This is a genomic window from Simplicispira sp. GW247-4R2A (assembly GCF_059424465.1).
In genome coordinates this window covers 1-54,894 of the sequence record NZ_JBWKZM010000017.1, presented here as the reverse complement: position 1 = coordinate 54,894, position 54,894 = coordinate 1, and the positions used below count along the sequence as shown (strand labels likewise).

General features: G+C 60.8%; 60 protein-coding genes. 55 read left to right on the top strand and 5 right to left on the bottom strand.

Features of this window, described 5'->3' with window-relative positions; all coding sequences use genetic code 11:
• Positions 1–436 precede the first annotated feature (436 nt).
• On the top strand, positions 437–775 hold the full coding sequence (locus AC07ZH_RS12600) for an H-NS histone family protein (protein ID WP_495200039.1): 339 nt from the start codon (positions 437–439) through the stop codon (positions 773–775).
• 60 nt (positions 776–835) lie between these two features.
• On the opposite strand, the gene AC07ZH_RS12595 is transcribed toward AC07ZH_RS12600, so the two are convergent.
• Complete coding sequence (locus tag AC07ZH_RS12595; RefSeq protein WP_495200038.1) at positions 836–1,819, bottom strand: replication protein RepA; 984 nt, start codon at positions 1,817–1,819, stop codon at positions 836–838.
• Between the two features lie 421 nt (positions 1,820–2,240).
• Between AC07ZH_RS12595 and AC07ZH_RS12590 the strand changes: the two genes are divergently transcribed.
• The 12 genes from AC07ZH_RS12590 (at position 2,241) to AC07ZH_RS12535 (ending at position 20,652) form a co-directional block, all read left to right on the top strand.
• Positions 2,241–3,497, top strand: coding sequence for a hypothetical protein (locus tag AC07ZH_RS12590; protein WP_495200037.1), 1,257 nt, complete (start codon positions 2,241–2,243; stop codon positions 3,495–3,497).
• A gap of 114 nt (positions 3,498–3,611) precedes the next feature.
• Positions 3,612–9,032 (top strand): strawberry notch C-terminal domain-containing protein, encoded by a 5,421-nt coding sequence (locus AC07ZH_RS12585; RefSeq protein WP_495200036.1) that lies wholly within the window; start codon positions 3,612–3,614, stop codon positions 9,030–9,032.
• Between the two features lie 92 nt (positions 9,033–9,124).
• A complete protein-coding gene (locus AC07ZH_RS12580) occupies positions 9,125–9,631 on the top strand; it encodes a type IVB secretion system protein IcmW (RefSeq protein WP_495200035.1) in 507 nt (168 codons plus the stop codon).
• A complete protein-coding gene (locus AC07ZH_RS12575; RefSeq protein WP_495200034.1) occupies positions 9,618–10,715 on the top strand; it encodes a hypothetical protein in 1,098 nt (365 codons plus the stop codon). The genes AC07ZH_RS12580 and AC07ZH_RS12575 overlap by 14 nt, the downstream gene beginning before the upstream one ends.
• 9 nt (positions 10,716–10,724) lie before the next feature.
• Positions 10,725–11,480 carry a hypothetical protein gene (locus tag AC07ZH_RS12570; protein ID WP_495200033.1) on the top strand — a complete coding sequence of 252 codons (756 nt, stop codon included), beginning with the start codon at positions 10,725–10,727 and terminating at the stop codon, positions 11,478–11,480.
• A 28-nt stretch (positions 11,481–11,508) separates the two neighbouring features.
• Complete coding sequence (locus AC07ZH_RS12565; RefSeq protein ID WP_495200032.1) at positions 11,509–12,690, top strand: hypothetical protein; 1,182 nt, start codon at positions 11,509–11,511, stop codon at positions 12,688–12,690.
• 49 nt (positions 12,691–12,739) lie between these two features.
• Positions 12,740–13,894 (top strand): hypothetical protein, encoded by a 1,155-nt coding sequence (locus AC07ZH_RS12560; RefSeq protein ID WP_495200031.1) that lies wholly within the window; start codon positions 12,740–12,742, stop codon positions 13,892–13,894.
• 9 nt (positions 13,895–13,903) lie between these two features.
• Complete coding sequence (locus AC07ZH_RS12555; RefSeq protein WP_495200030.1) at positions 13,904–15,028, top strand: M23 family metallopeptidase; 1,125 nt, start codon at positions 13,904–13,906, stop codon at positions 15,026–15,028.
• Between the two features lie 18 nt (positions 15,029–15,046).
• Positions 15,047–16,450, top strand: coding sequence for a hypothetical protein (locus AC07ZH_RS12550; RefSeq protein WP_495200029.1), 1,404 nt, complete (start codon positions 15,047–15,049; stop codon positions 16,448–16,450).
• A complete protein-coding gene (locus tag AC07ZH_RS12545) occupies positions 16,437–16,898 on the top strand; it encodes a hypothetical protein (protein ID WP_495200028.1) in 462 nt (153 codons plus the stop codon). The genes AC07ZH_RS12550 and AC07ZH_RS12545 overlap by 14 nt, the downstream gene beginning before the upstream one ends.
• A gap of 11 nt (positions 16,899–16,909) precedes the next feature.
• On the top strand, positions 16,910–20,281 hold the full coding sequence (locus tag AC07ZH_RS12540) for an LPD1 domain-containing protein (protein WP_495200027.1): 3,372 nt from the start codon (positions 16,910–16,912) through the stop codon (positions 20,279–20,281).
• Entirely contained in the window at positions 20,278–20,652 is a 375-nt protein-coding gene (locus AC07ZH_RS12535; RefSeq protein ID WP_495200026.1) for a hypothetical protein, read from the top strand. Before AC07ZH_RS12540 ends, AC07ZH_RS12535 begins: the two co-directional genes overlap by 4 nt.
• Positions 20,653–20,815: 163 nt before the next feature.
• Here the strand turns inward: AC07ZH_RS12535 and AC07ZH_RS12530 are convergent, their stop codons facing one another.
• A complete protein-coding gene (locus AC07ZH_RS12530; protein WP_495200025.1) occupies positions 20,816–21,742 on the bottom strand; it encodes a ParB/RepB/Spo0J family partition protein in 927 nt (308 codons plus the stop codon).
• A 178-nt stretch (positions 21,743–21,920) separates the two neighbouring features.
• Here AC07ZH_RS12530 and AC07ZH_RS12525 point away from each other — a divergent pair, with 178 nt between their 5' ends.
• The 18 genes from AC07ZH_RS12525 (at position 21,921) to AC07ZH_RS12440 (ending at position 39,384) form a co-directional block, all read left to right on the top strand.
• Positions 21,921–22,160 (top strand): hypothetical protein, encoded by a 240-nt coding sequence (locus tag AC07ZH_RS12525; RefSeq protein ID WP_495200024.1) that lies wholly within the window; start codon positions 21,921–21,923, stop codon positions 22,158–22,160.
• A gap of 2 nt (positions 22,161–22,162) precedes the next feature.
• A complete protein-coding gene (locus AC07ZH_RS12520) occupies positions 22,163–23,668 on the top strand; it encodes a helicase HerA-like domain-containing protein (RefSeq protein ID WP_495200023.1) in 1,506 nt (501 codons plus the stop codon).
• The gene (locus tag AC07ZH_RS12515) at positions 23,661–23,933 is read left to right on the top strand and encodes a hypothetical protein (protein ID WP_495200022.1); all 273 of its coding nucleotides are present in this window, start codon (positions 23,661–23,663) and stop codon (positions 23,931–23,933) included. Before AC07ZH_RS12520 ends, AC07ZH_RS12515 begins: the two co-directional genes overlap by 8 nt.
• Positions 23,930–24,229 carry a hypothetical protein gene (locus AC07ZH_RS12510; protein WP_495200021.1) on the top strand — a complete coding sequence of 100 codons (300 nt, stop codon included), beginning with the start codon at positions 23,930–23,932 and terminating at the stop codon, positions 24,227–24,229. Before AC07ZH_RS12515 ends, AC07ZH_RS12510 begins: the two co-directional genes overlap by 4 nt.
• A 20-nt stretch (positions 24,230–24,249) precedes the next feature.
• The gene (locus AC07ZH_RS12505) at positions 24,250–25,146 is read left to right on the top strand and encodes a hypothetical protein (protein ID WP_495200020.1); all 897 of its coding nucleotides are present in this window, start codon (positions 24,250–24,252) and stop codon (positions 25,144–25,146) included.
• The gene (locus tag AC07ZH_RS12500) at positions 25,136–25,603 is read left to right on the top strand and encodes a hypothetical protein (RefSeq protein ID WP_495200019.1); all 468 of its coding nucleotides are present in this window, start codon (positions 25,136–25,138) and stop codon (positions 25,601–25,603) included. The genes AC07ZH_RS12505 and AC07ZH_RS12500 overlap by 11 nt, the downstream gene beginning before the upstream one ends.
• A gap of 5 nt (positions 25,604–25,608) precedes the next feature.
• Complete coding sequence (locus AC07ZH_RS12495) at positions 25,609–26,352, top strand: hypothetical protein (protein ID WP_495200018.1); 744 nt, start codon at positions 25,609–25,611, stop codon at positions 26,350–26,352.
• Between the two features lie 113 nt (positions 26,353–26,465).
• Complete coding sequence (locus AC07ZH_RS12490; protein ID WP_495200017.1) at positions 26,466–27,017, top strand: hypothetical protein; 552 nt, start codon at positions 26,466–26,468, stop codon at positions 27,015–27,017.
• 16 nt (positions 27,018–27,033) lie between these two features.
• A complete protein-coding gene (locus AC07ZH_RS12485; protein WP_495200016.1) occupies positions 27,034–27,423 on the top strand; it encodes a hypothetical protein in 390 nt (129 codons plus the stop codon).
• Between the two features lie 18 nt (positions 27,424–27,441).
• Positions 27,442–28,986 carry a toprim domain-containing protein gene (locus AC07ZH_RS12480; protein WP_495200015.1) on the top strand — a complete coding sequence of 515 codons (1,545 nt, stop codon included), beginning with the start codon at positions 27,442–27,444 and terminating at the stop codon, positions 28,984–28,986.
• Positions 28,955–29,404, top strand: a complete 450-nt coding sequence (locus AC07ZH_RS12475; protein ID WP_495200014.1) for a hypothetical protein — start codon at positions 28,955–28,957, stop codon at positions 29,402–29,404. Before AC07ZH_RS12480 ends, AC07ZH_RS12475 begins: the two co-directional genes overlap by 32 nt.
• A 31-nt stretch (positions 29,405–29,435) precedes the next feature.
• Positions 29,436–31,928: a DNA topoisomerase gene (locus tag AC07ZH_RS12470; RefSeq protein WP_495200013.1), complete on the top strand. Its 2,493-nt coding sequence runs from the start codon at positions 29,436–29,438 to the stop codon at positions 31,926–31,928.
• An 8-nt stretch (positions 31,929–31,936) separates the two neighbouring features.
• A complete protein-coding gene (locus AC07ZH_RS12465) occupies positions 31,937–32,071 on the top strand; it encodes a hypothetical protein (RefSeq protein ID WP_495200012.1) in 135 nt (44 codons plus the stop codon).
• A gap of 3 nt (positions 32,072–32,074) precedes the next feature.
• Positions 32,075–33,577 (top strand): ArdC family protein, encoded by a 1,503-nt coding sequence (locus AC07ZH_RS12460; RefSeq protein WP_495200011.1) that lies wholly within the window; start codon positions 32,075–32,077, stop codon positions 33,575–33,577.
• Between the two features lie 23 nt (positions 33,578–33,600).
• On the top strand, positions 33,601–35,805 hold the full coding sequence (locus AC07ZH_RS12455; protein ID WP_495200010.1) for a hypothetical protein: 2,205 nt from the start codon (positions 33,601–33,603) through the stop codon (positions 35,803–35,805).
• A 10-nt stretch (positions 35,806–35,815) separates the two neighbouring features.
• Positions 35,816–38,287, top strand: a complete 2,472-nt coding sequence (locus AC07ZH_RS12450) for a hypothetical protein (RefSeq protein ID WP_495200009.1) — start codon at positions 35,816–35,818, stop codon at positions 38,285–38,287.
• Positions 38,288–38,347: 60 nt separating this feature from the next.
• Positions 38,348–38,962, top strand: a complete 615-nt coding sequence (locus tag AC07ZH_RS12445) for a hypothetical protein (RefSeq protein WP_495200008.1) — start codon at positions 38,348–38,350, stop codon at positions 38,960–38,962.
• 14 nt (positions 38,963–38,976) lie between these two features.
• Complete coding sequence (locus AC07ZH_RS12440) at positions 38,977–39,384, top strand: hypothetical protein (RefSeq protein ID WP_495200007.1); 408 nt, start codon at positions 38,977–38,979, stop codon at positions 39,382–39,384.
• A gap of 58 nt (positions 39,385–39,442) precedes the next feature.
• On the opposite strand, the gene AC07ZH_RS12435 is transcribed toward AC07ZH_RS12440, so the two are convergent.
• Positions 39,443–40,209 (bottom strand): IS5 family transposase gene (locus AC07ZH_RS12435; RefSeq protein ID WP_495200006.1). Its coding sequence is split into 2 segments (ribosomal slippage): positions 39,443–39,894 and positions 39,894–40,209, totalling 768 coding nucleotides; the frame shifts between segments, so codons are not numbered across the junction.
• 120 nt (positions 40,210–40,329) lie between these two features.
• Here AC07ZH_RS12435 and AC07ZH_RS12430 point away from each other — a divergent pair.
• From AC07ZH_RS12430 to AC07ZH_RS12385, 10 genes are all read left to right on the top strand, one after another.
• A complete protein-coding gene (locus AC07ZH_RS12430; protein WP_495200005.1) occupies positions 40,330–41,208 on the top strand; it encodes a restriction endonuclease in 879 nt (292 codons plus the stop codon).
• 62 nt (positions 41,209–41,270) lie between these two features.
• Positions 41,271–41,909, top strand: a complete 639-nt coding sequence (locus AC07ZH_RS12425; RefSeq protein ID WP_495200004.1) for a hypothetical protein — start codon at positions 41,271–41,273, stop codon at positions 41,907–41,909.
• Positions 41,910–41,924: 15 nt separating this feature from the next.
• The gene (locus AC07ZH_RS12420; protein WP_495200003.1) at positions 41,925–42,158 is read left to right on the top strand and encodes a hypothetical protein; all 234 of its coding nucleotides are present in this window, start codon (positions 41,925–41,927) and stop codon (positions 42,156–42,158) included.
• Positions 42,148–42,777 carry a hypothetical protein gene (locus AC07ZH_RS12415; RefSeq protein ID WP_495200002.1) on the top strand — a complete coding sequence of 210 codons (630 nt, stop codon included), beginning with the start codon at positions 42,148–42,150 and terminating at the stop codon, positions 42,775–42,777. The genes AC07ZH_RS12420 and AC07ZH_RS12415 overlap by 11 nt, the downstream gene beginning before the upstream one ends.
• A complete protein-coding gene (locus tag AC07ZH_RS12410) occupies positions 42,774–42,995 on the top strand; it encodes a hypothetical protein (RefSeq protein ID WP_495200001.1) in 222 nt (73 codons plus the stop codon). Before AC07ZH_RS12415 ends, AC07ZH_RS12410 begins: the two co-directional genes overlap by 4 nt.
• Positions 42,996–43,007: 12 nt before the next feature.
• Entirely contained in the window at positions 43,008–43,271 is a 264-nt protein-coding gene (locus tag AC07ZH_RS12405) for a hypothetical protein (RefSeq protein WP_495200000.1), read from the top strand.
• The gene (locus AC07ZH_RS12400) at positions 43,271–43,504 is read left to right on the top strand and encodes a hypothetical protein (RefSeq protein WP_495199999.1); all 234 of its coding nucleotides are present in this window, start codon (positions 43,271–43,273) and stop codon (positions 43,502–43,504) included. Before AC07ZH_RS12405 ends, AC07ZH_RS12400 begins: the two co-directional genes overlap by 1 nt.
• A 2-nt stretch (positions 43,505–43,506) precedes the next feature.
• Positions 43,507–43,950, top strand: coding sequence for a hypothetical protein (locus AC07ZH_RS12395; protein WP_495199998.1), 444 nt, complete (start codon positions 43,507–43,509; stop codon positions 43,948–43,950).
• A 13-nt stretch (positions 43,951–43,963) separates the two neighbouring features.
• On the top strand, positions 43,964–44,332 hold the full coding sequence (locus AC07ZH_RS12390) for a hypothetical protein (RefSeq protein ID WP_495199997.1): 369 nt from the start codon (positions 43,964–43,966) through the stop codon (positions 44,330–44,332).
• A 17-nt stretch (positions 44,333–44,349) separates the two neighbouring features.
• The gene (locus AC07ZH_RS12385; RefSeq protein ID WP_495199996.1) at positions 44,350–44,628 is read left to right on the top strand and encodes a hypothetical protein; all 279 of its coding nucleotides are present in this window, start codon (positions 44,350–44,352) and stop codon (positions 44,626–44,628) included.
• A gap of 232 nt (positions 44,629–44,860) precedes the next feature.
• Here AC07ZH_RS12385 and AC07ZH_RS12380 read toward each other — a convergent pair whose 3' ends face one another.
• Together AC07ZH_RS12380 and AC07ZH_RS12375 are read right to left on the bottom strand one after the other, a co-directional pair.
• Positions 44,861–45,805: a DNA-binding protein gene (locus AC07ZH_RS12380; RefSeq protein ID WP_495199995.1), complete on the bottom strand. Its 945-nt coding sequence runs from the start codon at positions 45,803–45,805 to the stop codon at positions 44,861–44,863.
• Positions 45,802–46,086: a GIY-YIG nuclease family protein gene (locus AC07ZH_RS12375; RefSeq protein WP_495199994.1), complete on the bottom strand. Its 285-nt coding sequence runs from the start codon at positions 46,084–46,086 to the stop codon at positions 45,802–45,804. The genes AC07ZH_RS12380 and AC07ZH_RS12375 overlap by 4 nt, the downstream gene beginning before the upstream one ends.
• Positions 46,087–46,332: 246 nt before the next feature.
• Between AC07ZH_RS12375 and AC07ZH_RS12370 the strand changes: the two genes are divergently transcribed.
• The 14 genes from AC07ZH_RS12370 (at position 46,333) to AC07ZH_RS12305 (ending at position 54,823) form a co-directional block, all read left to right on the top strand.
• Positions 46,333–46,686: a hypothetical protein gene (locus tag AC07ZH_RS12370; protein WP_495199993.1), complete on the top strand. Its 354-nt coding sequence runs from the start codon at positions 46,333–46,335 to the stop codon at positions 46,684–46,686.
• A 10-nt stretch (positions 46,687–46,696) separates the two neighbouring features.
• Positions 46,697–47,566 (top strand): hypothetical protein, encoded by an 870-nt coding sequence (locus AC07ZH_RS12365; RefSeq protein ID WP_495199992.1) that lies wholly within the window; start codon positions 46,697–46,699, stop codon positions 47,564–47,566.
• Positions 47,563–47,817, top strand: coding sequence for a hypothetical protein (locus AC07ZH_RS12360; RefSeq protein ID WP_495199991.1), 255 nt, complete (start codon positions 47,563–47,565; stop codon positions 47,815–47,817). Before AC07ZH_RS12365 ends, AC07ZH_RS12360 begins: the two co-directional genes overlap by 4 nt.
• A 99-nt stretch (positions 47,818–47,916) precedes the next feature.
• Positions 47,917–49,077: a tyrosine-type recombinase/integrase gene (locus AC07ZH_RS12355; protein WP_495199990.1), complete on the top strand. Its 1,161-nt coding sequence runs from the start codon at positions 47,917–47,919 to the stop codon at positions 49,075–49,077.
• Positions 49,078–49,184: 107 nt separating this feature from the next.
• On the top strand, positions 49,185–49,634 hold the full coding sequence (locus tag AC07ZH_RS12350; protein WP_495199989.1) for a hypothetical protein: 450 nt from the start codon (positions 49,185–49,187) through the stop codon (positions 49,632–49,634).
• A gap of 11 nt (positions 49,635–49,645) precedes the next feature.
• A complete protein-coding gene (locus AC07ZH_RS12345) occupies positions 49,646–50,227 on the top strand; it encodes an OmpA family protein (protein ID WP_495199988.1) in 582 nt (193 codons plus the stop codon).
• Between the two features lie 18 nt (positions 50,228–50,245).
• Positions 50,246–50,785: a hypothetical protein gene (locus tag AC07ZH_RS12340; protein WP_495199987.1), complete on the top strand. Its 540-nt coding sequence runs from the start codon at positions 50,246–50,248 to the stop codon at positions 50,783–50,785.
• Positions 50,786–50,792: 7 nt separating this feature from the next.
• A complete protein-coding gene (locus AC07ZH_RS12335; RefSeq protein ID WP_495199986.1) occupies positions 50,793–50,999 on the top strand; it encodes a hypothetical protein in 207 nt (68 codons plus the stop codon).
• A 22-nt stretch (positions 51,000–51,021) separates the two neighbouring features.
• The gene (locus AC07ZH_RS12330) at positions 51,022–51,492 is read left to right on the top strand and encodes a hypothetical protein (protein WP_495199985.1); all 471 of its coding nucleotides are present in this window, start codon (positions 51,022–51,024) and stop codon (positions 51,490–51,492) included.
• The gene (locus tag AC07ZH_RS12325; protein ID WP_495199984.1) at positions 51,492–52,130 is read left to right on the top strand and encodes a hypothetical protein; all 639 of its coding nucleotides are present in this window, start codon (positions 51,492–51,494) and stop codon (positions 52,128–52,130) included. The genes AC07ZH_RS12330 and AC07ZH_RS12325 overlap by 1 nt, the downstream gene beginning before the upstream one ends.
• Before the next feature lie 146 nt (positions 52,131–52,276).
• Positions 52,277–52,705 (top strand): hypothetical protein, encoded by a 429-nt coding sequence (locus tag AC07ZH_RS12320; protein ID WP_495199983.1) that lies wholly within the window; start codon positions 52,277–52,279, stop codon positions 52,703–52,705.
• A 1-nt stretch (position 52,706) separates the two neighbouring features.
• On the top strand, positions 52,707–54,227 hold the full coding sequence (locus tag AC07ZH_RS12315; protein ID WP_495199982.1) for a Fic family protein: 1,521 nt from the start codon (positions 52,707–52,709) through the stop codon (positions 54,225–54,227).
• Positions 54,224–54,382, top strand: coding sequence for a hypothetical protein (locus AC07ZH_RS12310; protein WP_495199981.1), 159 nt, complete (start codon positions 54,224–54,226; stop codon positions 54,380–54,382). The genes AC07ZH_RS12315 and AC07ZH_RS12310 overlap by 4 nt, the downstream gene beginning before the upstream one ends.
• 60 nt (positions 54,383–54,442) lie before the next feature.
• Entirely contained in the window at positions 54,443–54,823 is a 381-nt protein-coding gene (locus AC07ZH_RS12305) for a hypothetical protein (RefSeq protein WP_495199980.1), read from the top strand.
• Positions 54,824–54,894: the final 71 nt, after the last annotated feature.

The window sequence follows — 54,894 nt, the reverse complement described above, 5'->3', positions numbered from 1 at the left end:
GCATAAAACTGTGCGTAAGCTGTGCATAAAACAGACCAAAAACGGGCCGGTGACGCCACAGACCGATGATGTAGAATCCTGACGTAAGTTATTGATTTTATTGAGTTTGTGGATAACTTGGCAGATGAAGTAGAATCCAAAGGCCGATGAAGTAGAATCCGAAAAGATGACCGATGAAGTAGAATCCAGCCTTATAAATCAACAACTTACAGCGCGTTCCGAAGACCCCCCAAGTAGTATCCAAGTAGTTAGAGAAGACAAGTAGAGCGCAGCGGCGAGGCCACCGGCTGGGCCAGTTCAAGCGGCAGAGGCGGCAAAGCCGCTCTACTCGTTTCTATGAAACAGTTCATCAAAAACCAACAGCCAGAGGCTCGATGGCGAGGTTTTGTATGTGATGCCTGTGATATAGTATTTTTTCTTTTTGAAAGGGTATTCCATGATCTCTGATGAGCAGTTGAGCACCATGTCCCTCGCAGACCTTCGAGTGCTGCAAGACAAGCTCGGCAAGCGCATCCTGGCTCTTGCCAGCGAGGAAAAACAGGAAGCCATCAAAAAGGTGCGTGGGCTTATCGAGGCCTATGGGATCGACACAAAGGCCATATTCGGTCGTGCAGCACACAAGGGGAGCGCTGACGCCTCGGTGGCGAAGCGTGCGGTCGAGCCCAAGTTCCGTGATCCTGAAACCGGGAAAACTTGGACGGGACGGGGGATGACGCCGAAGTGGCTGGTTGGCAAGAACCGTGATGATTTCAGGATAACTGCCGAAGCCGCCTGAATCGACGGGGCAAATAAAAAAGCGCAGTTAATACTGCGCTTTTTTATTTGTGCTCCCACTTCATCGGGATATGACCCGAGGAATATGGGTACTAGAAGGTCGAAGCTCAAGATATTCTGATGTGGCCTGGATATTGGCGTTGTAATGGTCAAGAACGAGTTTTAATTGAGCGGAGAACTTGGCGCGGAAATTCTTGATGCCAATAGGATCGTCGCTATACTCGCTTCCGAATTGAAATTTCAGTTGACGCCATGTGATTTTTATTGGTTTACTCAGAACATTCATCTTGTATGTCAGCCAGATATAAATGTCGATGGCGACGGATGAGCGGAGTGCATGTACCACATTAAGGTCTATTGGAAATGAATGCTTAACACATTGGTTGAAGAAAGATTCTGAAAGGTCAATAAAACCTTGCCACTGGTAGTTGGAGATTCCTCCGGCATTGGCGTGGGGTGTCCAGATGAGTGAGCCCTGCGATGCAACTTCGACATTCTTGAAGTTGAATTTGTTATCTCCGCGTTCACTCCAGCGGATTGCAGCGGTGAAAAGCTGAATAGCACTGTTTTTTACAAGAGAAACTTGACCGCGTTTTCCCATGCCATCGGGATTAAGACCAAGGCGCCGAATAAAGTCCGCTTGACTTTCGCCAAGCAGAATGCGGCGTTCGCCAGTGCGTTTCGCCAGGGTGCAAATGTGCGCCAGGAGCAGGCGAGGGTAGCGGCCATACGGGATGCCGATCTCAGGATCGTTCATCACGCTGAGCGTGACCATCGCGTCGGTGCGTTTGTAGATGCCCGTCTTGACTGCGCGGTGCGGGAGTGCTGCAAAGACCATGGCCGAGGTGACAAAGCCAAGCTCTTGCTGGAGGACTGGATCGGGCTGCGCTACTTGCGTTACCGCTTGCTGTTCCAGGCACTGCCCCATGGTTGTCACGTCTGTGGCGTCCCAGTCGAATTCTTGCTGGGCTACGGCCTGTGCGCGCTGAGGCATTGCAATGATTTCGGGGCGCGGCGCCGGGGATGCAGGGGGGACTTCTGCCACGACAGTGGTTTGCGCTGACGTGCTTGTGGTGGGTTGGGGTGGGCCGTCTGGATAGCTCCTGCGGTACGCCGCTTTTGCGGCGTCAACACTGCCACCCCCGTATCTGACGAAGCGATCTACCCATGCCTGCTCATGCTCTGACGCAGAGCTTGTTGGTGCCGGTGTCCCCATGAAGCCGAACCTTTCCTATTGACATGCAAGCGGCGCTATAGTAGCACATGCGCGTCATAAAGATGTAAAAAAGTTGAAAAAACGATCATTACAAAAATTGAAATTTCACTTAAATAACCGTAGCGACGTTTTTATGATCGTTTGAGCTATGTTGCCGTAAAAATCCAATCTTTTGTTGACAGTATAGTTTCGAGGCGGCTATATTGCAGCCACTTTCACTACTCTTTCCTCGTTTTGATTGGAGAACCGCATGAGCACGACGTTTGACCCCGCCATCGCCAAGGATGCTTTGAAGCAACAGCAAGCGCCCGCGCAGCGCGAGCGCCGTGTGTACGATGAGCGCGTGTTCATGGAGGTGGAGCGGTTCCAGCTCTCGCGCACGGGTGGAGACGAATGGGCTATCGGTCGTTCGATCACGAATCCCGAGGAAAAGGTGATGGTGCGGCTGAGCACCATCGAGGAACGCATGTCCGATCTGCCGCAGGCGAACGAGGCCAAGCTGCGGCAGTCTTATGAAGGCGAGAACCGCCGCGAAACCCTGGCCGAGAAGGCACAGGGCAAGATCAAGCTGATCGCGTTCGATGGTGCCCGCCCGCTGGGCGTCAGCGAGGACGGCATGAAGCAGTACCGTGCGCACTGGCCGCAAACCATGGCCGCAAAGCCCGAGGCCGAGGTGACTGCGGGCGTGGGCAGCATCGTTCTGTACCAGCCCAAGGAAGGCTCCGGCAACAAGGCCGATGCCTACGTGGAGTTCCTGCGCACTGCCACTCTGGCCGATGGCTCGAATGTGCAGCAGGCCATGGAATCGGCCCTGGAGATCAAGGACGACAATGGGCATGCGCGTGATGCCCACGCGGTCATGCGCGTCTTCTACAACGGTGAGGAAGTCGCTACGGCCCGCGTGTTCCCGGCGCGCGAGCAGGCGAAGGTCACAGACCCGATGTACGGCGACGAGAAGACCATCATGCAGCCGGTGGACGCCGCAAGCAGCTTCCAGGCGTTGCGCGAAGGCAAGGCCACGGGCATCCAGTCGATGGACGCCAACAACGATTTGGCGCGTGCCGTGGTCGCAGGCCTGATGGGCGACGATGAGCCACCGAAATCCAACGTCATGAAACCGGAGCAGGTCGAGAACTTCTTCTACGGCGCCAAGGGCGGCGATCTGAATGTGGAGATCGTCGGCGTCGAACGCATCAAGTTCGGCATGGACAGCGCCAAGACCTACCTGAAAGACCGCGATAACCGGAAGTTCGCGGACTATCTGGTGAAGACCGAGGTCGAGGGCGGCAAGACCATGACCGAGCGCGGCTACGGTAATACGGTGGTGGCTTTCCAGCGCTATCCGAACGGCCAGCCGTATGCCGTGTACGCCTCTCCGCAGGAGAATTTGCCCCGCGTCAGTCCGTTGGCCCAGTTCGACTCGCAGATGCCCCTGACCTCGATCCTGCCGGAAGACCCGAAGGCACCGAAGCAGAAAAAATCGAGCGATAACGAAATGAGCATGTAAGACCGATGCACCACAAAGAAGCCACTACGGCGCCATATGGATGCCGTGGTGGCTTTCTATTTGTGTCGTATGTGTGTCGTATAAGTGCCGTCAAGGCGCGATGGTGAGGCTGGTATGGCAACAACAAAATGGTTTGATCTTGCTTCCCACGGCTTTCTTGTGGGTGCCGAGCGGCTGGGCGATGGTGTGCCGCGCATCTTGCTGCTGGATATGGATGACAAGGCCGACGCTGACAAGCTGCTTGGTGCGGGTTTTGTTCGCATGCGCGGTTCTCCCGCCTACGAGCGCGGTCTGTACTACCTCGACCGCGAAGATCAGCGCATCAAAGGCGCTGAGCTGGCCGCAGCGCTGGGGTTGCCGAGCTGCCCAATGGTGGTCAAGGAGCGCGACGAGATCGCGCGTGAATTCCGTGCCGCCTTCAAGGAGAGGATCGGCAAGAACCTGTGGACGGCCTTGCAGCAGTCGCGCAAGCTGGGGCGCAATAAGGATGGGAACCCGGTGTTCGAGTCGCCTACAGGGCGGCTGATCCAGCAGTCCGCAGAGGATGGTTCCATTGAGGTCGTAGCGGCCAACTCGAAGGCTGGCCGCTCCCTGGGTGCCGGATCGTTCCTGTACGCCGATGATGCGCAGTCGCTGGCTGATTGCGCGGACGGATTTTTCGGCGAAATCCGCGCGGGAACACGCATGAACTGGTCTGATCTGGAGCGCGCCACGCGCGCCGCGTTCGACCGGCATCTCGTCAACGGCGAGGTGTCCGACATGCAGCTCAGGGCCTTTCAGGAGGCCGTTGAAGCTGCCGGGTATCGGGCGTTCAACGGTCGCTTGTCCACCAAGATCAATCGGCAGGCCCTCACGGTGGCAGAGGACTACTACAACGGCCTGCCCGTGGCACGCATGCGCACAGCCGAGTCGATCGCACTCCAGCAGTATTCAACGCCGCTGCCGATGGGCGTTGTGGCCCAGCGGTTGCTGGTCGGCAACGACGAGTTCCGTGGTAAGACCATCATGGAGCCCACGGCAGGCAACGGCGGGCTGCTCACCTTGGTGGGAAAGCAGGCCCGTGTCTTCGCCATCGAACTGGACAGCAAGCGCGCGAATGTGTTGAAGGCGAACGACTGCGAGAAAGTGGTGGTGGGCGATGCCCTTGAGCTGAGCTACCGGCGATCCCTGGATCAGCCCGAAGGGTTCGACTACACGATCACGAACCCGCCCTTTGGCGCTATGGATCGTGATCGGCCTTTCGACAAGCTGCCGCGTGTGCGGCGGGCCGACTACTACATCGCCCTCAAGACCCTGGAGGCGCGCAAGCCGGAGGGCCGCTCCGTGCTGATCCTCGGCGCCGACGAGCAGCGCAACCCCGGTGAGATTCGGGGTGGCTCCAAGTCCTTCATGGAGTATGTGTACGACCACTACAACGTCCTGGGTGCGGTCGAGCTGGATGGGCGCATGTACGCGAAGCAGGGTGCCGGGGCCAACGTGCGCATGTTCGTGGTTGGCGAAAAACGCGAGGTGCCGGTCACGGCGGACGTTCCAGAGCGCCTGCCGGTGCTGCGCACCTATGCCGAGGCCTGGGACTGGGCAGAGGCCATCGTGCAGAAATACCCCGTGGCCGTGGTCGAGGCCGTTGCCCAGGCCGAGGCCTCGGGCGATCAGCCTGAGCCTGAACCTGCCGAGCCTGAACCTGCCGAGCCTGAACCTGCCGAGCCGGTGCCCGCCGAGCCGGTGCCCGCCGCTGCGGTGGCCGATGCCACGGCCACGGGCCAGCCCGTGAAGGTGGCAAGGCCAGCACCCGAGCGCAAGGTGAACGAGTATCAAGCTCCCTACCAGTCGGCGTCCAAGGTGGCGCCGCCGACAGGGATGGTGCCGATCAACCTTGCAGGCGCGACATACGCGGCCCTGGCCGATCTGGAAACAAAGGTCGGCCCGATAGACGACTACGTTGCGCAGAAACTCCAGTACCGCACTGACGAACTGGGCAGCTTCTTCTCCCCCGAGCAGGTAGATGCCCTGGGCCTTGCGATCTCGAAGATGGACGCTGGCCGTGCCTTCACGAACAGTGATTTCACGGGCTTCGGCAAAGGCCGCTTCTGCGCGGCCATGCTGCGCTACGCGAAGCTGGAGGGCAAAGTGCCGGTGTTCTTGACGCTCAAGCCCGAGCTGTTCACCGACATTTTTCGTGACCTCAAGGACATAGACAGCGATCACCTGTTCACGCAGCCGTTCATCTTCAATGAAGCCGTGAGCGTGATGCAGTTCGGTTCTGGCTCCGATGTGCTGCACGCGGCCACGTCATCGGGTGCGCGCAAGGCTGCTCTCGATGCGGGGGTGCTGCCGGAGGGAACCGATCTGGTGCTTGCCACCTATTCGCAGTTCCAGCGCAGGCCGGAGATCAACCGCAAGGCAGGGTTCCTGGCCGAGATCGCGCGCCAGGGAACCGCGTTCGTGGTGGATGAGGCACACGTCGCCGCAGGCGAGTCCAACATCAGCACGACCATCGGCGCAGCCTTGTCCGAGACGGATGGCGTGGTCTATGCGTCCGCGACTCCCTTCAAGGGGGTGGCGAACTTCCACATCTACGGGCGCATGTTCCCGAAGTCGGTCGATCTGGCGAGCCTGCCGGACACGCTGAAAGCTGGCGGCGAGGCCTTGATGGAGGCGATCAGCTCCAACATGGCCCGCGATGGCGTGTTCATTCGCCGCGAGCTGGACTTGTCCAAGCTGGAATTCGCTTCGCGCGAGCCGTCGATTGACCGCGCGCGGTTCAACCGCGAGGTCAGCGACAAGGTGGCTCAAATCCTGAGCCGCATGTCCTATCTGTCGGGCGACGTGAGCCGCGAGGTGAACTCGCTCAACAAGGACTTCAAAAAGCAGCTTGAGGAGATTCCCGAGAAGGAGCGCCAGGGCATGCGCATGCAGGCCACGAGCATGAATTTCGGCTCGCGGCTCTACAACATCAACCGGCAGTTCCTGCTATCGCTGGTGGTCGATGAGGCCGCTGACGCTGCGGTGGAAGCCTTGCAGCAGGGCCGTAAGCCGGTCATTGCCGTGGAGAACACGGGCGAGAGCCTGCTGCGCGAGGTGATCGCGCGCCGTGCCGGTGTCGCCGAGCTGCTCGATGAAATGGAACAACTCAAGGCCGATCCTGGCGACGACAAAGCCGCTGCACAGGAGCGCCTGGATTCCATCAAGCAGCAAGTCGATGCGCAGATGGCTTCCGTGAAGCTGGAGAAGCCACCACAGTTCCGCGACTTGCTGGAGGTGATGCTGGATCGAATCGGCGTCATCAAGGTGATGGAGCGCTACGGACAATACGCCACGCACCGACCCTCCAGCGAGCAGTACGAGGAAGAAGAAGAAGCCCTTCGGGAGCTGATCCGCGAACTGCCCGACATGCCGCTGAGTGCCCTGGACGTGGTGAACCAGCGGCTGCGCGAACACGGCTACGAGCCGACCGAGGTGTCGGGGCGCACCATGTCGCTGCACAAGGAGTTGAACGGCGGGCGGTGGGTGCCGGAGGAACACAAGAAGGCGAACGCCGTGGCGAACGTGGCCGGGTATCAGAACGGCACCTACGACTGCATCACGATCACGCGCGCAGGTTCCACGGGCATCTCGCTGCATGCGACGAACCGCTTTGCTGACTCCGATATTCGGCAGCGCGAATTCATCGTCGCGCAAAAGGCGGCGAACATCGCCGAGTTCCTGCAATGGATGGGACGGGTCAACCGGCGCGATCAGGTGTGTCATCCGATCATGCGCACGCTGGAGACGTGCCTGCCTGCCGAGTCGCGCCTGACCATGATGCACAACGCCAAGTTGCGCAGGCTGTCCGCCAACACGACCAGCAACCGCGACAACGCGAACATCGAGGGGGAAGACCTCGATCTGCTCAATGACCTGGGCGATCAGATCGCGCTGGAATGGCTGGTCGAGAACCCGAGCGTGGCCCGCGATCTCGATATTGATCTGCCCACGGACGAGGATGCGCTGGACAGGCGCAGCCAGGACTGCCCGTACATCAACAAGCTGATGGGCAGGCTGGTGATGGTTCCTGTAGCCAAGCAAGAAGAAATCCTTGGCACCCTTTCGCAGCGTTTTGCGGACAAGGTGGAGGAACTGGAGCAGCGCGGCATCAACCCGTTCAAGGTGGAGGTGTACGAGTGGAATGCCCGTGTTGCTTCCGAGGAAGAATTGGTGAGCCCGACTCTGAAAATCACGTCCTCCACGTTCGATGAGCCCGTGAAGATCGTGAACCTGCACTATCAGGAAGAAGTCGTTCCGATCCGTGAGGCCAAGCTGCTCGAAATGATCCGGGCGGGCAATACCGACTACCTCCAGGGCTTCGGCGAGGGCGATGACGGCGTGGCGAACCGCTTGAAGTTCCGGGAGGCCTTGGGCGCGGCGGCAGAGGCCTTCATCCACAAGCAGCTCCCGGACGATCTGCGCGAGGCGGTGGAAGGGCGGGCGGTTGCCTTGGATGACGCGCTCAAGAACGAGAAGGCCAGTAGCGCGAAGCGGGCCGACACGCGCATGCGCTACCTGCTGCGCGGCTGGCAGCAGATGCTCCCAGGTACGCTGGTGGAGTTTGATGACCAGATCAAGGGCACGCTCAAAGGCTACGTGACGGATGTGTCCCTGCCCAGGACGGCAGATCAATTGACCAGACTGGGCGAATACCGGATGCGCGTCGTGTTCCCCGGCGAGAGTCGGCCCAAGACGATCTCACTGGCAACCTTGTTCAACCAAGACAAGTTCCTGAGCGAGAACCTGTCGATGCGCATCCAACCCGACAAGCCTGACCACGGTATCCAGAGCTGGGTCAAGCGCGAGTTCGACAAGATCATGTCGGGCTACAACGATGCGCCGGATGGCATGGTTACGCGCTCGGCGACCGTGCTCAGCGGCAACATCTTCCGCAGCGTCGAGCTGGCGAGCAACAACGGCCTGGGCCACCCGATCCTCTACACCGACGAGCATGGAAACCGGCAGCGCGCGGTGCTGGTGAAATCGCACATTTCGGCGGACAAAATCAAGTCGATGCCCATGGGCATGGATGCCGACGACGTGATGCAGTACATCCACGCCGTGGACGCCAAGCACGAGGCGCGGCCCGACAAGGGCTACAAGCCGTGCGCGGAGCTGCTGATCTACAACAACGCGGTGATGGACGGGCCGGAAGACGGCGGCATCTCGATTGCGCGCCGCTCGCCTGGGCAGTTCACGATGCGCCTGCCTGGAACTAAGTCGGCGGCTGGGCGGTTGATGGCAGACGCGCGGATTTTCGACGTTGGGGCCAAGACCTCGCCAGACAGCCTGCGGCTCACCCTGGCGGGCAACCGCAAGACCATGAGCTGTACTTTCGACGAGGGCAAGCTGCCCGAACTGCTGAAACGATTGTCGAGCGGCAACCATGTGGGGCGGTTCTATGTCAGCGGGCTCGATCTGGAGATCGTCAAGCAGTTGCAGCAGCAGAACCGGATCGAGGCGCAAAACACGGCGTCGCGTGATGCAGTCGCTGTGGCTTCCATGGGATGAAACTGATGGCGCAATAGGGCAAGTGGTGTCAAAATATCGAAACGACGTTTTTTTGACAACTTCGACAATGGCAAGTTGATTTAAGGTGATTTATGGCGGAAGTTGGCGGCGCGACGGCGCCTGTTGACCTCAGTGGTTACGCAATCATGTCCAGCTTCGCGCGCTCTACGCAGAGCGCGCGAATGCTGGCGTTTCTGCTTCGCATTGATGGCGTGGACGGGTGGGCTGTCGATTTCAAGGAAGACGAGGCCCCGAATGCGCTGGAGATCAAGGCGTTCGTGACCCAGTTGCAGTCCTTCCTGAATGCGGGTGGCATGAGCAGTCTTCATGCCGCGCCGCGTGAATTTCTCGAACTGCTCGGCGGCATGCGGTCGAGCCGATGCCTGTACCTGCTCAAGCGGGCGAGCGAGCAGAACGAAGAACTGGGCAATCAACTTGAAAAGCTGCTTGGCGAAGCAACGACAAATGATCGGTTGGTTTTGGTTGTGCGGCGACGGCTTGAGGCTTTCACAAAGGCCCAACTGATCGGCGAAATTTTTTCTAGTTCTCGGCTTGAGCGTATCAAGTCAATCATGGGGGTCGAAAATGGCAAGCGCTGATGCGATGAATGTTCCGATGGCTGTTTCCCGTCAAAGCTGGGTGGGCGGCGTCAAGGAGTTTTTCGGGGATAAGCGGTTCATCGCTGGCACCGTCCTGGGCCTGTCCCTGTTGGCGGGCGGCTATGCGCTGTCGGCGGGCGGCACGGGCGGCGGTGGATCGTACAGCGATCCGTCCAGCACGTTGCTGTCCGATCAGGAGTCGGCGATCACGGCGCAGATGCGCCAGGACGCCGAGGACTGCGCGAAGGGCGACAAGGAGGGTACGGTCGGCCACGCCATCAATATGTCGCTCAAGGCGCATCTGGAGCTGGCCTCGGCGTCGCCAAACGTGGAGCAGCTTTTCGACGTGAATGCGGACTGCTTCGCGGGCCTCAGCTCGTTGATCGACCTGTCCTTTGCGATCCCGTCGCTCGCAACGATCATTTCCGCCGCGCAGAACGCGGTGTTGCAGTACGCGAAGAAGAAAATTTGCTCTGCCGTGGCGAAGGTGACGGGCATGGTGACAGGCCCGATCAACCAGGCCATCGGTCAGGCGAACCAGTACATCGGCGCGCTCAACGGCCTGAGTGCGAACCTGAACAACGGCGGCGGCCTGACGATGCTCGATCCGAACCTCGGCTCGAACTACAACATCGGCTCGTCCGGCACGTACACGACCGGCCAGCCCTTCGCCAACAACCCGCAGACCCCGGTGGGCGACTCCACGGGTGGCGGCGATCAGGGCTCGGGGAGCTACACCCAGGTGCAGCAGTTGACGCAGCAGCTCGGTCAGGTGCAGGCCTCCCTTGGCCCTGCTCAGGACGCGCTGGGGCAGGCTCAGCAGGCCTACAACTACTGCCAGCAGGTCGGTGGAGGTTCGTGCTCGTCGCAGGCTACGGCGCTGCAAGCCGCGCAGCAGAACGTGAACAACATCCAGAACCAGATCACGTCGCTGCAAAACCAGATCAATGCCCTGCTGGGCAGCGGCGGCGCGAAGTCGGCGCAGGCCTCGTCGTCTGGTTCGTCTGCGGTGTTCGGTGGCACCACCACTCAGACGCAGCAGAACCAGACCTTGACGCAGAAGCTCAGCAACCTGTTCCAGTGAGGCTGAGGCATGAAAAAGGCTGCAATCAGAAAGGCGAGGGTGGTGGCTCTCGTCGCCCTTGTCGGCCTCTCTGCCGAGGCTCATGCGGGCTGGGCCACGGTGCTTGCATGGTTCCAGACCATGCAGCGCGAGGTGAGCGCGCTGGCGATCCAGGTGAAGCAGAACGCAGTTGCTGCCAACCAGATCAGTGATGCGGAAGTCAACACGCGCAAGCAGCTTGCGGTGGCAATGGGCGCGCTGATGACCTCTGAGCGCGTGCGGGAAGTGGTGCAGAACTACGACCCGACGCTCGGCCAGCCGATGCTGCTCAAGTGCGATGCGCAGTTTGACCGCAGGGTGCAGGTGGAGGTCTTCAATCAGGCGTCCAAGAACACGCGCGAGTTTGTCTCCAACTTCGCCATCGCCTCGACGGACTCGCGGGCGGTGGCGGATCGGGACGTGCTGGCACAGCACAGGGAGCTTTTTTGCTCCGTGTCCGAGGCCAAGCAGGGATTGTGCGAGGTGAAACCAAACGGCATGCAGGCGTGGGATGCCTCGTACTCAGGGCCGTTCGGCGAGCAGACCATGACGCCCGATGTGGAGCTGGCGGCATTCAACTACATCACGAACGTGGTGGATACCAGAGCGCCCAGTGGGATCAACTGCAAATCCGAGGCGTGCGCCTCTGCCCGGTTGCAGAACATGCGGGACACGGCCATCGGTTCGATGGTTGCTGAAAGCCTTGTCGGGCAAGTGAGCATGCGCCGCTCGACAGTCTTGGAGTAGGGATATGCGAAAACGAGATCGACATGCCGTGAAACGGCATCTGGTGCAAACGGCCCTGGCAACGATGCTCGGCAGCAAGCGGGCCATCGTCGTCACGGCGGTGGCGGGCAGTTTGCTCGTGTCGGGCGTGGCCTATGGTGCGCTGTACGGCGGCGGGCCTGCCGAGGCCTGGACTATCGGCATGATCTCGGCGCTGACAAGCGCCGTGGTGGCCCAGCTTGCGGCCTTCCAAGCCCTGTTCATGGCGCAAAGCCAACTGCGCTTCGAGCAGTTGATCTCTGCGGTGGCGGTGGCCACGAAGCAGGAGGGTGTGTCGGCCAATCAGGTGGTTGACGCCACGCGCAATGCGGGACAGACGTTGGTGAACGCTGTGCGTGCGCAGCGCATCAACGATGCCACCGTCAAGGCCTACCTCGACTATTCGCCCACGACAGGGCAAGGCTATGACGCCTGCGGCACCATCGTGCGCAATCGGACGCTGGACAAGGCATTCGATGATGCGCCCGGATCGGCGCGCAGGTTGGTGAGCCAACTCGACGCGGCGCCGGGAACGATGGTGCAGTCACGGGTGTCGGCGATGGCGAACCGACTGGACATGCACCGCAGCAAGTTCTGCACGCCATCGGAGGCATCGGCAGGCCTTTGCACGCTTGGGACGGTTCCTGGCGGCGACACGAACGCGGGCCTCCTGTTCACGGGGGTGAGCGCCGACAGCGACGAAGCGCTGGCACGCAAGGCATTCATCCAGAATGTGGTGGGCGATCCCGACGAAAAGATCAGCAGTGATGCAGGGAAATCTCCTGCCGGACAGGCCTACCTGTTCGAGAAGAACCGCAAGGACTCGCTGTTGTCGATTCCCGCGTATTCCCTGGCGATGATCGACGCGAACAACACGCGCACCGATGAGTTCCAGGGCAAGTCGCCGAACGAGATGATGAAGCTGCGCGTGAACCAGTATTTCGGCGGCAAGGAAGCGCAGCAGTGGTCATCGTCCATGGCCGCGCAAACGACGCGCGGCCTGATCGTTGAGGCTACCAAGATGGCTGGCCTGGAGGTCTGGATGCGTCACAAGCAATACGAGCAGGGCCAGCGCCTTGAGGCGAATCTGGCGGCACTGGTGCTCAGCAGCACGGACGAGATGCAGGCGGATGTGGATCGCAAGCATCAGGCCGTCCTGAAACAGACCGCCGCCCAGGCGGTGAAGCCATAAGGGTCACGGTATGCGTAAGAGAACAAGCTCCCCGGCGAAAACCGGCACCATGTCGCGCGCCCAACGCCGCCTGCTCGTGGGCGTGACGGGCCTGACGGTCGCCGTGACAGCCTATGCGTACTGCCCGCCGCAGTATCAGGAGGCATGGGTGTATCCGGCCTTCGCGTGGTCGGCAACGACGATCACCGGCACGATCACGGCGCTGGACGCCGCGCTGTCGGCCCAGCTCTGGTTTCAGAGCGAGCGTCTGATTAGCGCGGTCGCCATCTTGACCAAGCAAAAGGCGGTATCGGCCAACCAGATTTCCGATGGCCTGCGCAACACGAACCAGAACATCGCGGTGAGCCTCAACGCACTGTCTCAGGCCGAGCGCGTGAAGAAGGCCCGCTTCGAGTACGGCGGCGACTTCGGGCAGGGCTACTCGCCGTGCTATGTGTTCCAGGGCCGTCTCGGCATTTCGCGTGCCGAGTCCGATTTGAACGGCATGGCGGCGGCTGCGGTGCGCACGGACGTGCAGGCGGCACCGGGCCGCTTCGCCAACCCCGTGTTGGCGCAAAAGGAAATGCTGGAGCAGCACAACGCGCTGTTCTGCACCAAGGATCAGGCTGACTCCGGCCTGTGCGCCGCAGAGGGCAGTTTGCCGGGGGCCAGTTTGTCCGTGGCAACGCTGTTCAAGCCCACGGCGAACGAGGAAGATTTGACCAAGGCGAAGTCGGCCTTTATCAACAACCTGTCGGGCCTGCCGGACGGTGAGGTGCCGCAGGGCGCCGGTAGCTCCGAGGTCGCTGCCTCGTACCAGCAGGCCAAGATGCAGAAGGATGCAGTGCGCAGCAGCGCGCTGGCCTCGCTCAAGCAAATTCAGCTCGAAACCACGAGCGGCCAGGATGGTGAGCACGGCCACGGCGATTTGCCGCTGTCGAAGCAGTACGAAACCGAGGTCAAGCGCTACGCGGGCAACACGCCGGAATACCAGACCTGGGCGCGCGTGATGGCTGCGCAGAACGACCGTGGCGCGATGGTTGAACTGCTCAAGATCAAGGCGCTGGACTTGTCGCTGCAAGAACGCCAGTACCGTCAATGGGAGCGCATGGAGGCGCAGTTGGCGAGTGCGGTTGCCGCCAAGCTCAAGTCGCAGTCCCGCAAGGCGAATGCCGCAGCCGACTCGGCGGTGCGGCAGACGGCGACGAGCAAGCTGGGGTCGTAAGGAGTGGCTATGAAGGCATTCAAGCGGCTTGCTTTTCTTGGGGTGGCTGCGGCTCTTGGTGCCATCGCGGTGCCGCAGGCGGCTTCCGCCGCCTCGTGCGCTATCGACCCTACCAAGGGCGGCGGCGGGATGTCCGCAACAAGCCGCTTTGGCACATGGCGCTCGTACTACAACGGCGGCAAGGGCGGCGGTCACGGCGGGCAGGATTTGCGGGCAGCGGTGGGCACGCAGTTGTATTCGCCTTTCGATGGAACGGTGGCCTACAAGAGCGTCCAGCCGAACGGGGCGGGCAACTTCCTGGCGATCCGCAACGCCGATGGCGATCTGGTCTGGTTCATGCACTTGAGCGGCTACGCCAATGGCATCAACGTGGGCGCCAAGGTGACGGCAGGCCAGTTCGTGGCCTTGTCGGGCAACACAGGCCGCAGCAGCGGGCCACATTTGCACCTTGAATACACGGTAAAGCGAAAGGATGATGCTCGGAATAAGTGGGTTCAGAAGGGGATGACCCGAGAACAGGTATTCCAGGCGCAAAACCATTATTCGCAAAAGAGCGATGGCACATATACGACCGATCCAGCGGGTTATATGTGTGACGCATATACGTTCGTCGGCGACGCGACGAAGGATAACGCTGTACTGGGCAAGGATACAAAGGCGCAATATGCGATTTTGTATGGCAGCGTCCCCAATGGCACACCGCCTAATGCTGAATATACCGATGTTCAGACCATTGCGGCGAACTCGGTAGCGGTGCAGGCAAATGCACAGGGCAAAACGGTAACGGAATTCCTTTCAGACCGGGATGGCTACGGTACTTTGCCTGGAGTGAGATATGAGAAATATGAAAACGTGTCTCCCTCGGAAATGCTTGCGAGGGAATCCAAGCGTCGGATGATTGATGCCGAATGGCAGAAGAATCTGACCCAGGTTTCTTCTCGTGCATTGTGGGTGGATTATCTCCAAACAATTGCTGTTAGCAATTACATGCAGGAAGCCATCTACCGCAAGAAAGAAAAAGTGGAGGGCCTTTTGGCTACTCTGGTTGCGCAAGAGGCCGAAACCCAGCGCAAGACCGTCGATGCGGCGCGGGAGCGCGCTGTGCGGCAGAACGCAGTGCAAACTCTGCGGTAATCACGATAGGAGCGGGCCATGAGCAGTGAAAACGATATGGACATGGACGGTTTGAAGATAAAGAAAGGCCTTAAAAAATTCGGGCCTACGAAAACGGTTGTGAATGACAACGCTCAAATTGAATCTGCGGAGAAGGCTGCAAAACCATCGGAAAAACCGGAAAACGAGGCGGACGGCAAAATTTCCACAAGGTTCAGGATTTTGCCGGGTGGCAAGGCAGAAGTTATTCAGCTTCCTACGCAACCGCAGCCTACAGAACTGAAAGCTGATATTTTCACTAGCTCGAAAAGCTCCAAGAGCTTCGAGGCGAACGTGGGCGTGAGTAATGAAGGAGTGAGCGCGAATGTCGGTATGAGCATGAGCAAGTCCACGGAGGTGAGAACCGGCGTGGCCGCGCAGATCAACAAGGAAGACGTTCTTGCCGAGGTGCAGGCCAAGGGCAAGGATGGCAAGGTGCCTCTGGATGAGCTGTCCAAGGTGCTGCTGCGGCAGATGGGGATCAAGAACGAGGACATTGAGAAACTGGAGGCCATGGACGCGGATGCGCGCGCGAAGGCGGTTTCTCAGATTTCGGAGAAGCTGGCAGTCGCGCTGCGCGAGGAAAAGGGTGCCGAGCTGCGCGCCGGGGTGTCCGTTGGTGGACGTGGCGCTCCAGCCGCCGAGGGCGGTGTGCGCGGCCCAGGTACGGGGACTGTTGCTAACGAGCTGCTTGCCACGGGCGGCGCACTCATCGGTGGTATGGCCGCTCTGGCGGGTGGCTCCGTGAGGCTCGCGGGCGCTGCTGCGGGTGCCCTGGGCCGTGGCGCGGCCACGCTGGGCCAGGGGATCAAGGATGCCAGGGAAGCCAAGCGGTTCGACGCGGTTTCCGTGCTGCCGACGATCTCCGAGTACCGGGTCAAGAAGGTCGAGGAAGCGGCGGAAAACTACGGCAATGCCGTCGATTCCTTTTGGAAGGTGCCGCCGATGGCCGCGATGCGGCACGAGATCGAGGAACGTGCGCGCAAGACGGGGATTTCCGTTCCTGATGCCATGGCGAAGATGAAGCCGGGTGGGGAGTGGGCCGATCTGCACGACAAGTTCGTGAAGGAGGTTGCGGCTTCCCCCGAGGCTACCCAGTCCAAGGTGGCGATGGACAAGGCCCTGTCGAGCTGGATTCGGCAGTACGACCATGGCAACGAGGAATTGCTGGGCGCCGATGTGGACGGGAACCCAAACCACATGAAGGCCAAGAGCCGGATTGATGCGACGAAGGACAAGATGGAAGAAAAGGCTGCGGATTCGCCGGTATTCGGTGGCGAGTCGGAATCGCATGCCGAGCGGTTGAGGGCTGCGGTTCAGGCCATCATCGAGCGCATCAAAGAGGTTTTGCAGGCCGTGCGCCAGAAGGTCTTTGGAGGGGGGGCCGAGCATGCTGCCCCTTGAACAAGACCGTGCGAGGTTCCCTGGCATCGCGTTGTTGCGTGCCAGCGCCGCTGATTTCGGCCTGGGTGGCGACAGTGGGGTTGCCGTTTGCCTGGGCGCCGTCCTTGGCGCTGCGCTGGCATTCGGCAGCGAGGCCGAAGAAGGCGCTTTCAGCAGCATCTTCCTTGTGTACGGCCAGGGCGACGAGCGCGTGCATGTGACCGTCAACGCAGTCCGGGATGGTGGGCATCGCCTTGTTGTTGAGCGCGTGGTTCGTGGCGACAAGAACAGGTACTTGGGCGGGTTGGTGGCCTCCATGAACGAAAACGGCGGTGAATGGCTGGTGGAGGCCGCGCACCTGGGCGGGAAGCCGGTAAGCGCACCGGATTTCCTCGACTCCATCGCCGAGTTGCGCGGCTTGATGCTGGTTGCCAAAGAGGTAAGCGAGCGTCTGACAGCCGTGCTTTAAGGGAGGGGTAGATGAGGTGGTTTGATTTATCCCGCTTTGGTGCCAAGTTGTCTGTGCTGCCCAAGTCGGATGCGCGCTCGCGCACCGTCTTGCGGCTCGAAATGCGGCACTCCAGGGACTGGGCCGCGCAGCGGCGCATTGCGCAGGTTCTCGATCCCTCGGTAGAGGAACGATTCACCCCGGCGCGGTTCTACGCCGCGCTGGCCGATCTCGGGTTCAGCGAGATGAAGCCGACCCGGCTGGCGTCCGGCACGCGCGAGGACTTCGACCAGCACGGTGCCGAGTACCCGACCTTCGCGGCAGAGGCTGTGCGGGACAGCATCAAGCTGTCCGAGTTGCAGGCCGTCATGCCTGGGCTGTCGGCGAGTGATGTGGTGGACATGCCGCTGGATCGCGTTCTTGTGGCCAGCGAGGATTTTCTTGGCTACGAGGCACGCTGGGAACGGCTGCGCAAGGCAATGGTGAACGACTCCATAGGGGCGTGGGTGCCAAACCAGAGCCCATGGGGCCAGGGCGAGAGGCCTGTGCCCATCACGCAGGCCCTTGAAGACGCAGGCCTGGGCCTGAAACGCGAGGACAGGGACAAGACGATTCCTGTGGCCCTCGCGCTCCAGGCGAGCATGTTGGGCTACCGGGATGACGCGCTGGTCACGTACTACGTGTCAGAGGCGGCAGCGCTTGCCGATGGGCTCAAAGAGGGTGAGTACCACCGGGCCGGGTACGCGGCATCCGTGCCGATCATGGTGGCGGGCGAGGGCAAGGTGGTGGCCTTGCGCGACGTGTGGGCCATGCCCGATCTGCGGCGCACGATCTCCCCGGAAAACGCACTCTGGTTGAAGCCAAGCGGCGATCCGCAGTCCCTGGTGGTCGATTACTTGCGCGAGCGCATGGCCTACCGCGACAAACTGAGCGAGTCACTGGGACGGCTGGATGCCTGGATCGCTGATCCGAAGCTGCTGGCCGAGGAATCCTCGGACATGGTGTGGGGCCAGGTGGCGGTTTTCGCCGAGGGGTACGAGCTGGCTGAGCGCCACTCCAACTTGGCCGATGGAGTGTTCGGCGAGACGGAAACGGCCCTGGAGCGCAGCGAGCGCGGCGAATGGCGGCTGCGCAAGCTCGGCGCCATCGACAACGGGGTCTATGAGGCCCTTGCCTTGAGCGCAGAGAAGCTGGGCATCGAGTCCAAGGAAAAGGTGCTTGATACCCTTCTCGGCGCGCGCCTGCTGTGGCAGAAGATGGTCAACGCCGAAGTGGCGGCAGAGCGCGCTGCGGCCATGGCCCAGGCCAAGGCCGTCGATGAGGCCAAGGCGCCTATCAGCTTCGTGAAGCAGGGCGACTACTGGAACTACAGCGGCGCTCGCGCCCGAGAGGTTGCCCAGGCCCTCGAAGTGGCGACGACCACGCGCAACGGCCTGGAAAGCGTGGGCTTCCCCGAGCACGGGCGCGAGCGTGCTGTCCAGGCCCTGGAGGATGCGGGCATCAGTATCGTGCTCGAAGACGGCTCCCTGCGCTTGGATGCCACGGACAAGCGCAAGCATGTGGACGTGGGCGAGAAGATCGGCGGCGCGCGCAAGGACTACGCGAAGCGTGCCTTGGGCCAGGACGATCTGGCAGGGTTGAACGACCTTGAGATCAAGCTGCACGTCAGCAAGCAGAACATCTGGCCGCCCCTGGACTACGCGGCGATGCGCGAGCGCGGCATGGACGCTAAGGTGGCGATGGCGTTGAAGCTGGTCAAGGACAGCATCAACACGGCGCCTGCGCAGCGCCCCGGCCACGATGCGAGAGATTGCGCGGCCAAGTATGTCGAGGCAGTCGGCAGGTTCCGGGACATTTTCGAGGGCGTGACCACGGAAGTCGATTTCGGCAACGCGGTGATCGAGGCGAAGCAGTATGCCGGGGAAGGGGAATCGCAACTGATCTACGGTGGGGATACGTGGTTCCAGCTCGGAAGGGACACCTCGAAGGTGCTTTGGAGCAACGTCATCTGGCAGGCCGAGAAGAAGATCCAGCGTGCGACCAGGGAATGGAATTCGCAGACGCAAAGGATCGAGTACCGGGAACCCTGGACGGCGCTTGTGAAGCAAAGCAAGACCGCCACTGATGCCGAGGTGGCCGAGCGCAAGCGCAAGGCGGAATTGGACAAAGAGTTGCACGTCCCGCATCTCGCCAGCGTCAAGCGGTTTGGCGAGGACTGGCGGGAAGGCCGAGACGTGACTGCCGAGGAACTGCTGGATCAGTTTGGATTCAGGGCCATCGAATACGGCGAGTGGCTTCCACAAAAAGAGCGTCAGGAGGTCATCAACATGGCCTACGACAGCTTTGCGGACTTGGCGCAAGCCTTGAATCTGAGGCCCAAGGACGTGTCTCTCGGCGGCGAGCTGGCCGTGGCCTTCGGCGCTCGTGGAACGGGCGGCAGAGGTGCGGCCCTGGCGCACTTCGAGCCTGGGCGCTTCGTGATGAACATGACCCGGATGAAGGGCGCTGGAAGCCTTGCGCACGAGTGGTTCCATGCCTTCGACCGGAAGATGGCTGTGGACATGGGCACCGGGCTCTATGCGTCTGAGTCCAAGGCGCCGCATCTCAAGGCGCTTGGCGTCCTGGCAACGCGCATGAGCTGGCGGAACGCCACGCCCGAGGAACTGGCCGAGCAGTCGGCCAGAGGCGCGGCCCGCAGCAAGTCCAACGCGGAGTCCTGGCTGGGCAGGATACCTCCCGAGAAGCGTGGCGAGGCCATGGCCGACCTTTCCCATGTTCTGGAGTCGGTGCGCGGGCAGATCGAGCAGCGCGTGAACACCATCGTGGGTGAGGCCGGGAAGAACCCCTACCGTTCGTTCGTGGGGGAGAGCGGCGTAATCGGCTTTCACCTCCTGTCCGACTTGGCGGATGACGTGCGCAGCGAGATGGTTGCGAAGTGGCGCGGCCAGCTCGGCAAGGATGCGCCAAAGGCCTTGCATGGCAATGCGTGGCACTTCGGCAAGCACGAGGGCCTGGGCCAGACGGTCAGGGCCTACGTCGAGCGCAATCTGCCCTTGCCAGAGGAACTGCTGGGGCACCCCGATCTGCGCAAGCCGTCGCGGTTTGCCAAGGATGCCGAGCAACTGGACAAGATGAGATCGTCGCCCTACTGGAACACCACGCGGGAGCTGTTCGCTCGCGCGGGCGCGGCCTATGTGCAGGACAAGATCGAGGAACTGGGCGGGCGTAGCGACTACCTCGTGTACGGAGCTGGTGATGACCGCAGGGTAGGGGACATGACCATGAGCCCAAATCCATCTGGCGAGGATCGGCAGGCATTGCGTGCGTGCTTCGACGCGCTGATGGACGAATACCGGGCCACGTTGATTCATGAGGTCACGGCGACGGAGGACATGAGGCCATGAAGATCGAGAGCTACAAGGCAGTGGTGGCGACGCCGCAGGCTCATACGGAGTTCCTGCGGCATGTCGTCGGCCTGATGGAGCGGGTAGAGGGCACGGGCCAGGAGGCCGCTCGCCAGCTCTACACGTCGATGCGTGATGGCATCGACGTGGGCGGCAATCCGTTCAGTCAGGCAAGGCACTTGCATGCCCTGGAGGACGCCTCGGATTCATGGGATGTGGAAGAAACGCCGCCAGAGGTCTTGCGGGAACTGCTGAGCCTGTCGGAGCAGATTCAGGGGTTCGACACTGGCTACACGGTCTGCGACTTCACCGTGGGATACCACTGGATCAAGGAATTGGCGGGAGATGCAGAAATAGCGCCGCCCCGCTGATTCCTGCCGTTGGAGTCGGTGCTGGGCATTTTGCGCGGCAAGAACATGCCTACCTATGCCCAGCTCGTACACCTTCAAACCATCGCCCAGCGCGCATGCGCAGCGGCCATCCTGGGTGGGTAAAGCCGCAGTGGCTTGCCTGCCAGGATGGCATGTGGGCGGCTCAGGTGTCCAGGCCGTCCAGATTCTGCTGGCTGGCCTTGGCGGTGCGCTCGGCTTCGCGCGAGGCACGCTTTTCCTTCATGGACGTGAGCGCATCGTGGGCTTCCTTGAGGGCGAACAGTGCCTCGGCATCGACCTCGATCTTCTGGCCCTTCGGCATACCGCCCTTTTCCCAGCGGGCGAGGCCTTCCAACACGCGGGAGCGCTTGCTGAAAATCTCGCCGAAGGCACCCGTCACGCTTCCGGCCACCTTGGGCGGTATGCCAGCGCCGCGCACGGCTTGGCGTGTGGCCTTGCCGCCCGATTGCAGGACGCTCAGCAGGTATTCACCAGCATCCTCACCATGGACGCGGACGGCCTCGATAGCGCCGTCTGCGGACACGCGACCTCCCTTGACCAGTGCATGCACGTCGCAGTTGGCATTGGCGAGCAGCAGAAGCTGCTCCACGCGGGCCACGGTGCGGCCCACCTTGGCCGCGATCTCGGTGTTGCTGTAGCCCTTGCGGTGCAGCCGCAGATAGCCCATGGCCGTGTTCAGCGGCTTGAGCTGCAAGCCATCGGCAGAGCGCAGCATGACCTCGACACGCTCAGCGTCGTTGCCCTTGAAATTGACGCACTCGACAAAGGGCAGATCGTGGCCGCGCTCGATGCACAGCAGGGCGCCGCGACGGCGCAGATGGCCCTCGACTGGGCTGATGTTGCCCTTGTCGTCCACCCACACGATCAGAGGCGGCACGTAGCGGCCATTGGCGTAGGCGTCGGCGAACGACTCGATCTGCGCGATCACGTCCGGGTCGTCGTAGTCGCGCAGGTTGAACCCGTCGATTTCAATCAGGCGGCGTGGATCAACTTTCCACAGGTCGGTCTTTTTGACCTGCGAATCGCTGGGATCAGCAGCCATGGCTTTCAGGGATGTTTTGGCGTTCATAGCGATCCTCTCGGTAGGTTACAGGATGGACTATACGCCATCATAACGGCGTATGCAACCACAAAAACGCAAAAACAACGCTTTTTGAAGTTGTCAGAGATTTGTTCATGGCTTATACAACCCTGTAAACGCATCATCGGGTGGTATAGTGGTGCTGTACTCGAAAGGAAACAGCGGCATGTCTGCAAAGAAAACCGAAGGCGACGTTGCGCCATTGGAGCGGATGACACCCAACGAATTTCGCGCCGAACTGGTGCGCAAAGGGTGGACGTTCGTAGAGCTTGGCCAGCGCTGGGATATGTCAGCGAACTGGCTTGCCAAGGTGGCGGGGCGCGTGGATCGACCCAGGTACTGGGACGACGCCGTGCGCGGCCTGCCGGATCGCTTGCGCAGCGGTGGCCGTGCAAAGGAGGACTGACAGTGCAGGTGACATGGGGATATTCGGCCCGCGACTTGAAAAGCGGCAACAGAGTGCCGGTGGTGGCCGACACGGCAACCACGGTGAACGGGCATGCGCTGATCGTCGGCATGACGGGTGCAGGCAAGACGTACACGCTCAAGCGGATGATCCGCGAGATGGCCGCGACGGGCGATCCGGCGCACCCGGCGCGGTTCTACGTCTTTGACATTCACGGTGACATTGATATTGAAGGGGCGAGCACGGTCATGTTCTCCGAGCAGACCGGGTATGGCCTGAACCCCTTGCGCGTCAATCCTGACGTGCATTTTGGAGGGGTGCGCAAGCGTATTCAAGGGTTCATGGCGACCATGAACAGTGTGATGCGCGAGCTGGGGCCGAAGCAGCAGGCCACGCTGCGCAACGTGCTCTATGACGTGTACGAGCGGCATGGTTTCCGCCAGGACGATCCCAGTACGTGGGCGGTCAACGAGGACGAAACGCATCTGCTGTCCAATGGATCGGATGGGCGCCTCTACATCGACGTGCCCATTGCTGAGAAGGACGAGGCGAAGTCCTTGGGCGCGCGCTGGGACGCTGGTGCCCGTTGCTGGTACATCGACTCGCGGGAGTATGAGGGTGCGATCACTCGTTGGCCTCCCAAGACGCTTTCGCGCACGCACCCGTCGATAAAGGACGTGTTGCGCACGGCCCGCTACATCATGCAGCAGAGTTTCTTGGGCAGCGGCCAGGAGGCGATCACATGCCTGGGGGTGGTCAACAAGGCATCAGCGGCTTATCAAAGAAAGCTGCTTGAGGCCTTGCGCCAGGGTGAGCGGGCTTTCCGCGACGAGAAGCTGCAAGCCGAGATCGAGAAGGCCAAGCAGAAGGCCATCGACGCCTACGCAGACTACGTGAGCGCGATCTCCACGGGCCGTGAGGTCGATGACGTGATGCGTTACGACTCCACCGATGTGCTCAAGAGCGTGGTGGATCGGCTGGAGAACCTGAACGCAATCGGCATCTTCAAGGCCAAGCCGCCGCCGTTCGACCGCAACGCCGCCGTTTGGCGTTACGACATTCGTGCGCTGGGCAAGGAAGAACGGAAATTGTTCGTGCTGTTCCGGCTGGAGGAACTGTTCGCCGAGGCCGTGCAGCGCGGCGAGCAGAAGTCGATCCGCGATGTGATCTTTCTCGATGAGGCCCACATCTTTTTCGATGATGACCCGGACAACATCATCAACACCATCGCAAAGGAGGCCAGGAAGTTCGGCGTGGCCCTGATCTGCATTTCGCAGTCGCCTACGCATTTCTCCGAGGACTTCATTGCGGCGGTGTCCACGAAGGTGATCCTCGGGATCGACGAGCTGTACTGGAAGGGTTCTGTGACCAAGATGCGGGTCGAGGAAGCGGCCTTGGCATGGGTGAAGCTCCAAAAGTCCATGCTGGTGCAGATCAAGTCCCGTGGTGCCACCAAGAACGACTGGAACTGGGTCGTGATTCCCGAGGCCTCGCATGCTCATGGATGAGTTGCGACACGCCATTGCGGCAGAGCTGGCACGCATGACGCCAGCCGAGCTGCTGGGCGCGGGGACTGGCATCTTTGGCGCGCTGCTGCTGGCTTGGCGGGGGCGGCTCGCCGCCTGGGCCTGGGTGTTGTGGATCGTCTCCAGCATTGCCTGGATCGTGTATGCGGTCAAGGTCTGGAGCATCCCTTTGCTGACACAGCAGGCGGTATTTGCCGCAATCAACATGCTTGGGGTTTACCGATGGCTTATACGAAAAGAGCGGTGAGCCAAGCAACGGTGGAGCGCGCGAATGCGCTTCGTGCGCTGCCGTTGCTGAAAGCACTGGACGCGGTGGGCGCGTATGCAAAGCTGGACGCGAGCTACCAGCCCATGAAGAACAGGGATTCGAGCAGGTATCACGTCTCAGTGGACAGCCAGGACTATGAACTGCTGATCTGCCGGGAGAAGTGGTACGACACACGCGCTTGCAAGGGCGGCGGCGGGGCCATCGACCTGACCATGCACCTGTTTTCCGAGCCCTTCAACAAGGCGCTGCGCCGACTCGACAGGGCGGTGTCGTGATGAGCTTTGATCCCAGCGCAATGCAGGTTGCTAGGCTGGCCGAGGCCGACCTGGGGGAAGGTGTGTCCGACACTGCCGCCCAGGTAAACCTGATCGCGGACGGCGAAGTGCGTCAGCGCTGCGCGAGCGCGAAGCTGGCCGCGCAGATCGTCACGAGGGCCTACCGGGTGAGTGCCGATCTGGATGAGGGGCAGGTGCTCACCGGCATGGCCGATGTGCTCAAGCGGCTTGCAGCAGTGCGGCAAACATGCTTATCCCTTGTCGGGGTGGTGGACGAACACCCGGACTACGGCACGGTATTCGCCATGGCAACGTCGATTGCCCTGGACACCGTGACCGAGGAATTCAAGTGGCGGCAGATCGGCGGGCGCACGAAGGAGCTGCCGCTGCCGCTCTTTTCCAGGCTGATTGAGGCCGTCAGCAGCAAGCAGCCACGGTTGTTCGCCAAGCCTTCGGGCCAGCTCGACCTGAGCGCAGCGCGAAAGCTCGCCACGTTGCAAGCCATGCCGGTGATGCTGGGCCTTGTGAACCTGTTCGACTACTACGTTATGGATGCAGAGGCCATGTCATGCCGACTGGTCTATGCAGTGGCGGCGCAGGCCGAGTACCACGCGCTGCAAGGCGTGGACGGCCTGAGCGAGTTTGGGCAGGCCCTGATGATCCAGCGCGCCTACGGTGTCAGCGTGGGCGTGATGGTGGAGGTCTATAAGGCCTGCGCGTACAAGGACGTGCAGAAGCTGCGCGACATGCAGGAGATCGACAGGTCGTTTGCCATTGCCAATTACGAGCGCATCGGCGGCATGAGCTATGAGCATGTGCTGTCGGAGCACGACAGGGTGATGCGCAAGACCTATGAAGTGTGTGAGTTGATCGTCAGCGCCCAAGCGGGCAGTTTGGAGAATGGTGATGGGACATGAAACGCAACAGAGCTGGGATTCGCTGAATACCCTGGTTTCGGGCTTGGCTGAGGCTGAGTTTGGACGGGGCGAGCAGTTCGTCTATGACGGGGCAAGGCTCTACCCCGAGGATGTGGCCGACATGCTGCTGCCGTCGATCCTGTGCTTGGCTCAGGGCGTCTCGCGGTATGTTGGCATGGGCGAGTTCGGCTACGACTACGGCCTCAATGTCGAGACGAAAGACGCTTTTCCGCTGTCGGCTTCCCCGGCAGGGAAGATCGCGCCGTTCCACCGGATCGCGCCGTTCGTGGTCGAGGCTTTCGACTCGTATGTGCTCGAAAACCGGGCGGACATTGCGCGGGTCTTCGAGGCGGCGGCGCAGACCATCTACCCGGATTTCACGCTGGAGCGCAACACGCGCGTCGGGCGTGAAAGTCTGGCGGTGGGAGTTCATCAGCAACAGGGGCCGAAGGTGTAACTTACATGAGCAGTACCGATCCACGAAAAAAACAGCCCGCCTCATACCGTGAGCCGGTGCTGGAGAAGCTGGTCTTGAATGACCTGATTCACCTGTCCAACGACAGTCGCTACGACAAGAATGTGCTGCTGTGGATGCAGGACAGGTATGTGAATCAGGCGATCACCGAGAACATGGGCGTTCTGATCGACCTCGTGCGCAAGGGCAAGCAGGAGGGATCATCGCCCGAGGAAATGCAGCGAGAGCGCATTGAAACCCTGGTCAAGCTCACCTGCGAGACGTATTCCTCGGAGAAGTCGTTGGGCCGTGGCGCCGATCTCAAGACCTATCTGGATGCTGCAACCACTTTCTTCGAGGCCGAGTCCGTGCGGTACGCAGGGCATCTCAAGGACGTGTCCGAGCAAATCGCCAAGGCGGTTGCGAACGGCGAGAGCCCGGACATTGACCGGATTGCGCGCACCGTGTACGGGGCGACTTTCAAAATGTCCGGGGCCATTGATTCGCTGGAGCGCATCAACAAAGCGTCTGCCGATGCGGTCGCCAAGATGATGGAGGGGGGGATCAAGAAGATCGAGAGGGTGGCCGTGACCGATGTGGAGCTGAATGTCGGGCGTGTGCTGTTCAAGGCCATCGACCAGATTTCCCAGTCGCCGGAGAAGTACATCCAGTTCACCGACCCACGGCGAATGGAGATGCCTGACTACCAGTTGTGGGACTTCGAGCCGGTGCATCGAGCGCCCGGATTTTGATTTCAAAAAGCGTAATCTCGTTTTTTTATCTATACCTTGCAATTTTGCGTTAGTATTGAAGCCATAATGGCATAGCGCTACGATGGTGGCGCATCATCGAAATGGAGTACGAGATGAGCGGCTTGGAAACGGCGATCAAGGCAAAGAGCAGCGCCTTTGGCAACTACATCGACCCGCAGCGCGAGCTTTTTGATGCGCAGCAACTCGCCCTGGTGCGCGTCGAGCTGCCCGAGTACACGCACAGCGGCCTGGGCCGCGTGCTGTTGAGCGTCATGCGCTACGAATTCACCGATCTGGACGGCAAATTCGGGGTCGAGGGCATGTCGGTCGGGGCCGACAGCAGCCGGGGCATCATGGTGTACCAAGACATGCAGCCCGAGGTGGTGGCCACCAGCCACGCCGAGCTGCATGAGCGCAATCCCGAGCTGGCCGACAAGCTGCGCAAGCACGGGTATCCCCCCGAGCTGATCTCCATCGGCCTGCTGCATGCGGGCGAGACGGACTCGTCGTTGGACGGCCTGTGCCGCTTCATCGACGTGTACCACGCCCGCGCCTCGTGGATCGAGATGCACCCGGTCGAGGTGCGTTTCGCCAATCTGGAGGTGATGGCCGGTGGCATGGGCATCAACTGGGAGCGTGTGCTGCCCAGTGGGCCGAAATTCTGAGGGCTAGGAGGCAGTCATGGCTACGAGCTTCGCTGATGCAATCCGGGATCGTGTTTACGGCTACCTGACGGCTGCGGGCGCGGAGCTTTCGCGCAGCGGCGGCGGCGAGCCGGTACGTGTGTCCTGGCGGGTGTCTGGTTCCGAGCTGGATGGTGTTGCGGCCAGCTTCTCCGACGCGGATGACGTGATCGAGTTCGGCCTGCTCTCCCGTGTGGGCGGCGAGCCGACGAACGTGCTCAACGCGAGCATCGTCGTTGATGGCGACGAGGCCCGGATTTTTTGCGTGTCCGACACGCGAGGCGATATGAATTTCGAGGGCGCAGTAAAGGCCGAGCAAGCTGCCGATGGCTTGTTCATGGCCTGCGACTACTTCGCCCAGGTCGTGGGGTCTGCGGTGCCCGTTTGATGGGGTATCGCTCAAGCCATGGCAGAGTCGCTTGTCATCATAGAGGCACCCGGCAAGCGAGCAGGCTTGTCGGATGTGCTCTGGCGGGCGGGCATGCGTGGCTTCGAGGTTCTGGCAACGGCGGGCCACATTGCCACCAACCCGGCGCGGCTGACTCCCCTGGGCATCACACGCAGCTTTCGTGAGACGGCCTACGCGATCCGGGAGGATCGGCAGGCCGCGTGCGAGCGCATACGCGAGGCGGCTCAGAACACGGCAGGCCGCATCTACCTCGCCACCGATGACGATCAAGAGGGCGATGTGATCGCCCGCGACGTGTGGCGAATGGTCATCGCTCCAGAGGATAGGGCCAGGGTGCTCCGGGTGCGATTGCGGGCGCTGTCGCCAGCCGAGGTGCAATCGGCTTTCGAGGCGGCGGCGCCGTTCGATCCACTTTCTGCCGCCAAGGGCGATGCCCGCCGCGTGCTGGATCGCCTTGTGGGTGCGTTGTCCAGTGCCGAGGGGGCGGTGGGCCGTGTGCAAGGTTCGTTGCTGCTGGCATTGGCCCAGCAGCGGCCCGTTGTGGGTGTCGCAACCTTCATGGCTACTGCTGATGACGGCGGCGAGCCGTGGATCGCTCAGCAGGCCGTGCATGCCGGTGAGGCGCCGCCCGCATCGGAGCTGCTGGACGTGGGTTTGTCGGTGGGCAGCAGCGTGGAATCGACCGTGGGCGCACGTCCTATGAACCATGGCGAGATCGTGCTGTCTGCGAGCGTCGAGACGGGAGCCGAGATCGCCGATGTGGCAAAGGCCATGCAGACGCTCTACGAGCGCGGGCAGATGACCTATCCACGCTCGTCAGCGCAGGCGCTGAGCGTGGATTCGGCGCGGCGGCTGGAGGTGATCGCCAAGATGAACGGCGCAGCCTTCGATGCCGAGCGGTTCACCGCCGTGCGGGCCATGGGCCTGGAAGTGGAGCACGGGCACGAGGCACCCAATCCGGCTGCGTTCGATATTCCCCTGAATCGGGACGCCATGCTGCTCTCGCTGCCCGAGCAGGTACTGGTTCACATCGCCCGGAATCTGGTGGATTGCGGTGTGCGTTGCACCGTCGAACAGCCTGCCCTGGGTAGCTTGCAGAAGCTGCCGGATGGGCTGGCCGGACTTCCATGGCATCGCAAGACGGAGGTGGGCATGCGTCTGTATCCGGTCGTGGTGCCAGAGGCTGGGTTCAAGCAGTGGACGCAGGAGCAAAGCCTGCTGCACCTCATGCACAAGAACGGCCTGGGCCGTCCTTCTACCGTGGTGGAGCACGTCAACAAGTTCGTGGCGCGCGGCCTTGTCGATGCGGACTTCGAGTTGACGGCAAAAGGGCGCGACTGGTGCGCCAATGTCGGCCAGTTGTTCCAGCATCAGAACCTCGCCCGATTGGTCGAGGAATATCTGGAAACGCACCGTGATCCAGCGGCCTTGATGGTTGCGGACATGGTGGAGCAATTCGGCATCCCCGTTGGAACGAGCGATGGGATGCCGTTCGATCAGGAGTATGAAGATGGACAAGAAAACACGTTTCAAGCCAGCTAGTTTCTTAGAGGTCGATGACCTTTACGGGGGGCGCAAGATCGTCATGGTCGGCGCCGATGGCATTACCTACTGGGATGCGCTGGACGTGGAGGCGGTCACGCCTATCGTGATCCACCCGATTTTCAAGCCCGTGGAGATCGGGCCGCTGATCGAGTTCGCGCGCCGCAACGATCTTCTGGATGCGCTGCGCATGATGACCCAGCACATCAACAGCACCCAGGCCGAGCGGGCGCAGCGTGACCCGCTGTACGTGATGCGCGTTCTCGTGGCGTATTCCAAGGGGGCCTGCGACAGCTCGGCTGGAGCCATCGAGAAAGCCGTGGAAGCGGCGAACGAGGAAGAAAAGCGGGCCATGGGCGCCCAGGCCATCTACGAAAAGTTCGCCGACGAGACAGAGCAAGACGGCCACGCGCATTGAGCGCCTTCGCAACATCCAAGGGAGAGCGTAGATGGGTAAAACGCTGATCGTTGCCGAGAAGCCATCGGTGGCTGGTGACATTGCAAAGGCGCTGGGTGGTTTCAGCAAGGGCAACGGCCATTACGAGCGCAGCGATGCCATCGTGTCGAATGCACGCGGCCACCTGATCGAGATTTTCTCGAAGGAGGCCGACGAGGGTGGCAAGAGCCTGAACGATCTGCCGGTGATCCCGGCGCGGTTCGGCCTGCGGCCTACCAAGGACGCGGGGCCGCAACTCCGGCATCTGGTGTCGCTGATGAAAGACCCTTCGATCACCGAAGTGGTCAATGCCTGTGACGCGGGCCGCGAGGGTGAGCTGATTTTTCGACTGATCTACGACTACGCGGAGTGCCGCAAGCCCATGCGGCGCATGTGGCTCCAGTCGATGACGCAGGATGCCATTCGTGATGCCTGGAAGAACATGCGCCCTGGCGCTGACTTCCAAGGCCTTGCCGATTCGGCCTACTGCCGTAGCGAGGCCGATTGGATCATGGGCATCAACGGAACCCGTGGGGTGACGCGGCTCTATGAGCGCCAGAGTGGCGCCTACGAGCTGATGAGCGTAGGGCGTGTGCAAACACCTACGCTGTCCCTGGTCGTGGAGCGGGAGCGGGCGATCAGGAACTTTGTGCCCAAGGACTATTGGGAGGTGCGAGGCACCTTTGGCGTAGCTGCTGGCACCTATGTCGGGACATGGTTTGATGCCAATGCGAAGGCTGATCCTGCCGACAAGCAAGACGATGATGATTCGGGCGATGCGCCCGAGGCCTCGGCGAGCGGCCAGCGCATTTTCGACAAGGCGCGTGCCGATGCCCTGGTGGCGAAGTGCCTGGGCGTTTCGCCGTCGAAGGTCACAGAAGAATCCAAGCGCTCGGAAGAACAGCCGCAGCGCTTGTTTGACCTGACCTCGCTGCAACGCGAGGCCAACAAGCGCTTCAAGTTCTCGGCCAAGAGGACACTGGACATTGCCCAGGCGCTCTACGAAACCCACAAGGTCACTACCTATCCCCGAACGGATGCCAAGGCGCTGCCCGAGGACTATGTGGCAACTGCTACCGAGCTGATGGAGGGTTTCATGAAGGCGACGGGAACGGCCTACTGCCAATGGGCGCAGCCCGTGGTGGACGGCGGTTGGGTTAAGCCGAACAAGCGAATCTTCGACAACAGCGAGATTTCAGACCACTTCGCCATCATTCCGACAGGCACGCAGCCCAATGGACTGTCTGATGACGAGCAGCGTGTCTATGACTTGATTGTGCGCAGGTTCATCGCCGCCTTCTACCCGAACGCGGTGTACCAGACCACCACGCGCATCACGGTCGTGGCCGACGAGGGCTTCCGCACGTCCGGTCGCGTGATGCTCGAAGCGGGTTGGCGCGTGGTGTGGGGCGGTGATCGGCCCAAGGGCGATGCGCCGACCTTGTGCGCTTATGGCCAGGGTGAGCCTGTGCGCAATGATGGTGTCGCGGCGGTGGGCTTGAAGACCAAGCCGCCCGCCCGCTACACGGAAAGCAGCTTGCTGGGTGCAATGGAGAAGGCTGGAAAAACCATCTCTGACTCCGAGCTTCGCGCGGCGATCCGGGAATCGGGCCTGGGCACGCCTGCTACACGCGCTTCCATCATCGAAGGCCTGTTGTTCGCAGGAACGCGGGAGAAGCCCAGGCAGCCCTACATGCTGCGTGAAGGCAAAGAGCAGTTTCTGATGCCCACGGAAAAGGGCGAGGGCCTGTACGAGTTCCTGACCCGCAATTCGCTGTCCGCACTGACCTCGGCGGTCATGACCGCTGAGTGGGAAACCAAGCTGCTCGATGTGCAGAAGGGGCAGCTTGCGCGCCGTGACTTCATGGCCGGTATCAGCACGAGCGCCCACGGGATGATCGACGTGCTCAAGGGGAAGGCATCGACCATGCCGGAGCCTACACAGCGCGTCTTTGCTACCCCCTGCCCGAAGTGCGGCGGCGAGCTGCGCGGCAACCGCAAGCTGGAGTGCAGTTGCGGATTCGGCATCTGGACGACGGTATCCGAGCGTGTGATCTCGCCCGAGGAAATGACGGAATTGCTGACGAAGCGGCGCACGGGCGTGCTCAAGGGATTTTTCAGCAACAAGTCCAAACGCAAGTTCGATGCAACGCTTATTCTCAAGGACGATTTCACCTTGGGGTTCGAGTTCCCCGAGTCTGGCTCGGGCGGCGGTGCGGCCACCGCCGCAAAGGCGCTGGGCGTGCCATGTCCGAAGTGCAAGGGCGAGGTGCGGCACATCGGCGGCGACTACCCGCGCTACGCATGTGCCAATGGCGACTTCAAGCTGTGGGCGGTTATCGCAGGCCGTCAACTGTCGGAGGCGGAAGCGGTGGAACTGATCCGCGATGGCGCGCTGTCGTCGCGGCAGGGGTTCGTCTCCAGCAAGACGAAGAAGAAGTTCGCCGCAGGCCTGCGGCTGTCCCCGGATTTCAGCAAGACGGAATTCGTCTTTGACAACAACTGAGGTGAGCTATGACCGATGAAATAGACGTGACCATCGCGGATCGTGAAGACCAAGTGCCGATGGAACTGTTCGATGAGATCGTGGCCGAGTACCAGCGCAACGTGTTGTGCGATGGCCTGCGGCTTGTGGTCACGGAGGGGTAGTCGATGGAAGCGAAGCAACCGCGCCGCCCGAACTACACGCAAGATGTGACCAACAAGGTCATCGCCTTGATGGAAGGCGAGGGCCTGAAACCATGGGATGTGAGCTGGGATAAAGGGCTGACCAAGGCCTTTAATCCCTATACCCGCGAGAAGGGCAGGCAGGGCCGTGAGTATCGCGGTGCAAACGCCTTGAACTTGCTCATGGCCCAGCTCGAACGCGACTCTGCCGACCCACGTTGGCTGACCTTCAATCAGGCCAAAGACGCCGGGTTCTCGATCCGCAAAGGCGCCCGTGCGGAGTCGGTCATGTACTGGCAGTTTCCCAACCAAAAAGACAAGGAGGTCGAGTGGAACTCCGGTGCCAACCGGCCTTCTGGAAGCGGTGTATTCCAGCTCAAGGACGGCAAGTACGCGGCCTTTGGTGCCCAGGGCTGGATGAAGGAGGCAGACACCTTCGATGAAGCCCGTGACATGACGATCAAGGGAAGCCGGTTCAGGAATGCAGAGCGCTTCCAGTGGGCGGCTGTCGATGAGGTAGAGGCCACAGCCAATAACGGGCGCCCGAAGCCGATCTTCGCTCTGGTCTTCAACGGCGCCGACATTGTGGGCATGCCGCCCATGAAGGAGCGCCGCGTGTTCGATGCCAACGAGCGTGCCGAGCGGCTGATCCAGGCAACGGGTGCGGTGATCGAGCATCGTGAGCTGGCCCGCGTGGGCAAGGGCTTCACGGTCAACAGCGCCTACTACGATTCCGCGGTGGATCGGATCACGGTGCCGCCGCGTGGGCACTTCAAGTCCGAGGGCGACTACTACCGCACGGTGATCCACGAGATCGCGCACTGGACGGGCCACGAGTCCCGACTGAACCGGGGTCTGGATGAGGCCAAGCGCGGGACGCCGGAATACGCCTGGGAGGAACTGCGGGCAGAGATGGCGTCAGCCATGATCTGCTCGGCCCTGGGCGTTGATGGTGGCCTGGAGGATCATGCGGCCTACCTTGACGAGTACGTCAAGCTGCTGAAAGAGGATCGCTCCGCGATCTTCAAGGCAGCGCGAGACGCCGAGAAAATCTACAACGCCGTGTTCGACTTCGACCCCGAGCTGCGGGCCGAGGTTGAGGGCCATCTGGCCGACAACGCGATCAGCACCGCTGACCCCAATGCGAAGCGGCAGCAGGTCGTTGATTTCAAGAAGATCATCAAGGCCGACCTCCCGAACTTCGCACCGATCAAACCCGCAGCGGCGCCGGTGGCTGCTCCTGTGCCGCAGTCGCCCGTGGTGTCGCAGCCGGAGGCCTCGCCACCGGCCACGGCGCCCATGCCAGTGGCCGAGGTGGATATTGAAATCGACTTTAGCGGCCTGCGCCTGAATGGCGAGGCCGAAACGCGCGTGGTCGCGGGCGGTGCCCTGGAGTCGGATGACGAAATCGGCTTGGATGGCTTCGATATGGATGCTGCGCTGGACGGTGAGTTCAGCGACATTGAGGTGGGCGGGCCAGCGCCGTGAGCGCGGCCCAGCAGGAGTGAAAGATGGCTTCAATCAAGGAAACAAAGGCCACGATCAAGGCGCTCCCCGGCATGACCGGGATGCGTGCCGAGGATGGCGAATGGCGCGTCACCGTCAACCTGTACCGGCTTTCCGACCGATACCCCGACAAGGACGTGAACTGGTGTGAGGAAAAGCAGGAGGCCCTGGCCTACTACACCAGCGATGCTGATGACGCGATCAGGACGGCCCGCGATATGTCCATCCGATGGATGGACGAAGGAGTCGCGCTTGGCATGTCCGCACGGGAACGCGAGGGCCATGTGCAGGATGCACTCAGGGCCGGGGCATCGGTGCCGCTCAAAGATGGCCGCTGGCTCGCTCTCGGCGTTGCGCCTGATGGGGGTAAGTGCGTAGAGATCAAGGACGCCGCTGGCAGCGCGATGGTCGAGCGCAGTGCCAGCTTCATTGTGGAGAGCGCTGCGGCCCGAGCTGCGACCCGGCTCCATGGGGAGCGCATCGACTTCGAGAAGCAGGAACGGCTCTGGAAGGTGATGCCGCGACAGCAGGCCATGGCGGCTGCGGATGAGGCTTTCCAGCGTGAGCTGGAGCGGGTCTATGGCAAGAACGCGGGCGATGCTCGCTACCAGCAGCGCCATGACGATCCTGGCGTCGAACGGGCGCGCAGCGCCTATCAAAAGGCCTCCGAGGAATGGAATGCCGCAGCGAGTGCGGCTCGCAATCAAGAAACGCAGCAATTCATTGCTGACATGAAAGCTCAAAAGATGGACAAGGAAACCCCTGCGCGTGAGCGCGTGTACGACATTCATAACGCTGAGGCGGCTGAAACAATGTTCCGCCGCCTTCAGCATCAGGGACTCTCACCTCAGTGGGACACGGGGGTGCGTGACGGTATTCATATGCACGGGGTCACGCTCCCACAGGCCGAGGTGTCGAAGTTGAGGGAGTTGCAGACGAGCAACCCGGCGACGTGGGGCAACCACCCGGACGTGCAAAAGATGCTCGATGAGAGCAAGAAGGACATGGAGGCGTCGGCGGCACGCCGGAATGAGCGCCTGGATGCACTGACGCCGGAGCAGCGTGAATTCATCGAAGTCCTGCACTACCAGTCCAAGGGGACGCTGCATGTTGATGCAGCGCTTGATGTGAACGACCGACTGCATGAGCTGTCCGTGCAGCATCATCGCCTTGCTCAAATCAGCCTGAGCGAAAGCGGCTTGAGCAAGATGCAGGAGCGTGTGCAGGGTGACGTAGAGACAAAGATCATCTTGCTGTCGCACGAGATTCCCGGCGTGCTGGAGCCGAAGTTCATGTACGACCCGCGTGGCACGACGGTGGGCCTGATGTTCGAGTCGGGAGCGCACGACAGCCTCAACGGCAGCTACAAGGTGCCGTTGAACCCGGCGCGCGTGAAGGAGCTGGCCAACGAGAATTTTCAAGCTGCTGTCGAGGCTCTGGAGCGAGCAGATCAGGAGCGAGGGCCTGTGCGGTACATGGAACTGCTGATCGAAAACACCACCAATGCAGCCTTCGCGGACACTGGCCGCGAACAGGAGGTGGCCCGCATCATCGAAGAAGCGGCGGACAAGCTCGATGACTGGTGGGGTCAAGACGATGGCGAGCGCCACCGGCTGCGCGATCTCAACGGCAACACCGTTGGGCATCTGGTGCTCACGAGCGAGGAACCTCCACGCAGGCCTACCGTTGAGGGCGAGGTGAAGCTGTCCTTCTGGTGCGAGCTGGACAACGATGCCTATGGTGATGACCCCGCGCATGAAGCTGCGCAGCATCTGCGCGAGGGGGCACACCAGATCACGAAGGGCAACACGGATTTCCCGATCTACGACACCAACGGGAACCATGTTGGCGACGGGACGATCCGCGAGCTGCCCTCTCTGGAGAAAGAGGGCGTGATCGACATGAGTGCGGCCCTTGGCGACGTGTATCTCGCCGAGGACGGTTATTCCGGCATCGCCGATGGCGAGTACCGCTATGTCGTGCCGACCAACGGCTTTGAGCCGGGATACCACCAGGGCGAGGGTGATGCGTGGCTGGTCAACGCCAAGGGCGAGAAGGCTCCTGGCTACGAGGAACCGCAGACCGTGCGCGAGACGGATTTCCGTGAACTGAAATCGGATGAGCGTGCGGCCCTGCGAGATGTGGTCGAGGGCCGCGTGACGTTCGAGGACTTCGAGCGCCGCTTTGAAGACGCCGATCCAGCTCCGTGAAGGCGAACAGATGAACGAATTACGGGAGCAGTGGTTTGTCCTCGACGGCTTGGTGTTCACGCCCGGAACGGGTGATCGGTGGAACTGCATCGCGGAAGATGGAGTGGCGGTTTCGGTTAGACCTGTAGCTGGCGGCGCCGCGTGGGATTGGAGCGCAGAGTTTGATTCATGGTTTGGAGTCGGGACAGGGCAAGCTGAAACAAGAGACGATGCTATACGCGCTGCGGTGCAATGTCTTGTTGATGGCGGGTATGGGTTGGCCGGACTCCCTCGCACGGATAACGAGGCTGCGTATGGGCTCGCGCAGCGCATTCGGGCCGAGCTTGATGGAAACCCCGGTCAGCCCTTCCACCTGTCCGATCCAACCATCGACGCGACATTTCGGTGCTGGACAGCCAGTGCAGCGATGGCCCAGGCCGATGAGCGCGGCGCCACCCGCTTTGCCTACAGGGAAGGGGACGGCTACAAGCAAGTGGACAAGGTGGACGGCCAGTGGTGGGTGCGCGGAGAAACAACCCCGCCGTGGGATGCTGGCAAAGAACCAGGCCCTTCCGATAAGACGATTTCGAGCCTACAGGAAGAAATGGATCGTGACTCCTTGAAAGGCATCCAAGCGCGTGCAGAGCAGCGCTGGTTTGCGGGGCGCGTGGGCGCTGTTGATGCCGACCTTGATGTGAAGATGGCGCGGGCTGACGCCAACGCCTTTCTGCGCATAGAGAACCTTGACACCCGCGAAGAAGCCGCCATTGACATTGCCGACAATGCGCGGCAGTACCCAGCCTACAAGCAAAGCCTGGACGAATGGGGCCGGATCAAGCTGCCGCATGGGCCGCTGGCCGAGGTGATCTACGGCCTCGATGCGGAGAACAACAAGAAGATCGCAGCCAAGGAGGTGCGCAAGGCGGCGGACTTCGCTGCGATGAAGCAGGACATGCGCGAGCGGGCCGCAGCATGGTCGCCTCAGCAGGCCGAGGCGCACGCCCGCTCTGACGTGGACGCATTCCGCGCCGAGGCCGAAAAGACCGAGCGGTATTACAAGGCCAGTGACATGGCGTTGAACGCCGCTGCGAATCCACATTACATGAAGGCGCTGGGCGCGGTTGCGCCTGAAATTGTCCAGGAGGTCGCCATGGAAAAAACCAAGTCGCTTGCCAGTGATCTGAGCAAGATCGCCATGGGCGAGATGTACTCAGACCGCGTTTTGCGGGAGAGCGTAGAGCGCCTGGAAGCATTGCGGGATCAGCCCGAGCATGCCAATCCTGAGATCACGAAAGACCGGATCAATCAGGCCCTGGTGCATTGCAAGCTGGCCTTGCATGGAGTGCGCGATACGCATCACCGGCTGCAAGATGCGTCGTGGCTGATTGCTGTGGCCGATGGCCTGGAGGCTGAGCATGGCAAATCGGTGCCTGCGAATGAAGACCCGCGTTGGAAGGCGCAGATGGAAGACCTGAAAAACGTGACGGCTTCGATCAATGCCGCTATGGCGCCAGAAGCCATCAAGGCCGAGTTTGACCCGGCCAAACTCCGAGAGTACGCCGAGGACGTGGGCATGGAGTTTTCGGGCAAGGTCGAGCAATTCGATGATGGCTCCATGGGCGCGAGCTTCACACGAGACGCCCAGGACGGCATGAAGTACCACGTTGCGTTGATGGTGCCTGCGGGGGGCGCCCAGGTAACAGCACATGCTGCGCTATGCAAGGGCGAGCAAGTGCTGGCCGAAAGCGCTCCCATGCCCCGCCAGTCGGCGCTGGGTGCGCTCGATGCGGCAGTGGCATCACTGGACGATCTCAAGGTGGGGCCAGCGGCCCAGGCGACGACGCAGGCCGAGGCGCGAGCGCTGGCCGAGCGTGTGGCGGGTGAGATGGGCGCAACGCTGGACGACTGGGTGCAAAGCCAAGCCAAAGAGTGGGTTCGTACCGTCATGACAACCGAGGATGGCAAGGCCATTCGCTTGGGTGCGTCCACGGGGGGCGTGGTGAGCATCGAGGGCGACCCATTCACCCCTGGCGCGGATCGCGCGCTCAATGTCACGCATGAGGCCGTTTCGCTGTCCATGCAAGCCGCCGTGGCCCGTGCCTTGACCCCTCATAGCCCGATCAAGACCGACCGCGTTTTCGTGGATGCTCCTGGCGAGCTGGGCGCAGCCTGGAGGAATCTGTGCGAGGAAGAAAACCGGCTTGCGGGCTACCTGACCGTATTGGAAGATGGTACGGCGGTCGTGCTTGGCGACGAGGCTTGGTATCTGGAAAAGGGCGATGACGGCAAGCTCATCTTGATGCATGGCGAAGTGGGCGACGGCAAGATCAAGAACCCTGATTCTCGCTTTGATTTCGGCCTGGACTGGGTGGACGTGGAGCTGGACGAGGTGCGCAACTACACCCAGCGCGTCAGCAGCGTTGCAGACGATTTCCTGATTGACCAAGCGCTTTGGAAGACCATGAAGGTCGAGGCCGAGGCCTCGCCCAGCATGGGCATGTGAGCTGCTTGCATTGGCTTATTAGTGTGTAATAATAAGCCGTCAAACAGACGGAGTACGGACGTGCAGCAAGCGGCTTTGAATGTGAAGGACGGTCTTCAACTCGATGCAGAAAAGATCGCGGAGCGAATTGGGGTGAGCCTGGGCGAGTGGCCTGGAAACTGCTACGCGATAGCGTGCAAGATGGTCAAGAGCAAGGTGGTCAAGGGCCGTCCTGCCTACGGAAACTACCACGGCCCCATTGATCCAGAGAGCATTTTTGCTCGCAAGGTCATCGTTCGCCACGGCTGGATCGAACGGCCTGACGGGATGATCGTTGATCCAACCCGTTGGGTGTTCGAGTGCGTGAAGCCCTATATCTACGTGGGCCTGCCAACAATGGAGTACGACGAAGGCGCGAACTTTCTCCGTGCCCGCTACGCACGGCCCGCGCCACTGTTCGATCCCAACAAGCAGGTTGTGGCAATCCCTAATGGTGAAGCCAGGGAATTGATGTGCGGGTTGCTTGGCATGTCCGAAGTGCGCTCTGAGATCAACACAGAGCAGGCATTTTGGCTTGGGAACATGACGCTCCAGGCCCTCGGCGGCCATGCCAAGCTGGTGTACCAGACCTTGATGGAGATGGGCCTGAAAGTCTTTGTGCCCGTCGATAACTACGAGCGCGCGATGAGCCGCTGAACCGGAGGACAATCATGAGCAATACCTACAATGTTTCCGTGACCTATGAGGTCATTACGGACGAGTCCGCAGAGTGTGGCGATGTGGCCGAGCGCGGCTACGAGCGCGAGCGCGAGGATTTTGACGAGGACGAGCTGCAACGGCTCGTGCGGGACTATGGGTTTTCCCAGCCTTCTTCGACTCGCCTGGATGATCGGATGTGGTTCTCGACCGAGAGCCCGCGCGAAGACCGCGCCTACTTCGAGGATGGTGAGCGCCGGTTTTTCTCCTTGCACTTGCACTCGGTCAACGGCGAGGAGCCGACGCTGGAGGACTATGCCGACATTGCGCGAATGGCCCGCATCAAAATGCCCGAGCTGGACACGGTGGGCACCCGGATTCAGCCGGAAGATGATGAGCCATCGGTCAGCCCTGGCATGTAGCGCATTTCCCGTGGCGCAGGCCATGCCAATGGCACGCGCAGGAGTGCTCTAGGGCCTGTTAACACAAACCGCGAAGACCATCAGCCACCAGCACGAAGCTGAGAAAGCCAAGGAACATCGCATCGAGCTTCTCGAACCGCGAGAAGATTCGACGGTAGCCCTTCAACCGCCGAAACAGCCTCTCGACTTCGTTGCGGCGCTTGTACATCGCCCGGTCGTATTCCCAAGGCTCGATCCGGGTCCTCAGCGGGGGCACGACCGGGATAAATCCCAGATCAAGGGCCAGCTGGCGCGTCTCGTTGCCTTCGTAGGCGCGGTCCATGAGCAAGTGAATTGGGCGGCTCGCAGGCCCCAGGCTTTGCAGCAGGCGTCTGCCCTCGGGTGCATCGTGGGCCTGTCCAGGCGACAGGCAGAACGTCACGGCCGTTCGAGCATCCGCGGCAACCATATGAATCTTGGTGTTCCATCCGCCTCGGGACTTGCCGATGGCCTGAGGACCGTTTTTTTTAGAGCGCCGGTTCCATCGGGGTGCACCTTGATGCTCGTGGAGTCCAGCGACACCGCCTCGATCTTCACGCGCACCAGCTGCTCGCGCTGCAGCTCCTCGAACATCTTGTCCAGCACACCCGCCTTGGTCCAGCGACGCATGCGCGTGTAGATCGTGTGCCAATTGCCGAATCGCTTGGGTAGACCGCGCCATTTGCAGCCGTGTTCGGCAACATACAACATGGCGTTGACCACTTGCAGGTTGCTCAGGCTGACGTTGCCGCGCTGCACGGGCAAGCAGTGTTCGATGCGTTTGAATTGCTCGGGTGTGATCTCCATGCCTGCAGTTTCACATCCGATGACCTTCATTGCAATTAGTGTTAACACGCCCTAGGCCGCACGGCCTTACACCGCCAACCTTCGGTTGAAGCGGCGCTTTTTTTGGGGGGAGGATTGGGAATGGCTCGCAGAAGAAGAAAAGACAGCGGCATCAGCGTGTTCGTGGAGCTGCTGGCGATGCTGCCGTGGTGGCTGTGTCTGGTATTGGGTGTGGTTTCGTATTTCGTTTTTGACCACCTTGCGGCACCGCTGCAACCGACTGCACTTCCACCGGGAAGCGATCCGCTCAAGGCGCTTCCTACGGTCATGGTTGGCAGCGTGATGATGGGCTTTGCCGTGGTCTTGAAGCTCCTTGCTCCGTCAGTTTGCGTCATCGCGGCCATGGCCTCCTTCTTCGCTCGATCCAAGCGCAAAAAGCTGCTGGCCCAGGCTCAGGAAATGGGCGCCGTGTCATCCGTGAGCGATATGACGTGGCGCGAGTTCGAGATGCTGATCGGGGAGGCTTACCGCAGGCAGGGGTACACCGTGTACGAGACTTCACCGGGGCCGGATGGCGGTGTTGATCTGGCGATGACAAAAGGCGGGGAAAAGTACATCGTGCAATGCAAGCACTGGCGCGCTTACAAGGTCGGCGTGCCTGTCGTGCGCGAGCTGTATGGGGCGATGGCCGCACGAGGCGCGGCAGGAGCTATGGTGGTCACATCGGGCGCATTCACGCCAGAGGCCAAGAGTTTTGCTCAAGGCCGAAACATCAGCCTGATTGATGGGAAGGCGCTGGACAAGCTGATCCAGTCGGCCCGGACTGAGCTGCCATCCCAAGGGCAGCGAAAGGCCGCTACACCCACTGGCGAGTCACGATCCGAGATTGCACCAGCATGCCCGCAATGCAGTGCAGCGATGGTCAAGCGTGAAGCCAAGCGCGGCGCCAATGCGGGGCAGCAGTTTTGGGGATGCACCAACTATCCAGGCTGTAGAGGGACGGCGCCAATAGGCAAATGATGGCCTTGCACATGGCCTTATTAGTGTGTAATAATAAGCCATACACCATACGGAGGCTCCCCATGTCTAATTCACAAGTGGCATTCACCCAAGGACACCCCCCTCTGGAAACCTCGGTCGCATGGCTTTTGATGCGTTCCGATGATGGCGAGGGAGGCGTGTCTGACAAAACCGTTTTGGCCCTTCGTGAAGGCGATGATTGGCACGAGGCGGGCGATTGGAAAGCCGAGTCCACGTTGGACTCCGTTCACGCTGACGGGTGTTGGATCGTAGGCTGGTTGCCCTATGTCGTACCCAAGCCTGTTCTGGCAGTGCTGAAAAATGTTGAATTGCCCAATCAGCAGACGACATGGGAAGCGCTCAGCTCGAACGTCGAAGAATTTGCGGATTGGAAAAAACGAACGGGCGACAAATACGCCAGTGAGGATGCGGAGCTGCTGGCCTACTTGTCAGACCAACTGAAAACGGAGGGCGCCGAGCCTGGGTGCGGGAATTTCAACCATCCAGTATTGGGCCTGCTTAGCTACATGAGCGAGAGCAACAACCGCATGCGTGAGTTGCTGTTCGCCTATCTCGCCCTCTCCGTGGCGAATAACGATGAGCCCGCCAGGAAGCTCGTGGCTGGGCAGCGGCTCACCACCGGCCTCCATCCCGACTACGTGGCCGAGACTCGCTGCTACGGGGTCAAGGGCTCCCTTTAACTTCGCAGGAAAGAGATGCTTGTGGCGCGCATGAAACGGGTCATTCAGATTGATGGTGCGATGTTGAGCGTGCCCCAGTACGTGAATAGAACCGTATCGGGCTGGCAAGCGCGCGTGCGGGGTTTGCCATCGCAGCACTTTGCGGATTTGCACCACGGCGGGCCGAGCGGCGCGCTCGATGCCGCAGCCCGTGCTGCTCGCGTGTTGGTGAAGGCCCGTGGTCATGAAAGGAATGCAGATGCTGATTGAAAACAATCTGGCCGCGCTGTGGCGGCAACTCGACAAGGCCGAGCAGAAGCTGGCCGAGAAGAACAAGGAGCTTCGCAGCGCGGAGCGCAAGGCGAATCGCGCCAGTGCGGTGGTGAGCAATCTGCGCGAGGAAATCTCCATGGAGCAGCTACGCTTGTGGGGGGGTAATCCCAATCTGGTTGAGCTGATGGCCTCTGGTGGCACCATGGTGTTCTACCGTGCGTTGGAGGCTATTGCCGAATCATGGGGGTTTGGCATAGGCGGCATGTGGGCAGACACCAAGCAAACCGTGTTGCGCTTCGGCCTGAACCGGAGCGAGATCGGGGGAGTCGAACGGGTGGCGGACGGCATTCGTTATTTCGCACCGGCCATGAAAACCATCAAGGGTGGCTGGGTGAGATTTGGTGTTAGCACTCCCAACGATCCAGACTGTGCCTGGAGCTTGCGGTACTCCAAGGTGCGCGGCAATGCTCAGGTGGTGCGCGAGGTGTATTGCCACGAGGACAAGGTGCTGGACTTCAACACGCTGGATGAGGCTTTGCGATACGTTGAGGCCAATCTGTGGGTCGAGGACATTATCGACGCGGAGCCCGCTGCGGCGCTGGAGCACGCTGCATGAGGAAGTCGCAACTGGACGCCGCCTGGGGCAAGGTCTTTGAGGCTCCAGGCGTCATCAACGGGAGCGCCAGGGTGCGCTTTATGGGCGTCTGGCCCAGCGGCAATGTGGCGGTGAAGCGTGGGGGCGATCCTGACAGCTTCGGCCCGCTGACCGTCTCGCCGGAGAAGGCCAAGCCGCTGATGCAGGCCATCGAGAGCCGATACCCGGCAAGGGCATGAAAGGGCCGTGAGATGCAAAAACCCATTGAGGAAACCATCGTGGAAATGACGCGCGAGCTGGCCGAGCTGCGCGGCCAGAGTGACCCCGAGATCGACACGCGCCGCGATGAGCTATACGCCCGCATGCCCCTGATCGGCGCAACAGCAGCGTTCTATGGTGGCTATGACGCCATGAAGAAACTGCACGATGCGGCGGAACGGCTGGTGGGCAACAGCAACAAGGCCGGGTACTACATCAGCCTTGCTTGGGACATGATCGGCGAATGGGCGGATTGATGAGCAGCGCAGACGACGAGCTGGTCTGGTCGATCCCGAGCGGGAGCGTCCTGATGTGCGCACAAGACTTGGTGATGGAAGGCACCGGCGAGGTCGCCTACACGGCGGGCCGAAGCTACAGGGTCGAGTCGATGCACCCAATTGCCGATCCCCCTTTCGTGAAGACGCTGGATAACCAGGGCCAGTCGCACGCTCTCAGGGCGGGTGATCTGAGGGATTATTTTGGAAAGTGAACATGGCGAGTAGTTATCTGGATTTCATCGCATTGCCAAGCATTCAAAGCGTGAGCGTGAAAGAGCCAACACTGAGAATGTGGCACCACATTTTCATGTGGGTGGAAAAGTATGGCTATGCTGATATAGCAGATAGCCCGGAATTTATTGGCTATGTTCAGGGGTGGCGGAAAGTCAGTTCTGCAACTATCGGTTCGCACCTTGCAAAAATGGCGGCAGCAGGCCTGTTGAAGCGGCATGTCCTAAGACGCAAACTGTCAGCCGGGGCGAAGGATGAATTGTTGAATCCTATTCTCGGTATGTTTACTGGTACGAGTTTGCCTACCACGTTGGTTCGCTATACCCTGCCTAATGTGGCTTGCCCTCTTGAGCTTAAAGCTGCTGTGCGCAAAGCCGAGAAAATTGACCAATTTTGGTCAGCAGCGGCAGAAAGCACGCAAACCTGATTTGGGGAGTTCTATGTCAGTAGCTCGAATTTATCCGTTCGCAGAGAATGTCGAAGTCGATGAAAGCTGCTTGTCTGACTGGCAGAGCGGCCAGGACAAGCCGAGTGAGGATGGTCACTACCTCCGCGAATTCGTGGAGGGCGAAGGCATTTCAGAATTCAGGGATGGGCAGTGGCTTTTCGACGGATTTTTCCCCTCGGACATTCAGGATGCGCCGTGGCGCGGACTTCGCCAGCCGCTCGACCTCGCCCAAATGCCGCCGACTCTGGAGGACTACGCCGACATTGCCCGGATGGCGCGCATCAGCATGCCGGATTTGGACAAGGTGGGCACCAGAATCCAGCCCGAGGACGACGAGCCCTCGGCAGGCCCTGGCATCTAAGGAAGCCAGTGCCGAGTATGAAAGCAGTCATCATCTCGATTTTCGCTTTATCTATCGTCTCGACGATACTGCGAGCGGTTGTGCTCAGCCGTCACGCTCATAGGCTATTGGCGCACGACATCTGGAAATACGACGTAGGCGCACGCCTTGCGTGGGTTGCTATCGGCCTTTTTGTATTAGTGGTTGCGATCCATTGGGGAGCATCGTGCGCGGAGTGGGTGGGGATCGCCTGTTCATGGGCGATTGCATTTGCCGCTGTCCAATGGTTGCCGCCTTACATGGCACGGCTGTTCTGACAAGTAAAAGGCCACCACGGGCCGATTCTATGTGGGCGCGCGCACGGCGGCGGCGGCGATAGCGTGCGCGAAGGACAACTTGGTGATGGAGGGCACTGTATTACATGACCGACTGGGATGACCGTTCTCCCAAAAGCTAACCCCCATGGTTTTGTGCCAGAGGTGCAAAACCGTGGGGGCGGCAAGCGAAGCGCGGCAGTGTGCGAGGGTGGCGGGGCGTTCTATTTGACCATCACCGGGTTGGAAGGTAATTCTTCCCCTTGAGCCTGCGCACGCGCCCTGGAGCGGCTTTCAGGGCAGGCTTGCGCTTCGCGGCGACGGGAGCTGGCCGCGCATCCTTCTTCACCAGCTCGCTGAGCTTGGCATTCCTCGACTCCAGATCGCTACAGCGCTTCTGCCAGCGGAAGACTTCAAGGGTCTGATCCGCGATCTCGCTGCGTAGCTGCGTCTCCAGCTTCGCCATCTTCTGCTCGCTTTCTCGGTAGGCCTGCTGGCGGGCCAGCTCGACTTGCTGGCGGGCCTGCTCGATCTGCATGAGCGAGCGGCGGCGCTCGTCTTCCAGGCGGGCGGTCAGCGTGCGCAACTCGGCGGTGTTGGCCTCGACTGCCTTGGTCATGTCGTCGCGCTGCTGGGTGAGGTCGGCGATGTGCTTTTCGGCCATGCGCTCGGCCTGCTCACGCGCGGCGCGCTCGGTGTTGGCGCGCTCGCGTTCCTGCTCCACGGTGGCTTGCAGACCCGCTACCTTTTCGGTGGCAACGGCGAGGTTGGAACCCATGGTGTCGCGCTCTTGCAGCGCATCGGCAACGATGCGCTCGGCCTCTGCCTGCTGAGCCTCGAAGTCCTGCCGCTGCTGGTCGAAAGCGGCAGTGGCCTCGTCCAATGCCGCTTGCCAGAGCAACTGCATGGGCTGGGCCAGCTTGCCAGGAATCCCTTCTGGCAGGCCGTCCATGCGCTGGAGCAGTTCGGCGTGCTCCGAACGGTAGTCCTTGACGCCTCGGTTTATGTCGCCAGAGCTGCCCTTGCCGATGTGCTCCCGCAGCACCATCCAAGACGGGATCGGCTCGCCGAGCTTCGTGAGCACGTCGCACAGGATTTTGGTGCGTGTGTAGGCTGAGCCAGCTTCGTACTGAGGGTGCTGGGAGCACAGCGCGCGGAGCTGTTCGGTTTTTGTGGTCATGAAGGTTCTCCCGGTAGGGCGGTGATGAACGCCAGCTTCGCAAGCCGGGGAAGCTGCTTGATGTGCCATTCGGCCTTGGACGCGGAAGCTCTGTCCGGGTACGGACGGGCGCCCACGAGATGCCTGGGTGGATTGGCCCGCGTGTACTTGGCACCGCGCCCACAGGCATGGGCCGCGAGCCTTGCGGGCAGGTCGTTCGTGATGCCTGCGTAGTAAGCGCCGTTGGCGCATTCCAGCAGGTACAGAACCCATTCCTTCGCGTGTTCAATCGGTGTTGACATGGGACTATGTAGGGTTGAATCGGTGCCGCCAAGGCGCTGCGTTGGAGCGTAGCGGAGATGTATGGATGCTATGCGCCTTTTTCTCTCTTGTCAATCCATATACGAACGTATTTCATCCAAAAATGAACGAAAGTGCTTGACGAAGTGCCGATAACTGCTATTATCGGAACTACAGCAGGGCAGAGCGGGGCTCCGAATCGGCGATGCTGTAGATTGTTGGGAATCGTTTTAAATCAAGGAGTTGTCATGCCAGAAAGCACCCAGCAGGCGGTCGCCGCCGCCGATGAAGTGGAGGCAAAGGCCGATGCTGAGTCCCGCGCCAGGGCCGAGGCGGATGCCGCATTCGAGGAAGAACAGCGAAAGTCCGTCCGTGAGGTCGGCACCATCGAGCTGACGCCGACCTGGGGCGAGATCGGCCTGCTGTTCTGGCGACTTGCCCTGTCGGGCGAGGACGCGGCCATCCGGGAGATGCGCGGCGAGTTCGCCAAGGCCTTCGCTGGCATGGAGGTGCTGTCGAAAATCATGAGTACGCTGACGCCTGAGCAGCGTGCGGTATTCGATGCGGTGTGGAAGGTCGAGCAGGCGAAAGTGCTGCGGTAAGGAGAGCACCATGAGCCTGACCCTTGAGAAATTCCCTCTCCTGCGTGCTGCCGCGCGGAGCCCTTCGCGCTTCGAGGTCGCCGTTGAGCGGGTGCTTGCCGGGATCGAGGCGGGGTCTATCCGCAACGTGGACTATCAGGATGTGAAATACGAGGTGGGACAGGCTGCTGCGGATGCCTGGAACAACCATGTTGCAAGTCCCTTTTTCCACGGCGGGAAATGGGAGAAGTTGCCGCTCGACGTGAACGAGCTGTACGACAGCATCATGATCCTGAGCCTTCATGATGTGATCGCCACGGCCAAGAAGGTCGCCAGAAGCAAGGCCCAAGGGCCTGTCGTTGATGCGATGCGGGCCGTCTGCGCCGAGGCGCTGCCGCTGGCCGAGGCTGTGGCATCCCTCAAGGGCAAGGTGGTCAAGGGCCGTGCGCCGAGCGCAGGCCCGTCGAAGCCGGTGAACCCGAACAAGGTGGTTAAGACGTGCCCGGTGTGCTTCCGGGCTATCGCCGTGGTTGGCGGGACGATGGCGCACCACGGCTACACGCGCCCTGAGATGGGCTGGCAGACTGCAAGCTGCCAGGGGATTCGCTTCAAGCCGCTGGAGGTATCCAGCGAGGGGTTGCAGTGGCTGATCGCCGCGCTGCGCGAACGCCTGGGGATGCGCGAGCAGGCATACGCCAAGCGGGCGACGCACCCCGAGTTCTTGATGAGTCGGCAGGGACGCAACGGCGCTGCCGTGAAAGTCATGCGGGACGATCCCTTGTGGCCGCAGCTCTTTGCCCGCCATGTGGCCGAGCTGAGGTCGGAGATCGCCGCCATCGAGCACGATTTACCGAGGCTGGACAAGATGCTGGCCGACTGGAAGCCGGAGGCCGAGCGATGACCTCCCCTGCCCTTGATGACCTGTCGGTTTGCGGTAGAGGGTCGGATGACTGTCTTGACCACTACACGGTGTCGAGCTGGCTGACGCGCGGGCGGTGCGCGGAGGTGGCGGTGTCGCGCAGCGATCCGACGCGCTTTCACATCAGGCCTTTCCTGATTCCCAGCTACATGCAGGGGATCACGGACGGCCTGATCCGTGAGGCTGTACTGGCTTTTCGGGCGAAGGGCGATAAGCCCTGTCAGTCTGTTTAGAAATCGAAGCGATGCGTTTTTGCGATTCGTCGTAAAAATGCGTTGATAGCACGAAAAGAACGTGAAAGACGTATATGGTGGTATGCTGCCGAGGTCAAGATGAACCTGCCACAAATACATGAACCAGCGGTACATGAACCAGCCACTTTGCCCGCCTCGAATGATGGCGGGCTGTCGGTGCTGGGGGTGGGAAACGATGCAGACGCCGTGGCGATGTGGTTGCGCGCGCGTGGCGCGCGCTCGGAGAACACGGCCAGGACGTATGCGCGGTGCAGCGACAGGCTGCTCCAGTGGTGTCAGGAGCGCGAGATGACCCTGGCGGAAATGAGCGTCGCCGATGCTCAGGCTCACCTCGACACGCTGCGCAATCCCGACAGCCGGTGGCTGATCCCGAGAGATGAGAAGGGGAAGCTGCTCGCGCCGCTCTACAAGAGCCAGACGCTCAAGCAGCCGATGACGGACAAGGGGGTGGCTTTTGCCCGCACGGTGCTGGGGCAGCTATTCCATTACCTGCTGACCGCAGGCTACGTGCGGCGCAATGTTTTCTTCCTCACTGAGATACCTCCGACTATCGAGGATGATCTTGCAGACAAGGTGCTGTCCCAGCCTGCGCGCAAGTATCTATGGGACTGGCTGAGTGCCCAGCAGGCAGACGAGCAACAGAAAAAGCCGCTTGAGGCTGCTCGTGATCGTTGGATTTGTGCCCTACTCTACTATACAGGTATCCGAACCCAAGAGGCCATTGCTGGAAGCATGGCCGATTTCGTGCGGGACTCCGAGGGGTGGCAGCTCCGGGTGACTGGCAAGGGCTCCAAGGTTCGTCGCGTGACCGTGACCGAGGCCCTGGCGCGGGAGCTGCTGCGCTTCCGGGAGGCTATGGGCGTGCGTGGGTGGCCCCCGCCGACCGACACGATGCCTTTGATCCCTCATACCCGCAACACCAAAGGGCCACGCCTGCCGGTGTCGGATCGCATGCTGCGAAAGATCGTGTCCGCCTTGTGCAAGGCCGCTGCCAGGGACTGCGACGATCTGCACATCGCCGCCGAGCTGGAGCGCACGAGCCCGCACTGGTTCCGGCACACCTCAGCCACGCACCGCCAGGAGGCGGGTGCGCGGCTGGAGACGACCCAGCAGGAGCTTGGCCACGTCAACCCCAAGACCACTCTGCGCTACGCCAAGATCGCGGCGCGCGCGCGGCGTGAGGATGCGGAGCGCTTCGCATCAGCAGCCGCGACATACCGACAGGAGAAAGATGAATGACTCGAAGGATCAACAGGCGCCCCGCCGCTGCACGCACGCGCGTGAGGCAGCCCGTAGCAGGCTATGGGGTGCCCTCGGCCCGAGGGCCGATCAGCCCGAGGGCCGTGATGCTGCTGCTGCTCTGCGGCGGGCCGGTGCTGCTGATCTGCATCTCGTTCTTCTTCGGCGTGGGCCTCCAGGCCCTGGGCCTCGTGGGCGCGGCCAAGCACAGCAGCGTCTTGGGCAGCATGGGCGGGATTGCCTTGACCGTGCTGGTGGCGGCTTTTTTCTGTGTCCCAGGCTATCTGGTGGCCGTTATCTGGTTTGGCATCAAGTCGAAGATGTTCCCCGACGATATTGAATTGCTCAAAAAGAAAACCATGCGGATACCGCTGGTCGCCCTGATTATGTTTTGGGTTCCTGCGGTATTGGTTCCGAATATCAGCATTGGCGTCCGTGCCCAGGTGGCAATTCTGACGGTGGTAGTGATGCTCATATTTGGCTACATCTGGATAGCGCTCGTTCGCATTGCTATCGGATTATTCATGAAGATTGGTGTCATTCAACATTCCTACTAGGAGGATTTCAGATGAAGTATCGGCTCATTGCGCTTGCGGCCATTGCGGTTGCTGGGCATCAGAATCTGATGGCCGGGTATCGTGTCATCGACGGTAAGCCCGAGATGCCCTACACGGCGCCGGTGGCGCCTGCGGCAGTGGCGCCTGCTGTCACCTACCAGCAAGACCAGTCCGACCGCATCCGCGCGCTGGAGGCCGAGAATGCACAACTGCGGGAGCGGTTGCGTGAAGCCGAGTGGCAGCTCGGCAAGCGCCGCTCGTTGTCCAGCGAAGGGGTCGAGACGACTTCGCTCGGTTTCGAGCTGGGCAGCACCAAGCTGAACCAGCCCACATCCAAGAAGGCCGAAATTTTGGCGCGGGCGCGCACGGCCTCTGCCATCGAGATCGTCGGGTACACCGACAACACCGGCAGCGATGCCATCAACAAGCGCATTGCGCTGGCCCGCGCCCAGCTCGTGAAGGACATGCTGGTGCGCAGCGGCATTTCGCCCGCCATCATCAAAGTGCGGGAACAGGCGGGCGTGTACTACGCGACGAACGACACCGCAGAGGGTCGCGCTGCGAACCGCCGCGCCATCGTCACGTTCAAGTAAGCGAGCAAGGGAGCGGAGATGAAGATCAAGCGGTTGGTGATCCTGGCAGGTGTTCTGGCGTCCTTTGGCGCCTCGGCGCAGATGCCCGTCCCGTTGCTGGACAGTGCCGACGCGGGCGGGAAGGCGGCTGTCCAGGCTCAAGCGGGCAAGCAGCTCGAAGCGCTGTTGCAGTGCAAGGCTGGTATGACCTTCACGGCCCAGGCCGTGGAGGCTCAGTTCCAGGCTCTGGGTCTGGTCAAGAGCGTGGACGGCTTTTTCCTGCCGCTACTCAAAGGCGTGCAGCCGTCGCTGTTCGGCGATCAAGTCCTGGCCGCGCTGGTCAGCGATGCGGACGGGGAAAAAAAGGCGGTTGTTTACCTGAAAACACAGACAGGCAAGCAATTGGCGAAGAAACTGGGCGTCACGAAGATTGACGAACAGGCGGATACCGATGAGCCGTCCTATTTCAAGCAGACCAGCAAGAAAACCACGCTGCTGGTCGGCTCGGCTTCTGAGGTATTCCTAGCTAATACCAGCATCAAATATCAATCGGCTGTTACCTGCCAGTTGATTAAGTGATTTGACTATGCCAGAAAATAGTAGGCTTCAAGATGCTCTGAAAATACTGGGCTATGAAAATGCCAGGGAGCCGCATCATCGAAGCAATCTGGTGCTCTCAATTCAGTTGTTTGCCGGTATTCAACAAGACGACGCGCTGGAAACTGAGTGCGAGATGGAAATCAAGAGAATTCGCGCAGAAATCGCGGAGCGTAACTCGAAGATAACGGTTTGAAATCTTTCTAATGGAGGTAATGATGGCGAAAATTTTGAAAGCGGCTGCTGTTGTGGCGTCATTCTCGGTGCTCGCGGGCTGCGCGGGCTATGACCAGTGGGCCGAGAGCACGAACCGCAAGATGAATTCCGGCTGGACGGAGATGCTGTACGGCAAGCAGACCGTGGACGCCTCGGCGCTGCCCAAGGGCATGACGGTCAACCTCTCCTACGGCAAGGGCGAGGGCAGCGGCATCCCCGGCCCCGCCGCGTCGAAGTTCTACGACAAGCTGATCGGCGATGTGACCTATACCAAGAGCTGCAAGAACATGCTGACCTTCAACGTGGCCATGTTCAACGATGCTGGCGGCGCGATCCGCACCGAGCCTGTCGTGATCGGGCCGTACACAGCGGGCACGAAGGCGCTCATCAGCAAGGACGTGATCGCCGACCCGCAGATGCAGAAGTCCAATCAGGTCACAAAGCTGGTGCTCTCCAGCGCCAAGTGCATCTGATGGCCGATTCCATGCAGGCCGTGGCGATCCGGTCTGTGATCGCTTCCCTGACGGATGCCGCCATGTGCGGCGACTGGCAGGGAAGCGACGCGGCCTCGGTTTTGCGGGTGATGGGCCGCAACCCGCTGCAAGCGCGGGATGTGCCCGTGGCAATGGAGATGATCGCCCTGCTCCAGCATTTCGCTACCCGACTCGACGTGCGCGACGTGCCTGGGCTGGGCGAGGAAGGCAAGGAAGATGTGGAGCTGGCCCCAGGCATCGTGTGGGGAGGCTCCAAGCTGCTTGTGCTGCTGGATGTTCCTGCGGGCGCTTTCGAGGACATGGCGCACTGGGTGGCCGACAGCCTACCAAGCGCCAAGATCAAGGCGATGCCCGGTGTGCTCGCCCTGCCCTTCACCATCGAGAGCACGGGCGAGGGCGATGAGGCCCAGGCCGTGCTCTTTCCCGACTGGGTGGCCGTGTTCTATCCACACGGGCGCCAAGAGCATGCGTTCCCGATCCTCGCCTTGCGCTCCGTGCTGTCGAACGAAGCGTTTGGTGGCGACTGGGTGGATGCCGCCGTAGGGCGCATGGGCTTCTACGGCCTACCCCGGAAGCTCGCTGAGCATTTTGTGGCACGGGGCATGGAACCTTTGTAGGGTGCGTGCGGTTATTAGTGTGTAATAATTGAGGGCGCCATTTGATGGCTCAAGACTACTCATATTCGAGGTGGATTGTGAAAAGTGCTGTTGCGCGCTCCCCGATCACGCTGCCCGCTACGTCACGGCTTTGCTACCTCGGCGGCATGGCCGCGCTCAACCTGCCATCGCCGACAGGTACTGGCGACTGGCACACGGAACAGACCTTCTTTCGGCAGCGGGAGAAGCGCTCTCGCTCGTTTATTTCGGGTGTGGGGTGTCCAACGGACACGACCCCGATGCTTGGTGACACTGGGGTCTATGACTGCACGGCCACGCTCGATGAACTTGGCATCCCCCATGAGAGCGCCGTCGCCTTCGCCGCAAGTCACGCGCGTGCGTGTGCCGATCTCGTGCTTGCGTCAGTGATGCGCGGCGTCTCGCCTGATTTTGTGGCCTTAGATGACTGGATGCCGCGCGACAGCGACAAGCAGCAGGTATTCGATCTGCTGGAGATGGCTCTCGGCCACCTCACCGCAGAGCAAAAAGACAAGGTGCTCGGATGGTGGAAAAAATACCAGCAATCGGAGAATTGAAATGGCTCAAATTGATATTGGCGAATTTCTGAAACTTGTCGATAAAAGGAAGTCCGAATTAGACGGTTATCGGCCATTGCCACAATCTGTGGTTGCTTCGCTTCGGAATAAATTGGCATTGGATTGGATATATAACTCAAATGCCATTGAAGGCAATACGCTGTCCCTGCGAGAAACAAAAGCAGTTCTTGAAGATGGGATCACCATCGGAAAAAAAACAATGCGCGAGCATTTCGAGGCCATCAACCATAGGGATGCGATTTTATTTGTTGAAAAGCTGGTTTCTGGCGATGAGGCAATAAACTCATGGAATATAAGAAATATTCATGCGTTGGTTCTAAAGAACATTGACGATGCCAATGCCGGAAGATTTCGCGGGTGGAATGTCCTAATAACTGGCGCGAGCCACATTCCACCAAGTCACTTGCATCTAAATGAAGAAATGCGAGGATTGGAAAATTGGTATGCCACTGACGCTCAAACCTTGCATCCGATTGATCGGGCCGCACAACTGCATACAAGGTTTGTTGGAATACATCCGTTTGATGATGGCAACGGTCGAACGTCTCGACTGTTATTGAACATGGAGCTAATGAAAAATGGATACCCTATTGCCATTATCAGAAAGGAGGATCGAGCTGCTTATTATGACGCTCTGGATAAGTCTTGCGCACAAAATGATTTCATGGATTTCACGCGCATGGTGGCAGAAGCCGTTGCAAGAAGCCAAGACTTATATCTTGAGGTGATAACTGGCAAAAAACCAGCGCCTCTCAACCTTGAGCAACAACAACTCCCCTGTATTGCCGAAATCGGCAACAAGCACACTTACAAGCAAGTCATGACCCCGGCATCGCCCGTCTGGAGCGCGGAACAGGAGCACAGGGCCGCAGGCCTGGAAGGCATCAAGTCCACGGCGACCGGCGCGCTGCTGACCTTTGCGGAGATCGGTGCCGATGCGGTCAAGAAGGCAGGCAGCTCGGCCCAGGTGGACTGGCGACAGGTAGAGGATGCCGCGATTGCCAAGAGCCTCAAGGACGATCAGCAGCCCGCCGACGATGTGTACCGGGCCATCGTCAGTGCCAGCCCTGGCGCGCTGACGGATCAGCAGCAAGCGGCTTTGCGAGAGCGCATCGACAGCGCCGCGCGAGCCGCGCAGAGCATGGAGCACGTCGCCCAGCGCGCCTTGGAGACGCTGGTGGACGGCTACCTCTCCACGGGTCAAGTCCTGGCCCATGCCCATGATGCGCTGGCTGCTGGGCAATTCGTGGCTGGCCTGGATGGACTCGGCCAGCTCGACGCCTGGGAGGAAACGAGCGGGCTGTTGAAGCGGCAGTTCTACGTCGCAGGGCAAGAGGACGGCGAAGCAGCGGTTCTGCGCAACGCCTATTTCGGGCAGTTCGAGGGCCATGCGGGATACCAGCTCTTGATCTCCGATGAACAGGATCGAGAGATTGCGATGGTGCCGGTGGCTGTAGAGGGTCTTGATGTTGACCATGGCCCACAAGGAGGAATGCCATGACCACTGAAAGCAGCGATCAATCGACCTATCGGGTGTGGCCCGATGGAACGGTGCAGGCCACGGAGGATGGCGATCCGTACTCATGGATGAGCGACGATTTCATGCAAGTCCATGCCATGGATGAAGACGAAGCGCGTTCACTTGCCGGGGTCTAATTAGTGTGGAATAATTAGGACACAGCAACTGTCATGAGGTGCATGGTCATGCCGAGTCAAATGCAACGGATACAAATCGGGAAAGCCAACTACAGCGGCTCTGCCCTGGCGACGCGCAACGCCGCGCTGCGGCGTGCATCCTTGCTTGGCGCCGTCCTGATCGGCGCCAAGGGCGTAGGCCTGGAGCGGCTGCAAAACTCCGAGCGCCTACTGACGGTGCTGGACTACTGCCAGTCTGGCGTGTTGTCGGGTGCCCAGGTGGACGAGGGGCGGGAGCCCCATCTGCTCGTTCCCGACCTCTACAACCCCGGTGAGTTTCGAGTCGAGCCGATCTACGACTCGCGGGTGGACTGGCAAGAGAGAAGGACGGGCAAGTGCTGGATCGACGTGCATGCCGGTGAACTGCTGGTGGACGGCGGCACCGCCGTGTACTGGAGATGAGGGGACTGTCGGAATGAGTATGGAGTGGGTGCGCAAGAACTACAGAGTCCCAGCCAAGCGCGGCGGCAGGA

What these genes read in the sequence shown, in the direction of transcription:
- AC07ZH_RS12600 (WP_495200039.1), top strand. Translation starts at nt 437, where the DNA reads ATGATCTCTGATGAGCAGTTGAGCACCATGTCCCTCGCAGACCTTCGA.
- AC07ZH_RS12590 (WP_495200037.1), top strand. Translation starts at nt 2,241, where the DNA reads ATGAGCACGACGTTTGACCCCGCCATCGCCAAGGATGCTTTGAAGCAA.
- AC07ZH_RS12585 (WP_495200036.1), top strand. Translation starts at nt 3,612, where the DNA reads ATGGCAACAACAAAATGGTTTGATCTTGCTTCCCACGGCTTTCTTGTG.
- AC07ZH_RS12580 (WP_495200035.1), top strand. Translation starts at nt 9,125, where the DNA reads ATGGCGGAAGTTGGCGGCGCGACGGCGCCTGTTGACCTCAGTGGTTAC.
- AC07ZH_RS12575 (WP_495200034.1), top strand. Translation starts at nt 9,618, where the DNA reads ATGGCAAGCGCTGATGCGATGAATGTTCCGATGGCTGTTTCCCGTCAA.
- AC07ZH_RS12570 (WP_495200033.1), top strand. Translation starts at nt 10,725, where the DNA reads ATGAAAAAGGCTGCAATCAGAAAGGCGAGGGTGGTGGCTCTCGTCGCC.
- AC07ZH_RS12560 (WP_495200031.1), top strand. Translation starts at nt 12,740, where the DNA reads ATGTCGCGCGCCCAACGCCGCCTGCTCGTGGGCGTGACGGGCCTGACG.
- AC07ZH_RS12555 (WP_495200030.1), top strand. Translation starts at nt 13,904, where the DNA reads ATGAAGGCATTCAAGCGGCTTGCTTTTCTTGGGGTGGCTGCGGCTCTT.
- AC07ZH_RS12550 (WP_495200029.1), top strand. Translation starts at nt 15,047, where the DNA reads ATGAGCAGTGAAAACGATATGGACATGGACGGTTTGAAGATAAAGAAA.
- AC07ZH_RS12545 (WP_495200028.1), top strand. Translation starts at nt 16,437, where the DNA reads ATGCTGCCCCTTGAACAAGACCGTGCGAGGTTCCCTGGCATCGCGTTG.
- AC07ZH_RS12540 (WP_495200027.1), top strand. Translation starts at nt 16,910, where the DNA reads ATGAGGTGGTTTGATTTATCCCGCTTTGGTGCCAAGTTGTCTGTGCTG.
- AC07ZH_RS12535 (WP_495200026.1), top strand. Translation starts at nt 20,278, where the DNA reads ATGAAGATCGAGAGCTACAAGGCAGTGGTGGCGACGCCGCAGGCTCAT.
- AC07ZH_RS12530 (WP_495200025.1), bottom strand. Translation starts at nt 21,742, where the DNA reads ATGAACGCCAAAACATCCCTGAAAGCCATGGCTGCTGATCCCAGCGAT.
- AC07ZH_RS12525 (WP_495200024.1), top strand. Translation starts at nt 21,921, where the DNA reads ATGTCTGCAAAGAAAACCGAAGGCGACGTTGCGCCATTGGAGCGGATG.
- AC07ZH_RS12515 (WP_495200022.1), top strand. Translation starts at nt 23,661, where the DNA reads ATGGATGAGTTGCGACACGCCATTGCGGCAGAGCTGGCACGCATGACG.
- AC07ZH_RS12505 (WP_495200020.1), top strand. Translation starts at nt 24,250, where the DNA reads ATGCAGGTTGCTAGGCTGGCCGAGGCCGACCTGGGGGAAGGTGTGTCC.
- AC07ZH_RS12500 (WP_495200019.1), top strand. Translation starts at nt 25,136, where the DNA reads ATGGGACATGAAACGCAACAGAGCTGGGATTCGCTGAATACCCTGGTT.
- AC07ZH_RS12495 (WP_495200018.1), top strand. Translation starts at nt 25,609, where the DNA reads ATGAGCAGTACCGATCCACGAAAAAAACAGCCCGCCTCATACCGTGAG.
- AC07ZH_RS12490 (WP_495200017.1), top strand. Translation starts at nt 26,466, where the DNA reads ATGAGCGGCTTGGAAACGGCGATCAAGGCAAAGAGCAGCGCCTTTGGC.
- AC07ZH_RS12485 (WP_495200016.1), top strand. Translation starts at nt 27,034, where the DNA reads ATGGCTACGAGCTTCGCTGATGCAATCCGGGATCGTGTTTACGGCTAC.
- AC07ZH_RS12480 (WP_495200015.1), top strand. Translation starts at nt 27,442, where the DNA reads ATGGCAGAGTCGCTTGTCATCATAGAGGCACCCGGCAAGCGAGCAGGC.
- AC07ZH_RS12475 (WP_495200014.1), top strand. Translation starts at nt 28,955, where the DNA reads ATGGACAAGAAAACACGTTTCAAGCCAGCTAGTTTCTTAGAGGTCGAT.
- AC07ZH_RS12470 (WP_495200013.1), top strand. Translation starts at nt 29,436, where the DNA reads ATGGGTAAAACGCTGATCGTTGCCGAGAAGCCATCGGTGGCTGGTGAC.
- AC07ZH_RS12465 (WP_495200012.1), top strand. Translation starts at nt 31,937, where the DNA reads ATGACCGATGAAATAGACGTGACCATCGCGGATCGTGAAGACCAAGTG.
- AC07ZH_RS12460 (WP_495200011.1), top strand. Translation starts at nt 32,075, where the DNA reads ATGGAAGCGAAGCAACCGCGCCGCCCGAACTACACGCAAGATGTGACC.
- AC07ZH_RS12455 (WP_495200010.1), top strand. Translation starts at nt 33,601, where the DNA reads ATGGCTTCAATCAAGGAAACAAAGGCCACGATCAAGGCGCTCCCCGGC.
- AC07ZH_RS12450 (WP_495200009.1), top strand. Translation starts at nt 35,816, where the DNA reads ATGAACGAATTACGGGAGCAGTGGTTTGTCCTCGACGGCTTGGTGTTC.
- AC07ZH_RS12440 (WP_495200007.1), top strand. Translation starts at nt 38,977, where the DNA reads ATGAGCAATACCTACAATGTTTCCGTGACCTATGAGGTCATTACGGAC.
- AC07ZH_RS12430 (WP_495200005.1), top strand. Translation starts at nt 40,330, where the DNA reads ATGGCTCGCAGAAGAAGAAAAGACAGCGGCATCAGCGTGTTCGTGGAG.
- AC07ZH_RS12425 (WP_495200004.1), top strand. Translation starts at nt 41,271, where the DNA reads ATGTCTAATTCACAAGTGGCATTCACCCAAGGACACCCCCCTCTGGAA.
- AC07ZH_RS12420 (WP_495200003.1), top strand. Translation starts at nt 41,925, where the DNA reads ATGCTTGTGGCGCGCATGAAACGGGTCATTCAGATTGATGGTGCGATG.
- AC07ZH_RS12415 (WP_495200002.1), top strand. Translation starts at nt 42,148, where the DNA reads ATGCTGATTGAAAACAATCTGGCCGCGCTGTGGCGGCAACTCGACAAG.
- AC07ZH_RS12410 (WP_495200001.1), top strand. Translation starts at nt 42,774, where the DNA reads ATGAGGAAGTCGCAACTGGACGCCGCCTGGGGCAAGGTCTTTGAGGCT.
- AC07ZH_RS12405 (WP_495200000.1), top strand. Translation starts at nt 43,008, where the DNA reads ATGCAAAAACCCATTGAGGAAACCATCGTGGAAATGACGCGCGAGCTG.
- AC07ZH_RS12400 (WP_495199999.1), top strand. Translation starts at nt 43,271, where the DNA reads ATGAGCAGCGCAGACGACGAGCTGGTCTGGTCGATCCCGAGCGGGAGC.
- AC07ZH_RS12395 (WP_495199998.1), top strand. Translation starts at nt 43,507, where the DNA reads ATGGCGAGTAGTTATCTGGATTTCATCGCATTGCCAAGCATTCAAAGC.
- AC07ZH_RS12390 (WP_495199997.1), top strand. Translation starts at nt 43,964, where the DNA reads ATGTCAGTAGCTCGAATTTATCCGTTCGCAGAGAATGTCGAAGTCGAT.
- AC07ZH_RS12385 (WP_495199996.1), top strand. Translation starts at nt 44,350, where the DNA reads ATGAAAGCAGTCATCATCTCGATTTTCGCTTTATCTATCGTCTCGACG.
- AC07ZH_RS12380 (WP_495199995.1), bottom strand. Translation starts at nt 45,805, where the DNA reads ATGACCACAAAAACCGAACAGCTCCGCGCGCTGTGCTCCCAGCACCCT.
- AC07ZH_RS12375 (WP_495199994.1), bottom strand. Translation starts at nt 46,086, where the DNA reads ATGTCAACACCGATTGAACACGCGAAGGAATGGGTTCTGTACCTGCTG.
- AC07ZH_RS12370 (WP_495199993.1), top strand. Translation starts at nt 46,333, where the DNA reads ATGCCAGAAAGCACCCAGCAGGCGGTCGCCGCCGCCGATGAAGTGGAG.
- AC07ZH_RS12365 (WP_495199992.1), top strand. Translation starts at nt 46,697, where the DNA reads ATGAGCCTGACCCTTGAGAAATTCCCTCTCCTGCGTGCTGCCGCGCGG.
- AC07ZH_RS12360 (WP_495199991.1), top strand. Translation starts at nt 47,563, where the DNA reads ATGACCTCCCCTGCCCTTGATGACCTGTCGGTTTGCGGTAGAGGGTCG.
- AC07ZH_RS12355 (WP_495199990.1), top strand. Translation starts at nt 47,917, where the DNA reads ATGAACCTGCCACAAATACATGAACCAGCGGTACATGAACCAGCCACT.
- AC07ZH_RS12350 (WP_495199989.1), top strand. Translation starts at nt 49,185, where the DNA reads ATGCTGCTGCTGCTCTGCGGCGGGCCGGTGCTGCTGATCTGCATCTCG.
- AC07ZH_RS12345 (WP_495199988.1), top strand. Translation starts at nt 49,646, where the DNA reads ATGAAGTATCGGCTCATTGCGCTTGCGGCCATTGCGGTTGCTGGGCAT.
- AC07ZH_RS12340 (WP_495199987.1), top strand. Translation starts at nt 50,246, where the DNA reads ATGAAGATCAAGCGGTTGGTGATCCTGGCAGGTGTTCTGGCGTCCTTT.
- AC07ZH_RS12335 (WP_495199986.1), top strand. Translation starts at nt 50,793, where the DNA reads ATGCCAGAAAATAGTAGGCTTCAAGATGCTCTGAAAATACTGGGCTAT.
- AC07ZH_RS12330 (WP_495199985.1), top strand. Translation starts at nt 51,022, where the DNA reads ATGGCGAAAATTTTGAAAGCGGCTGCTGTTGTGGCGTCATTCTCGGTG.
- AC07ZH_RS12325 (WP_495199984.1), top strand. Translation starts at nt 51,492, where the DNA reads ATGGCCGATTCCATGCAGGCCGTGGCGATCCGGTCTGTGATCGCTTCC.
- AC07ZH_RS12320 (WP_495199983.1), top strand. Translation starts at nt 52,277, where the DNA reads ATGGCCGCGCTCAACCTGCCATCGCCGACAGGTACTGGCGACTGGCAC.
- AC07ZH_RS12315 (WP_495199982.1), top strand. Translation starts at nt 52,707, where the DNA reads ATGGCTCAAATTGATATTGGCGAATTTCTGAAACTTGTCGATAAAAGG.
- AC07ZH_RS12310 (WP_495199981.1), top strand. Translation starts at nt 54,224, where the DNA reads ATGACCACTGAAAGCAGCGATCAATCGACCTATCGGGTGTGGCCCGAT.
- AC07ZH_RS12305 (WP_495199980.1), top strand. Translation starts at nt 54,443, where the DNA reads ATGCAACGGATACAAATCGGGAAAGCCAACTACAGCGGCTCTGCCCTG.